The organism is Sphingomonas sp. jy18, from assembly GCF_056931895.1.
The window spans coordinates 562391-620061 of sequence record NZ_JBXPBT010000002.1; the positions used below are offsets into that span (position 1 = coordinate 562391).

At 65.0% G+C, this 57671-nt stretch carries 44 protein-coding genes, 1 tRNA gene and 1 pseudogene (2 of these 46 running past the window's edge); 25 read left to right on the plus strand and 21 right to left on the minus strand.

From position 1 onward, the window contains the following. Window positions 1–1276, plus strand: partial view of a Calx-beta domain-containing protein gene (locus AC0QC4_RS07735; RefSeq protein ID WP_483659178.1) — the 3' end only. It extends 2288 nt beyond the left edge of the window; the window shows 1276 of its 3564 coding nt (coding positions 2289–3564); the start codon falls outside the window, past its left edge; the stop codon is at window positions 1274–1276. Here the strand turns inward: AC0QC4_RS07735 and AC0QC4_RS07740 are convergent. Further along, a complete protein-coding gene (locus tag AC0QC4_RS07740) occupies window positions 1266–1535 on the minus strand; it encodes a hypothetical protein (RefSeq protein ID WP_483659180.1) in 270 nt (89 codons plus the stop codon). The two genes, AC0QC4_RS07735 and AC0QC4_RS07740, sit on opposite strands and share 11 nt — an antisense overlap. Here AC0QC4_RS07740 and AC0QC4_RS07745 point away from each other — a divergent pair. Then, a complete protein-coding gene (locus AC0QC4_RS07745) occupies window positions 1522–1701 on the plus strand; it encodes a hypothetical protein (protein WP_483659182.1) in 180 nt (59 codons plus the stop codon). The two genes, AC0QC4_RS07740 and AC0QC4_RS07745, sit on opposite strands and share 14 nt — an antisense overlap. 28 nt (window positions 1702–1729) lie before the next feature. Here the strand turns inward: AC0QC4_RS07745 and AC0QC4_RS07750 are convergent, their stop codons facing one another. After that, the gene (locus tag AC0QC4_RS07750; protein WP_483659184.1) at window positions 1730–2152 is read right to left on the minus strand and encodes a hypothetical protein; all 423 of its coding nucleotides are present in this window, start codon (window positions 2150–2152) and stop codon (window positions 1730–1732) included. A 279-nt stretch (window positions 2153–2431) separates the two neighbouring features. Here AC0QC4_RS07750 and AC0QC4_RS07755 point away from each other — a divergent pair, with 279 nt between their 5' ends. After that, window positions 2432–4273, plus strand: a complete 1842-nt coding sequence (locus AC0QC4_RS07755) for a hypothetical protein (protein WP_483659186.1) — start codon at window positions 2432–2434, stop codon at window positions 4271–4273. A 41-nt stretch (window positions 4274–4314) separates the two neighbouring features. On the opposite strand, the gene mmsB is transcribed toward AC0QC4_RS07755, so the two are convergent. Next, on the minus strand, window positions 4315–5226 hold the full coding sequence (gene mmsB, locus AC0QC4_RS07760) for a 3-hydroxyisobutyrate dehydrogenase (RefSeq protein WP_483659188.1): 912 nt from the start codon (window positions 5224–5226) through the stop codon (window positions 4315–4317). Between the two features lie 90 nt (window positions 5227–5316). Next, window positions 5317–6810, minus strand: a complete 1494-nt coding sequence (locus AC0QC4_RS07765; RefSeq protein WP_483659190.1) for a CoA-acylating methylmalonate-semialdehyde dehydrogenase — start codon at window positions 6808–6810, stop codon at window positions 5317–5319. Between the two features lie 177 nt (window positions 6811–6987). Here AC0QC4_RS07765 and AC0QC4_RS07770 point away from each other — a divergent pair, with 177 nt between their 5' ends. From AC0QC4_RS07770 to AC0QC4_RS07785, 4 genes are all read left to right on the plus strand, one after another. Next, window positions 6988–7755 carry an ImuA family protein gene (locus AC0QC4_RS07770; protein ID WP_483659191.1) on the plus strand — a complete coding sequence of 256 codons (768 nt, stop codon included), beginning with the start codon at window positions 6988–6990 and terminating at the stop codon, window positions 7753–7755. Continuing rightward, the gene (locus AC0QC4_RS07775; RefSeq protein WP_483659193.1) at window positions 7670–9181 is read left to right on the plus strand and encodes a Y-family DNA polymerase; all 1512 of its coding nucleotides are present in this window, start codon (window positions 7670–7672) and stop codon (window positions 9179–9181) included. Before AC0QC4_RS07770 ends, AC0QC4_RS07775 begins: the two co-directional genes overlap by 86 nt. Next, entirely contained in the window at window positions 9178–12468 is a 3291-nt protein-coding gene (locus AC0QC4_RS07780; protein WP_483659195.1) for an error-prone DNA polymerase, read from the plus strand. Before AC0QC4_RS07775 ends, AC0QC4_RS07780 begins: the two co-directional genes overlap by 4 nt. A gap of 149 nt (window positions 12469–12617) precedes the next feature. Further along, entirely contained in the window at window positions 12618–21758 is a 9141-nt protein-coding gene (locus AC0QC4_RS07785) for a hypothetical protein (protein WP_483659197.1), read from the plus strand. A 74-nt stretch (window positions 21759–21832) separates the two neighbouring features. On the opposite strand, the gene AC0QC4_RS07790 is transcribed toward AC0QC4_RS07785, so the two are convergent. Continuing rightward, a tRNA-Lys gene (locus AC0QC4_RS07790) sits at window positions 21833–21908 on the minus strand. Between the two features lie 25 nt (window positions 21909–21933). Next, window positions 21934–22455, minus strand: a complete 522-nt coding sequence (gene folK / locus AC0QC4_RS07795) for a 2-amino-4-hydroxy-6-hydroxymethyldihydropteridine diphosphokinase (protein ID WP_483659199.1) — start codon at window positions 22453–22455, stop codon at window positions 21934–21936. A 23-nt stretch (window positions 22456–22478) separates the two neighbouring features. Here folK and AC0QC4_RS07800 point away from each other — a divergent pair, with 23 nt between their 5' ends. Further along, window positions 22479–23159 carry a uracil-DNA glycosylase gene (locus AC0QC4_RS07800; protein ID WP_483659201.1) on the plus strand — a complete coding sequence of 227 codons (681 nt, stop codon included), beginning with the start codon at window positions 22479–22481 and terminating at the stop codon, window positions 23157–23159. 316 nt (window positions 23160–23475) lie between these two features. On the opposite strand, the gene AC0QC4_RS07805 is transcribed toward AC0QC4_RS07800, so the two are convergent. From AC0QC4_RS07805 to AC0QC4_RS07815, 3 genes are all read right to left on the minus strand, one after another. Continuing rightward, window positions 23476–24651: an acyl-CoA dehydrogenase family protein gene (locus tag AC0QC4_RS07805; RefSeq protein WP_483659203.1), complete on the minus strand. Its 1176-nt coding sequence runs from the start codon at window positions 24649–24651 to the stop codon at window positions 23476–23478. A 102-nt stretch (window positions 24652–24753) separates the two neighbouring features. Further along, a complete protein-coding gene (locus tag AC0QC4_RS07810; RefSeq protein ID WP_483659205.1) occupies window positions 24754–25257 on the minus strand; it encodes an RNA pyrophosphohydrolase in 504 nt (167 codons plus the stop codon). Next, on the minus strand, window positions 25254–26222 hold the full coding sequence (locus AC0QC4_RS07815) for an alpha/beta hydrolase (protein ID WP_483659207.1): 969 nt from the start codon (window positions 26220–26222) through the stop codon (window positions 25254–25256). The genes AC0QC4_RS07810 and AC0QC4_RS07815 overlap by 4 nt, the downstream gene beginning before the upstream one ends. 158 nt (window positions 26223–26380) lie before the next feature. Here AC0QC4_RS07815 and AC0QC4_RS07820 point away from each other — a divergent pair, with 158 nt between their 5' ends. From AC0QC4_RS07820 to AC0QC4_RS07835, 4 genes are all read left to right on the plus strand, one after another. After that, the gene (locus AC0QC4_RS07820) at window positions 26381–28255 is read left to right on the plus strand and encodes a 2-oxoacid:acceptor oxidoreductase subunit alpha (protein ID WP_483659209.1); all 1875 of its coding nucleotides are present in this window, start codon (window positions 26381–26383) and stop codon (window positions 28253–28255) included. Continuing rightward, complete coding sequence (locus tag AC0QC4_RS07825; protein ID WP_483659211.1) at window positions 28252–29295, plus strand: 2-oxoacid:ferredoxin oxidoreductase subunit beta; 1044 nt, start codon at window positions 28252–28254, stop codon at window positions 29293–29295. The genes AC0QC4_RS07820 and AC0QC4_RS07825 overlap by 4 nt, the downstream gene beginning before the upstream one ends. Window positions 29296–29431: 136 nt before the next feature. Then, a complete protein-coding gene (locus AC0QC4_RS07830; RefSeq protein WP_483659213.1) occupies window positions 29432–30583 on the plus strand; it encodes a cell wall hydrolase in 1152 nt (383 codons plus the stop codon). Window positions 30584–30603: 20 nt separating this feature from the next. Next, window positions 30604–30987: a VOC family protein gene (locus tag AC0QC4_RS07835; RefSeq protein ID WP_483659215.1), complete on the plus strand. Its 384-nt coding sequence runs from the start codon at window positions 30604–30606 to the stop codon at window positions 30985–30987. Between the two features lie 77 nt (window positions 30988–31064). Here AC0QC4_RS07835 and AC0QC4_RS07840 read toward each other — a convergent pair whose 3' ends face one another. From AC0QC4_RS07840 to AC0QC4_RS07855, 4 genes are all read right to left on the minus strand, one after another. Then, window positions 31065–32744, minus strand: a complete 1680-nt coding sequence (locus AC0QC4_RS07840) for an ATP-binding protein (RefSeq protein WP_483659217.1) — start codon at window positions 32742–32744, stop codon at window positions 31065–31067. A gap of 76 nt (window positions 32745–32820) precedes the next feature. Then, entirely contained in the window at window positions 32821–33561 is a 741-nt protein-coding gene (locus AC0QC4_RS07845) for a TIGR02186 family protein (RefSeq protein WP_483659360.1), read from the minus strand. Window positions 33562–33596: 35 nt separating this feature from the next. Further along, on the minus strand, window positions 33597–34511 hold the full coding sequence (locus tag AC0QC4_RS07850) for a sulfite exporter TauE/SafE family protein (RefSeq protein WP_483659219.1): 915 nt from the start codon (window positions 34509–34511) through the stop codon (window positions 33597–33599). A gap of 55 nt (window positions 34512–34566) precedes the next feature. Then, entirely contained in the window at window positions 34567–36369 is a 1803-nt protein-coding gene (locus AC0QC4_RS07855; protein ID WP_483659221.1) for a cation:proton antiporter domain-containing protein, read from the minus strand. Between the two features lie 112 nt (window positions 36370–36481). Between AC0QC4_RS07855 and typA the strand changes: the two genes are divergently transcribed. Both typA and AC0QC4_RS07865 read left to right on the plus strand, forming a co-directional pair. Continuing rightward, window positions 36482–38302 carry a translational GTPase TypA gene (gene typA / locus AC0QC4_RS07860; RefSeq protein ID WP_483659223.1) on the plus strand — a complete coding sequence of 607 codons (1821 nt, stop codon included), beginning with the start codon at window positions 36482–36484 and terminating at the stop codon, window positions 38300–38302. A gap of 70 nt (window positions 38303–38372) precedes the next feature. Beyond that, window positions 38373–38816, plus strand: coding sequence for a DUF805 domain-containing protein (locus AC0QC4_RS07865; RefSeq protein WP_483659225.1), 444 nt, complete (start codon window positions 38373–38375; stop codon window positions 38814–38816). Between the two features lie 35 nt (window positions 38817–38851). Here the strand turns inward: AC0QC4_RS07865 and AC0QC4_RS07870 are convergent, their stop codons facing one another. From AC0QC4_RS07870 to AC0QC4_RS07880, 3 genes are read right to left on the minus strand one after another with little or no spacing between them, the layout of a single operon-like run. Then, window positions 38852–39241: a PaaI family thioesterase gene (locus tag AC0QC4_RS07870; RefSeq protein ID WP_483659227.1), complete on the minus strand. Its 390-nt coding sequence runs from the start codon at window positions 39239–39241 to the stop codon at window positions 38852–38854. Next, complete coding sequence (locus tag AC0QC4_RS07875; RefSeq protein ID WP_483659229.1) at window positions 39231–39845, minus strand: TetR-like C-terminal domain-containing protein; 615 nt, start codon at window positions 39843–39845, stop codon at window positions 39231–39233. Before AC0QC4_RS07875 ends, AC0QC4_RS07870 begins: the two co-directional genes overlap by 11 nt. Further along, window positions 39829–40281 carry a YiiD C-terminal domain-containing protein gene (locus AC0QC4_RS07880; RefSeq protein WP_483659231.1) on the minus strand — a complete coding sequence of 151 codons (453 nt, stop codon included), beginning with the start codon at window positions 40279–40281 and terminating at the stop codon, window positions 39829–39831. Before AC0QC4_RS07880 ends, AC0QC4_RS07875 begins: the two co-directional genes overlap by 17 nt. Window positions 40282–40450: 169 nt before the next feature. Here AC0QC4_RS07880 and AC0QC4_RS07885 point away from each other — a divergent pair, with 169 nt between their 5' ends. Next, a complete protein-coding gene (locus tag AC0QC4_RS07885; RefSeq protein ID WP_483659233.1) occupies window positions 40451–40738 on the plus strand; it encodes a DUF3297 family protein in 288 nt (95 codons plus the stop codon). Window positions 40739–40784: 46 nt separating this feature from the next. Then, the gene (locus AC0QC4_RS07890) at window positions 40785–41513 is read left to right on the plus strand and encodes a ParA family protein (protein WP_483659235.1); all 729 of its coding nucleotides are present in this window, start codon (window positions 40785–40787) and stop codon (window positions 41511–41513) included. A gap of 193 nt (window positions 41514–41706) precedes the next feature. On the opposite strand, the gene AC0QC4_RS07895 is transcribed toward AC0QC4_RS07890, so the two are convergent. From AC0QC4_RS07895 to AC0QC4_RS07905, 3 genes are all read right to left on the minus strand, one after another. Beyond that, window positions 41707–42279 carry a CHAP domain-containing protein gene (locus AC0QC4_RS07895; protein ID WP_483659236.1) on the minus strand — a complete coding sequence of 191 codons (573 nt, stop codon included), beginning with the start codon at window positions 42277–42279 and terminating at the stop codon, window positions 41707–41709. Window positions 42280–42453: 174 nt separating this feature from the next. Next, window positions 42454–44808, minus strand: coding sequence for a putative bifunctional diguanylate cyclase/phosphodiesterase (locus AC0QC4_RS07900; protein WP_483659237.1), 2355 nt, complete (start codon window positions 44806–44808; stop codon window positions 42454–42456). 86 nt (window positions 44809–44894) lie between these two features. Beyond that, window positions 44895–46700 carry a fatty acyl-AMP ligase gene (locus AC0QC4_RS07905; RefSeq protein WP_483659238.1) on the minus strand — a complete coding sequence of 602 codons (1806 nt, stop codon included), beginning with the start codon at window positions 46698–46700 and terminating at the stop codon, window positions 44895–44897. A gap of 143 nt (window positions 46701–46843) precedes the next feature. On the opposite strand from AC0QC4_RS07905, the gene AC0QC4_RS07910 reads away from it, so the two are divergent. The 4 genes and pseudogenes from AC0QC4_RS07910 to AC0QC4_RS07925 all read left to right on the plus strand — a co-directional run. Next, complete coding sequence (locus AC0QC4_RS07910) at window positions 46844–47425, plus strand: regulatory protein RecX (protein ID WP_483659239.1); 582 nt, start codon at window positions 46844–46846, stop codon at window positions 47423–47425. A 105-nt stretch (window positions 47426–47530) separates the two neighbouring features. Further along, a complete protein-coding gene (locus AC0QC4_RS07915; RefSeq protein WP_483659240.1) occupies window positions 47531–48034 on the plus strand; it encodes a DUF192 domain-containing protein in 504 nt (167 codons plus the stop codon). 37 nt (window positions 48035–48071) lie between these two features. Then, window positions 48072–48458, plus strand: a complete 387-nt coding sequence (locus AC0QC4_RS07920) for an NADH:ubiquinone oxidoreductase subunit NDUFA12 (protein ID WP_483659241.1) — start codon at window positions 48072–48074, stop codon at window positions 48456–48458. Between the two features lie 173 nt (window positions 48459–48631). Further along, window positions 48632–48868 (plus strand): annotated as a pseudogene (locus AC0QC4_RS07925) (DUF2155 domain-containing protein); the annotation flags it as partial. A gap of 35 nt (window positions 48869–48903) precedes the next feature. Here AC0QC4_RS07925 and aat read toward each other — a convergent pair. Further along, window positions 48904–49701: a leucyl/phenylalanyl-tRNA--protein transferase gene (gene aat / locus AC0QC4_RS07930; RefSeq protein ID WP_483659242.1), complete on the minus strand. Its 798-nt coding sequence runs from the start codon at window positions 49699–49701 to the stop codon at window positions 48904–48906. Window positions 49702–49783: 82 nt separating this feature from the next. Here aat and AC0QC4_RS07935 point away from each other — a divergent pair, with 82 nt between their 5' ends. Next, the gene (locus tag AC0QC4_RS07935) at window positions 49784–50071 is read left to right on the plus strand and encodes a hypothetical protein (protein WP_483659243.1); all 288 of its coding nucleotides are present in this window, start codon (window positions 49784–49786) and stop codon (window positions 50069–50071) included. 179 nt (window positions 50072–50250) lie between these two features. On the opposite strand, the gene AC0QC4_RS07940 is transcribed toward AC0QC4_RS07935, so the two are convergent. Then, complete coding sequence (locus AC0QC4_RS07940) at window positions 50251–51846, minus strand: isocitrate lyase (RefSeq protein WP_483659244.1); 1596 nt, start codon at window positions 51844–51846, stop codon at window positions 50251–50253. A 121-nt stretch (window positions 51847–51967) separates the two neighbouring features. Here AC0QC4_RS07940 and AC0QC4_RS07945 point away from each other — a divergent pair, with 121 nt between their 5' ends. The 4 genes from AC0QC4_RS07945 to prsR all read left to right on the plus strand — a co-directional run. Then, on the plus strand, window positions 51968–53371 hold the full coding sequence (locus tag AC0QC4_RS07945; RefSeq protein ID WP_483659245.1) for a helix-turn-helix domain-containing protein: 1404 nt from the start codon (window positions 51968–51970) through the stop codon (window positions 53369–53371). Between the two features lie 118 nt (window positions 53372–53489). Continuing rightward, window positions 53490–54878: a TIGR03013 family XrtA/PEP-CTERM system glycosyltransferase gene (locus tag AC0QC4_RS07950; RefSeq protein ID WP_483659246.1), complete on the plus strand. Its 1389-nt coding sequence runs from the start codon at window positions 53490–53492 to the stop codon at window positions 54876–54878. Further along, window positions 54875–56968, plus strand: a complete 2094-nt coding sequence (gene prsK / locus AC0QC4_RS07955) for an XrtA/PEP-CTERM system histidine kinase PrsK (protein ID WP_483659247.1) — start codon at window positions 54875–54877, stop codon at window positions 56966–56968. Before AC0QC4_RS07950 ends, prsK begins: the two co-directional genes overlap by 4 nt. After that, on the plus strand, window positions 56965–57671 hold the 5' portion of the coding sequence (prsR, locus tag AC0QC4_RS07960) for a PEP-CTERM-box response regulator transcription factor (protein ID WP_483659248.1). 670 nt of this gene lie beyond the right edge of the window; only the first 707 of its 1377 coding nucleotides appear in the window; it begins with the start codon at window positions 56965–56967; its stop codon lies off the right edge, out of view. The genes prsK and prsR overlap by 4 nt, the downstream gene beginning before the upstream one ends.

A 57671-nucleotide genomic window follows, 5' to 3' on the forward strand; every position in this document is an offset into this window, starting at 1 on the left:
GTTCGATATCGTTCACCGCAACACGCTGTTCGGGGAAATCAACTCCGACCATGACGCGCTGGTCACCCGTCTGTTCATCCCGCCAGCGCCGATCAACGGCACGGCAGGCGCCGAAACGCTGACTGGCACCGTGGGCAACGACACGATCAACGGTCTCGATGGCAACGACGTGCTGTTCGGCGGCGGCGGAGAAGACCAGTTCAACGGCGGCGCAGGCGATGATGTCATCGTTGTGGACAGCGCCGGCGATGTGGTAACCGAAAATGCCAATGAGGGCACCGACCGCGTCGAAACCGCGCTCGGCGCTTACACGCTGACCGCCAACGTCGAAAATCTCGAATACACCGGTTCGGGAGCCTTCTCCGGCACGGGCAATGGCCGGGACAACGCCATCGTCGGCGGTGGGCAGGGTGACACGCTATCCGGCCTCGACGGTAATGACACGCTCGGTGGCGAAGCAGGCGATGACACGCTCGACGGCGGCAACGGCAACGACCGATTGATCGGCGGCACCGGTGCCGACACGATGAACGGCGGCGACGGAGATGATATCCTCTCCCGCGACAACAGCGGCGATGTCGCCAACGGCGGTGCTGGAAACGACACGGTCGAGCTGTACGGAGGCGGCGACTATACGGCGGCCGGCGATATCGAGATTATCGCGGTGCGCTTTGCCAACCCGCTTACCAGTGCCAACATCGTCGCCAACGGGCTGGACAACCAGATCAGCGGTGGCGCAGCGGCGGATGTGATCCAGGCGCTGGGCGGCAACGATGTCGTCTATGGCCGCGGCGGAGGCGACATGATCATCGGCGGCCTCGGCCTCGACAGATTGTTCGGCGAGGCCGGTGATGACTCTCTGGCAGGGCAGGATGGCAATGATCTGCTCTATGGCGGCGACGGCGCGGATCGGCTGTTTGGCGGGAGCGGTGTCGACACCATGTGGGGCGGCACCGGTGCGGACATCTTCGGCTACGATGCGATCACCGAGACAGGCGCGACCCGCGCCACCGCTGACATCATCGGCGATTTCAGCCGTGCCCAGGGCGATCGCATTGACCTCAGCGTCATCGACGCGATTGCCGGCGGCGACCCGACCGACGCCTTCAGCTTCATCGGCACCGCCGCCTTCGGCAATGTGGCTGGCCAGCTACGCTATGATGTGGTCGGCGGGGCGAGTTTCGTCTCGGGCGACGTCAACGGCGACGGCATTGCCGATTTCGTCATCCGGGTGAACGGGGTCACCAACCTGCAGGCAGGCGATTTCATTCTTTAACCAACTCTCCATCCAGACTGAGGGAAATACCATCATGCCAGGACCAGGCAGCATTGCATTCATCCGTTTCGGCGCAGATACAGCAACCCCCGGCGGCAAGACGCTCAGCTTCGTGCTGCTTGATCCGTCCCTGCGCGGCCAGACCATCACCATCACTGACCGAGGCTTGGACCGCCGCAGGAGCCTTTACCACCACTGAGGGAACAACAAGTGTAGCTATTCCCGCCGACGCGGCGATCGGTACGGTGTTCAGCGTCACTGGCCTGACCGGACAGTTCAACCCATCCGCGACCGGCGATGCATTGCTCGCTTACATCGACGGCACCACGCCGCTGTTCCTCGGCGCAGTGCAGCTTGGCAGCGGCACCGCTGCCTGGCCGGCGATGCAACCAACGCCAACACCAGCGCGGGCCCCACCCGCCTGACCAGCGGCACCATCGCTCCTGCTTTTGCCTAAGACAATGCTGTCCACACAGGTTCGCTCACCGGCCCGCCTGCCGAGATTGCCGCCAACGTTGCACTGTCGAGCAGCGATTTCCTGTTCACGGGGCCATAAGCCTTGGCAGCGGCTTCGAGCCCAATCCCGAAGCCGCGGCTTGTCATGGGCAACGCTGGCTCCGACCGTGCCCGCTCACCCGTGCCGATCGGCATCATCCGGGCAACTGCTAACCATATCGCCGATGTCGGCCACACGCGGGGCACCCGCCAGTATCGTCCCGAGAGGTCGCCATCGTTGGCCGAGCGGACGTCGCCTGCGGCCTGATGGGCATCGATGCCAGCACCGCAGTACCCGAGCGATGGTGCTTTGACGTTGTGGACCGGCATTAACCAAGTCGCGGGCTTCACATACATCTGCCGCTTCTCGGGCGTCATCATCGGCGGAAGGGGCTTAACCAATCTTCGGTGGGACGTCGCCACGCTATGTCATGACCAGTCGAGACGGAACTAGCCAACATCCATTTCGGTTTTTGGCAACGGCTTCAACTGCTTGATGCTCCATTCGACCCGACTGATTTTCCGTGAGATCGGCATAGCTAACAACAGGTTAAGTATCTTGACCGCCAGAGCAGACGGGTTCATTTCAGTGCCGAATTGAGACCCTGAGTCGCACGGGGCGCAATTTTTGTGGCCCTAAGGGGCGTTTGGGGGACTAGCATGCCAGGACCAGGCTCTATCGCAATCGTTTCCTATGGTAGCGATTCAGGCACGAACGGGAAATATTTCAGCTTCGTGCTGCTCGATCCGACTTTGCGCGGACAAACGATCAGCTTTACCGATCAAGGCTGGCTTGCGGCGGGCGGTTTCAGAACTGCGGGTGAGGGCACGACCACCTTTGCGATTCCAGCCAATGCGGCCATCGGCACGGTATACACGGTCGCTTATCCGGGCGGCGGCTCGTTTGATGTTTCCTCGGCTGGCGATTCGATCATCGCTTATATCGGTACCGCTGCGTCGCCTACGCTGCTGTTCGCCGTTCAAGTGGCGGGGTCCACGGCTGCCTGGGCAGCCGATGCGGTCGACAGCAATACGTCGGCCGTGCCAACCGGCCTGACCAACGGCGATACCGCGCTGGCCTTCAATACCGACAATGGCGTTTACAACGGCCCATTGACCGGTTCGGTACAGGAAGTGCTGGCAGCCATTGCCAATGAAGCCAACTGGATCGGTGCCAATAATCAGCCCGACAATTATGTCTGGCCCGCGGCGAACAGCTTCACTGTCGCCAACACCGTTGTTGGCGGCGCGACCCCGGGTGACGATACCCTGTCCGGTACCTTCGCCAACGACACGATCGACGGCCTCGACGGCAATGACGTCCTGAACGGCGGCGATGGCGATGACACCCTGTCTGGAGGCCTTCTCAACGACGTTCTGACCGGTGGCAGCGGGACAAATACCCTTGCTGGTAACAGCGGCAACGACATCTTCGTCATTTCCAGCGCCACCGATACGGTGATCGAACTCGATGGCGAAGGCACCGACCGCGTCGAAACCACTTTGGCCAGCTACACCCTGCCAGCCAATGTCGAAAATCTGGAATATACCGGCGCGGGAGCTTTTGCCGGCACCGGCAACGCTCTCGCTAACATCATCGTCGGCGGCGGATCGGGCGACACACTCAATGGCGGCGATGGGGATGATTCGCTGGGCGGCGAAGCGGGCAACGACACGCTGATCGGCGGTCTCGGCAATGACAGGCTGACTGGCGGCACCGGCGCCGATACCATGAACGGTGGCGACGGGGATGACACGCTGGTTGTCGATAACGCCGCCGATGTCGCCAATGGCGGCACTGGCACTGACACCGTGCAGGTCAGCGCCGCTGGTCTCAGCTACGCGATAGCCGCCGATGTCGAGATTGTTACAAACGCCTCGGGTGGCGATCTGACGGCGACGCTGAACGCCCTCGCCAACACCTATGGCGGCAGTGCAGGGGTCGACACTGTGCTCGCTGGCGACGGCAATGACGCCGTCTATGGCCGGGGCGGTGCCGATAGCCTTGGTGGCGAAGGCGGCAATGACCGGCTGTTCGGCGATGCCGGAAACGACGTGCTGAACGGCGGTGCCGGTCAGGATCTGGTCTATGGCGGCGCGGACAATGACACGCTGAACGGCGGCGATGCCAATGACACGCTCTACGGCGAAGCAGGAAATGACACGCTCACCGGCGGCGCGGGTGTCGACATCCTCAATGGTGGCCTTGGTGCAGACGCCTATGTGTTCAACGTCGGCGACACCGGCGCAACCCTCGCTACGGCCGACCGCATTCAGGGTTTCAGCAACGCACAGGGTGACAAGCTGCATTTGATCGGGCTTGGCCTGAGCAGCTTCATCGGGACCTTTGCCTTTACCAACGTCGCTGGCCAGGTGCGTTATGAGCTGATTGGCGGGAACACCTATATTCAGGGCGACAGCAACGGTGATGGGGTCGCGGATTTCATGATCCGACTCGACGGAAACGTCACCGTCACTCCGGGCGATTTCATCATCGGCTAAGTCTGACGCCGTTTGCGATATGCGATGCAGGGGCGGTCAGTTCACCGCTCCTGCATCGTCTTTATGATGCCCGAGAAATCCTTGCCGCCATTGCCTGCATCGGCAAACGCCGCGTAGAGCGCCGCTGCGCGCTCGCCCATTGGCACCTCCGCGCCGACCGATTGCGCCGCCTCCATTGCCAGCTTGAGGTCCTTCAGCATCAGCGCGGTGGCAAAGCCGCCGTCATAGCCGCGATCCGCAGGCGTCTCCGGCCCGACGCCGGGCACGGGACAATAGCTGGTCATCGACCAGCATTGGCCCGATGCTTGGCTGGAGATGTCGTAAAAGGTCTGCAAATCCAGCCCCAGTTTCTCGGCCATGGCGAACGTCTCGCAGGTGGCGATCATCGACGCGCCGAGCAGCATGTTGTTGCAGATTTTCGCCGCCTGTCCCGCGCCCGACCCGCCCGCATGGATCACCGCTTTGCCCATCGCCGCCAAGATCGGCTCGGCGCGGGCAAATGCTTCGGCGCTGCCGCCGACCATGAAGGTCAGCGTGCCGCCATTGGCCGCTGCAATGCCGCCCGATACCGGCGCGTCTGTGACCGCTAGCCCCTTGGCTGTCGCCGCCTCGGCATTGGCGCGCGCGGTAGCGACGTCGATGGTCGAACAGTCGATCAACAGCGTGCCTGGCGCGGCGTTGGGGAACACATCGCTCTCATAGACCGCCGCGACATGGTGCCCGGCGGGCAGCATGGTGACAACCACTTCGGCACCGCTCACCGCCTCGCCCGCGCTCGGCGCGGCAAGGCACCCCGCCGCCGCTGCCCGTTCCAGTGCCTCGGCGCTGAGATCGAAGGCACGAACATCATGCCCCGCCTTCGCCAGATTGGCCGCCATCCCGCCGCCCATATTGCCAAGCCCGATGAATGCGATGCTGGTCATTTGAAACTCCAATCCAACTTCACCCGTCATTGCGAGCGCAGCGAAGCAATCCAGAGCGGCGTGGCACCACCCTGGATTGCTTCGCTGCGCTCGCAATGACGGTACTTTGATCTCATGGCCTCACCCCATCGTCGGGATGACAAACGCATTTCCCCCATCCGGCGATCCATCCGGCCAGCGGGCAGTGACGGTCTTGACCTTGGTCCAGAACTTCACGCCCTCCATGCCATGCTGGTTGGTGTCGCCGAAGGCCGAGCGCTTCCAGCCGCCGAAGGTGTGATAGGCGACCGGCACCGGGATCGGCACATTGATGCCGACCATGCCGACATTGACGCGCGCCGCAAATTCCCGCGCGGCGTGGCCGTTGCGGGTGAAGATGGCGACGCCATTGCCATATTGATGCTTGCTGGGCAGCGCGAGCGCCTCCTCGAAGCTGGCGGCGCGGACCATCTGCAGCACGGGGCCGAAAATCTCTTCCTTGTAGCTTTCCATGTCGGTGGTGACATGGTCGAACAGCGTCGGGCCGACGAAGAAGCCTTCCTCATGCCCCTGCAGTTTGAACCCGCGTCCGTCGATCACCAGTTCCGCGCCCTCGTCGACGCAGGTCTGGATCCAGCCTTCGACCTTTGCCTTGTGCGCGGCGGTGACTACCGGCCCGTAATGCGCTTGCGGATCGGTCGAGACGCCGACGCGCAGCGCCTCGATCGCCGGGATCAGCTTGGCACGCAGCCGGTCGGCGGTCTCATCGCCCACCGGCACCACCACCGGCAAGGCCATGCAGCGCTCGCCCGCCGAGCCGAAAGCCGCACCCGCCAGATCATTGACCACCTGGTCGAGATCCGCGTCCGGCATGACGATGCCATGGTTCTTGGCCCCACCCATCGCCTGCACCCGCTTGCCGTTGGCGACGCCGCGATTGTAGACATAATGGGCGATGTCGGAGGAGCCGACGAAGCTGACCGCGCCGATGGCCGGGTGGTCGAGGATGGCATCGACCATCGCCTTGTCGCCATGCACCACCTGGCAGATGCCTTCGGGCAGGCCCGCCTCGATCAACAGTTCGGCGAGCCGCACCGGCACGCTCGGGTCACGCTCGCTGGGCTTGATCAGGAAGGCGTTGCCGGTGGCGATGGCGACGCCGGACATCCACAGCGGGATCATCGCCGGGAAGTTGAACGGGGTGATGCCCGCGCCGATGCCGATCGGCTGGCGCATCGAATAGACGTCGATGCCCGGCCCCGCGCCTTGGGTATATTCGCCCTTCAGCACGTGCGGGATGCCGCAGCAGAATTCGATGACCTCCAGCCCGCGCTGGATGTCGCCTTTGGAATCCGCGATCACCTTGCCATGTTCGGAGCTGAGCAGATGCGCCAGCTCGTCCATGTTCGCTTCCACCAGCCGCTTGAATTCGAACATCACCCGCGCGCGCCGCTGCGGGTTGGTGGCTGCCCATGCCGGTTGCGCGGCGAGCGCGGCCTGCACTGCCTGCTCCAGCACGGCGGCATCGCCCAGCGCGACGCGCGCCTGCACCTGGCCGCTGTTGGGATCGAAGATATCGCCCGTGCGGGTGGCTGGTCCGGAGCCGCCGCTGATGAAATGGTCGATCTGGCGCATGCTCTTCTCCTCAAATCCTGTTCTGGCGCCTCGATAGAGGCTCGGCCCGTGCATGGGAACCGCGCATCATGCCGAATGCGATGGGATGTGCGCCGGTTGCTGTCCCGGCGCCTTCGCTGAGGCTGCTTGACGCTCGGCACCGGCTTGGCTCATATAGAACATAATAGGAACAAAAAGATGATTCGTCCCGCCGCCCTCCATCGCCTTGCCTTGCAGCCGCGTCCGCCGGACGGGGAGGCTGAGCGTTGCGGCGATGGCAGGATCGGCCTCGGCGCGGCCGATGTCGATGTCCGGCTGCAGGGGGGACTCGCCCGTGCGGCGCTGCATGAGATTTTCAGTGCGGGAGACAAGGATAGCAGCAGCGCCACGGCCTTCGCCCTGTTGCTGGCGACCCGCGCGCTGGGCAAGGACACGTCGCTGATGTGGGTGCGGGACGATCGTGCATCGCGGACCAATGGCTATCTTCACGCGCCGGGCCTGCTCGATCTCGGCTGCGATCCGGCCAGGCTGGTGATTGTCGTCCCGCCCGATCCCATCGGCGTGCTGCGCGCTGGTCTGGATGGCGTGCGCTGCGGCCAGTTGGGCGGGGTGGTGCTCGAACTGCATGGCGCGGCGCCCCTGCTCGATCTCACCGCTTCGCGCCGTCTGGCAATGGCGGCCGCGCAGTCGGGCGTGTTCACTCTGGTGCTGCGGATCGATGCGGAGCCGGTGCCCAGTGCGGCGCAGACGCGGTGGAGCATCGCCACTGCGCCATCGTCGCCGCTGCCTGCCGATGCGCCGGGGCATCCGGCCTTCGATGTCGCCTTGTTGCGGCATCGTGGCGGGAGCCTTCCCTTTGCAACCCGTCTGGAGTGGAACCGTGACCGTCGCTGTTTCGCGCCGCTATCTGGCGGTGCATCTTCCCTTTCTGCCGTCGGAACGGATCAGGCGCAGCGAGCGGCCTGACGCCCCGTTTGCACTGGTGGCCAAGCACCGCAGCGCGATGCGGCTGATCGCGCTCGACCAGTCGGCATTAGTGCTCGGTCTCGTCGCCGGCATGACGCTGGCCGATGCGCGGGCGCGCGTGCCCGATCTTGCGGCCTTGCCCTATGATGCCGCCGCCGATGCGCGTGCGCTGGCGCGGCTGGCCGATGGCTGCGAGCGCTATACGCCGATGGTCGCCACCGACGGCGACGATGTGCTGCTGCTCGACATCACCGGCTGCGCGCATCTTTTTGCCGGTTATGAAGAGGGGCTTGCGGCCGATCTGGTCCAGCGGCTGAATGCTGCCGGCCTGACCACCCGCCATGCCATAGCCGCCACCGCCGATGCCGCAGCGGCGCTGGCCCGCCATGAGGAAAGCGATGTCGAGGCCTTGCCGGTCGAGGCCTTGCGCGTCGATGGGGAGCGGCACCGGGCGCTGCGCCGCGCCGGCCTGCGCACGCTGGGCGATCTGGCTGCCCGCCCCGCCGCGCCACTGGCTGCGCGCTTTGGCAGCGATCTGGTGGATGGGCTCGAGCGGCTGCTCGAACGGCAGGACGTCCGCATCGTCCCACGCCGCCATCTGCCCGAGATCAGCGTGGAGACCCGCTTTGCCGAGCCGGTGGCGCGCACCGAGGATGTGCTGGCGACGCTGCGCCATCTTGCCGCGCAGGCCGGGGACCGTCTGGCCGAACGCGGCGCGGGCGGGCGGGCCTTTGCCGCCTCCCTGTTCCGCAGCGACGGGCATGTCGCGCGGCTGGAGGTGGAGACCGGCCAGCCGGTCCGCGATTGCGCCATTCTCGACCGCCTGCTGCGTGAGCGCATCGACACCTTGTCCGATCCGCTCGACCCCGGCTTCGGCTACGATCTGATCCGCCTCGACGTGCTGACCAGCGAGGCGATGGCGGCGGAGCAGTTGCGGCTCGATGGCGGCCGGGTGGGCGACGGCGAGATGGCGCTGCTGATCGACCGGCTGGCGGTGCGGCTGGGGCGGGGCAGGGTGCGCCGCTTCGTGCCCGTCGATACGCATATCCCCGAACAGGGGGCGCTGGCCTTGCCGGTTGCCGATGCCCCGCGCGCTGTCGACTGGCCGGCTCCCGCACCGGGCGAGCCGCCGCTGCGGCCCATCCACCTGTTCGATCCGCCCCAGAAGATCGAGGTGCTCGCCGCCGTCCCCGATGGCCCGCCCCGCCGCTTCAAATGGCGCAAGGCGCTGCATGAGGTGGTGCGACAGGAAGGGCCGGAACGGATTGCCTCCGAATGGTGGCGGCGAGAGGATAATGGCGGCCTGACCCGCGACTATTATCGCGTCGAGGATGCGCGCGGTCGCCGCTACTGGCTGTTCCGTCACGGGCTGTTCGGTAGCGAGCAAGCCAATCCCGACTGGTATATCCACGGCCTGTTCGCATGAGCGCCGGTTTCGCCGAACTGGTCGCGGCGAGCAATTTCAGTTTCCTCAGTGGAGCCTCTTCCCCCGCAGACATGGTCTGGCGCGCGCAGGCACTGGGGATGGCGGGGATCGGCATTGCCGATCGCAACACGGTGGCGGGCGTGGTCCGCGCGCACATGGCGTGGCGCGAGATCGGCGGGGCGGCGAGCGGTTTCCGGCTGGTGGTCGGCGCACGGCTGGTGTTCGCGCCTTCCGAGAACGGTGAGGCGACGCCGGACATCGTCGCCTATCCCGCCACCCGCCACGGCTGGGGGCGGCTGACACGGCTGTTGACCATCGGCAACCGCCGCGCGGTCAAGGGCGACTGCGTGCTGCATCTGGAGGATTTGCTCGACCATGCCGACGATCTGCTGCTGATCGCGATGGGCGGCGATGCCGCGCTGCTCCACCGTCTGCGCCTGGCGCGGTCGGGTGCCGTGTGGCGCGGCATTGCCATGCCGCACGGGGCAGGGGACCGGCGACGGCTGATCGCGGCGCAGAAGGAGGCCTTTGCCGCAGGCGTGCCGCTGCTCGCCACCAACGATGCGCTCTACGCCACCGCGCAGCAGCGCCCGCTGCACGACATCGTCACCTGTATCCGCGAAGGCACGTCCATCCATGCCGCCGGTCGGCGGCTGCTCGCCAATGCCGAACGTCATCTCAAATCGCCGGAGGATATGGCGCGGCTGTTCCGCGGCTATCCCGAGGCGCTGGGCGCGGGCGCGGCGCTGATGGCGCGCATCGACTTCACGCTTGATGACCTGCGCTATGAATATCCCAACGAGCCGGTACCCGAAGGCTGGGAATCGCACGACTGGCTGGAACATCTGGCGATGGAGGAGGCGCGCCGTCGCCATCCCGACGGCGTGCCCGAGCCGATGCTGCGCACGCTTGCCGAGGAGTTCCGGCTGATCCGGCTCAAGCGCTATGCCTGCTATTTCCTGACGGTGCATGACATCGTCCGTTACGCGCGCAGCCTCGACCCGCCGATCCTGTGCCAGGGGCGCGGCAGCGCCGCCAACTCGCTGGTCTGCTATCTGCTGGGCATCACCTCGGTCGATCCCATCGCCAACAAGCTGCTGTTCTCCCGCTTCCTCTCGGAAGAGCGCGACGAGCCGCCCGACATCGACGTCGATTTCGAGCATGAGCGGCGCGAGGAGGTGATGCAATATATTTACCGGCGCTATGGCCGCGAGCGCGCGGGGATTGCCGCCACGGTCATCCACTATCGCCCGCGCAGCACGCTGCGTGAGGTCGGCAAGGCGCTGGGGCTGACTGAGGATATCACAGCCCGGTTGAGCAGCACCATCTGGGGCCAGTGGGGCAGCGACGTGCCTGAGGAACGGGTGGAGGAGGCGGGGTTCGATCTTGCCAATCCCGATATCGCCCGGCTGAAATGGCTGGTCGACCAGTTGCTGACCTTTCCCCGCCACCTCTCCCAGCATGTCGGCGGCTTCGTGCTGACCGAAGGCCGCCTCGACGAGCTGGTGCCGATCCACAACGGGGCGATGAAGGACCGCACCTTCATCGAATGGGACAAGGACGATATCGAGGCGCTGGGCTTGATGAAGGTCGATGTGCTGGCGCTCGGCATGCTCACCTGCATCCGCAAGAGCTTCGATCTGCTGCGCCTGCACGGGCTGGGCGATCATGACCTGCAGAACGTCCCGCGCGAAGACCCGCAGACCTATGCGATGCTGCGGCGCGGGGACAGTATCGGCACCTTCCAGGTCGAAAGCCGCGCGCAGATCAACATGCTGCCGCGGATGAAGCCGAAGGAATTGTACGATCTGGTCATCCAGGTTGCCATCGTCCGCCCCGGCCCCATCCAGGGCGGCATGGTCCACCCCTATCTTAGGCGCCGCAATGGCGAGGAAGCGGTCGACTTTCCCTCACCGTCGCCGCCGCATGATCCGGACGAGCTGCGCGACGTGCTGGGGCGAACCCTGGGCGTTCCATTGTTCCAGGAGCAGGCGATGAAACTCGCCATCACCGCCGGCGGCTTCACCCCGGCCCAGGCGGACGGGCTGCGCCGGGCCATGGCGACCTTCCGCAACCATGGGTCGATGCCGCGCTACGAGGCACAGTTGATCGATGGCATGGTCGCGCGCGGCTATGACCGCGATTTCGCCGAGCGCTGTTTCAACCAGATCAAGGGCTTCGGCGAATATGGCTTTCCCGAAAGCCACGCCCAGGCGTTCGGCTATCTCGCCTATGTCTCGTCATGGCTGAAATGCCGCCACCCGGCGGTGTTCACCTGTGCGCTGCTCAATTCCCAGCCGATGGGCTTCTACGCGCCGGCACAGCTCGTGCGCGATGCGCAGGAACATGGCGTCGAGGTGCGCCCCGTCGACGTCAACGCAAGTGGCTGGGACAGCGCGCTGGAGGTGGCGGGGAATGACGCATCGGGTGAACCGGAGGGAATTTCACTCGCCCTGCGCCTTGGCCTGCGCCGTATCGACGGTTTCCGTGAAACCTGGGCCGAGGCCATTACCGCTGCCCGCGCTGTCGCTCCCTTTGCCTCGATCGAGGATCTCGCGCACCGCGCCGCACTGCCGCCGCAGGCCTTGCGCAGGCTCGCCGATGCCGATGCCTTCGGATCGCTGGGCAAGGGGCGGCGCGATGCGGTCTGGGATGTCCGCCGCATGCCGGGCGGGCAACTGCCGTTGTTCGCCTTTGCCGCCGCCGCCGAACTGGGGGAGGAGCCCGACGCGCGGCTCCCGGTGATGCCGCTGACCGAGGAAGTGATCGCCGACTATCAGACGGTGCGCCTGTCGCTGAAGGCGCATCCGATGCAGTTCCTGCGCCCCCGGCTGTCGGGCGAAGGGGTGCTGACCTGTGCCGAGACAAATGGGGCCGCCGATGGCCGCAAGCTGAGGACCGCCGGCGTCGTGCTGATCCGCCAGCGCCCGGGCAAGGGCAATGCGGTGTTCATTACCATCGAGGACGAGACCGGCATCGTCAACGCGCTCCTGTGGGCGCGCGACATGGAGCGGCAGCGGCGGGCCGTGATGTCGGCGCGGCTGATGCTGATCGAAGGCGAAATCCAGCGCAGCAAGGAAGGGGTGGTGCATCTCATGGCCCGGCGCATCGTCGACCGGACGGCGATGCTCGATTCGATTGCCGACAGCGACGGCCTGTCCCCGCCGATGGCCCATGCCGACGAGGTCAATCGCCCGCAACAGGCGCGCGGAAACCGGCCACCGCCGCGCCGTCACGGCCATCCGCGCGATGTCCGGATCATCCCGAAATCGCGGGATTTCCATTGAGGTGAACGCGCTTGCCCCGCTCTGGAACAGTCATGTTTCGGATGTGGGAAATGTCACTAGGAAACAAGCTGCTACAACGCTAACGTCTCCGTAACCATAACAAATGGCCCAGGGTCAGGGCTAAGTCACGCTCGATTAGGAGGAATTCTGTGCCCACACCGCCCCCCACCCCGCCTTATGACACCGACCAGACCGGCACCACCGGACCTGACAGTCGAACCCTCACAACGGGCCGAGACCGCTTTTTCGGACTTGAGGGGGATGATTTTCTGCGTGGTGGTGACGGTAACGATGTGCTCATCGGCGGTGCAGGCAGGGACATACTCTGGGGGCAGAACGGCGACGATTATATCGAAGGAGGCGACGAGGCAGACGATCTGCGCGGCGACGCCGGAGACGACACCATATTGGGCGGCGCGGGAGATGACTTCATCCGCGGCGGTGCCGGCGTCGATGTTATCGACGGTGGAGACGGCAATGACCGAATCAGCTTCTTCGAATTGAACCAGACTCAGGGAGTGGTCGCAGACCTCGCCGCCGGGACAATGTCCAACGACGGCTACGGCAACAGCGAAACCATCACCAGCATCGAAGGGCTGGGCGCCGGCACGCGCTTTGTCGACACCTTCCTTGGCAGCGACGGGGTCAATACCCTGCTCGGCAACAGCGAGGACATCTTCAACGGTCGCGGCGGCGACGATTTTATGCAGATCGGCGCATCGGCCACCGGTGGTGGCACCTTCGACGGCGGTGACGGCATCGACACGCTGAATTTCATCGACGGCTATCTTGCGGACACCAATGGTGACGGTGTCGCAGAACTGATCCCGACAACCGTGGGCGTCACGGTCAACCTCACCGCGCCGACCAACCAGATCCAGAGCGACGGCAATGGCCGGCAGGCGACTATCCTCAACGTCGAAAATCTGGGGGGCACAGCCTTCAATGACCGGCTGATCGGCAATGGCGGCAACAATACGCTGACCGGCAACCTCGGCAACGACGTGCTTGTCGGCCTAGGCGGCAACAACATCCTGCAGGGCGGGCTCGGCTCCGACGTGCTGGTCGATCTGCTCAATGGCACCAACGATATCCTCGACGGCGGTGAAGAGACTGACGCGGCGATCATAGACCTCGACTATGTCAGCTACTTCGATCCGAACCTTGGCAGCACCGGCGTCACAGTTTCCCTGGCGCTGCAGGGCGTCGCGCAGACCACCGGGCGTGGCAACGATACGCTGATCGGTATCGAAGGGCTGGCAGGTACCCGCTTTGCCGACGTTCTGACTGGCGACGACTTCAACAATGCGCTGTTCGGCATGGGCGGCGCGGACACCATCGATGCCGCTGGCGGCGACGACGCGGTCGTCGTGTCCGGCTTCGGCTCGGTGATCGATGGTGGCGCCGGCAACGACGTCATCGCTTTCTGGTCCACCGCTTTCACCGCGATACCCAACGAAATCCCCGGCGGCGTAACCTACGACCTGTCGCTCGGCGGGCCGCAGGCCAGTGCTGGCGGGATGCTGACCATCAGCAATGTCGAGAATATCAGCGGGAGCCGCGCAGACGACGTATTTACCGGAACCGCCGGAGACAATTCGATCGGCGGCAGCTATGGCAGTGACACGCTCAACGGCGGTGACGGCAATGACTCGCTCTATGGCGACGGCACATTTTCTTACAACGCCGCGACCAATGAAGTGTCGTATATCGACGAGGTAATTGCTCCTCCGGGCCAACCGGCCTTCGGCATCGCAGCAGGCAACGACACGCTGAACGGCGGCGCGGGCGACGATGAGCTGTTCGGCGGCGCGGGCGATGACACGCTGTCCGGCGGAGCCGGGTTCGACACCGTGTTCGGTGGCGAAGGCAATGACACATATATCTTCAACATCGCGACCGACGATGTCGATCAGGTCAATCTCGAGGGCGGAAACGACACCGTCCAGATCACCGGCAACGGCAATCAGACGCGCATTACCTTCTCGATCGGCCAGGCTGCCAATGGCAGCCCGGTCGATCCCTTGACCGGCCCCAACTATGATGGAGGACTCGGCCTGCGCGTTCAGGGTGAGGATGCTGCTGGCAATCTGGTGGGCGGCGTCAGCCGGTTCGACGATGAAGGCATGACGCTGGCCACTGCGGACGGCTCAACCAGCTTCGACATCCGCATATTGGAAAGCGGTCAAACTCTCGGCGTGTTCGGCGCCTTGTCGATCGGCACCCTCGGGGACGACACCATCGACCTGTCGCCGTTCTCGGCGGGCGCAGCGATTCTGGGCGGAGCGGGCAATGACCGGCTGACTGGCACCAGCGGCAACGACTATATCCAGGGCGGGGCCGGCGTCGACACGCTGAGCGGCGGCGACGGCAACGACAATCTGGTCGATGGCGGCGGCGGCGGCAAGACCATCCTCGGCGGCGCGGGGCAGGACCGCTTCTTCTTCAACATTCTGGCCAATGGCGCCAATACCATCGATCTTGGCGAGTCGTCGGGCAGCACCGGCATCGACATCGTCAACATTCAGGGGCCGTCCAGCATCCCGCAAATCCGCCTGACGCTGGACGTCGCTGCAGCGGGCAACGGTGTCGGCACGCGCGACGACGGCAGTCTTGCGGTCGAAATCCAGCGGGAGGATGCCAATGGCAACCTGACCGGCGCGATCAGTCGCGGCGATGACGAGCATATTCTCTACAACTCGCCGGTGGGCAGTGTCGGGTTTGACATCCGCGATTCCGTGTCCGGCGAATTCCTCGGTGTTTACAGCTTTGCCTATCTCGGCGGTGCCACCGCCGATATCGACACCGCGCTCAGCCCGACCCGCAGCTATTTCTACAGCCTCGGCGGCGGCGACGATCAGGTGACCGGTGGTCAGCTCAACGACTATATGGACGGCGGCATCGGCAATGATGTGCTCGCCGGCGGCCTGGGCAACGACAAGCTGCTCGGCCGCGATGGCGATGACACGCTGACCGGCGGCGAAGGAAACGACACCATCGACGGCGGCACCGGCGCGGACGTCGCGGTCTTTGCCAAGGCCAGCAGCAGCTATGCGGTGGTATCGGACGGTGCGGGCGGCTTCCTCGTCATCGACCGCGAAACGCTTGAGCAGGATGTCGTCACCAACGTCGAGACGCTGCGCTTCTCGGACGGCGATTTCGCGCCCGCTTCGATTGCGCTCAACCGCATCGTAATCAATCCGGCCGGCAGCCCGAACGCCAATGGCTCGCCCAACGGTGATTACATATTGGGCGATGAGCGCACCAACGTGCTTAATGGTCAGGGTGGCAACGATTTTGTCGATGGTCGCGGCAACCCGTCGCCGGGCCAGCAGCTCATCCGCGGTCAGGCCGGCAATGACACGCTGGTCGGCGGGGAAGGCGACGACCAGTTGCGTGGCGGCAGCGGTGTCGACCGCTTCTTCGGCGGCAACGGCTTCGATCGCATCAGCCTGTTCGAGGTCGATGCCACCCAGGCCGTCTCGGCCAACCTCATCACCCAGACAATCAACAACGACGGCTTCGGCAACGTCGAGCAGATGAGCTCGATCGAGGCGCTCGGTGCAGGCACGCGCTTTGCCGATACCTTCATCGGCAACGACGTGCGCAACCTATTCCTTGGTGACAGCTCCGACACGATCACGGCCAATGGTGGCGATGACGACATCCAGCTCAGCGGCTCGACCGCCGGCGGCGGTGTGATCGATGGCGGCGACGGCGTCGACTTCATCACCTTCTTCACCTCGGACAAGCAGGAAGACACCAACGGGGACGGCATTGCCGACTCGGTCAGCACGACCACCGGCGTCACCATCGATCTGTCGCGCAACCTCATCGTCAACGATGGTTTCGGCAACAGCGCGACCCTGATCAACGTCGAAGGTGTCACTGGCGGTGGCTTGGCGGATACTCTGACCGGCACAGACGGCGACAACCGCTTCGGCATGACGCTCGGTTCCGACGTCATCGACGGTCGGGGCGGCATCGACGTGCTCGACACCAATAATGGCGCGCGGACAAAATATGGCGTGGTGGCAACCGCCACCGGTTTCGATATCACCTTCACCGACACGGTGTTTGTCTTCAACCCGGCCACCGGCACCTCCGATCCCCAGACCGTCACCGCCACCACCTCGGTGGTGAACGTCGAACGGATCCGCTTCGCCGAAGGCGAGTTCAACCTTGCCGATATCGCTGCGCCGTCGACCACCCCGACTGTAGGCAACGATATGATCACCGGCACCACCGGTGCCGACGTCATCAACGCGCTGGCCGGCAACGACGTGATCGACGGGCTGGCGGGTGACGACGTGATCGACGGGGGCGACGGTACCGACGTGGCGGTGTTTGCCAAGGCGAGCACCAGCTATGCCGTGGTTGCGGACGGCGCAGGGTTCCTGGTCATCGATCGCGAGACGCTCGAGCAGGATTTCGTCGTCAATGTCGAAACGCTGCGCTTCAGCAATGGCGATTTCACCCCGGCTTCGGTTGCCCTCAATCGCATCAACCTGCCGGCCGGCACGACCAACGATGGACGCAACGGCACGCCGCTGGGCGATTATATTGTCGGCAACGACGGCTATAACCTGATCAACGGGCAGAATGGTGACGATTTCATTCTGGCCGGAGGCAATGGTGGGGCAGAACCGTCGGTCGATCAGATCCGCGGCAACAATGGCAATGACACGCTGGTCGGCGGCGCAGGGGCGGATCTGTTCCGTGGCGGCGCGGGTGTGGATCGCTTCTTCGGACAGGGCGGCAACGACCGGATCAGCTTCTTCGAGGTGACCGCCACGCAAGGCGTTATTGCCGATCTCGAAACCGGCACCATCTCAAATGACGGTTTCGGCAATGTCGAATATTTCAGCAGCATCGAAGGTCTGGGCGGATCGACCCGTTTCGTCGACGTGTTCCGCGGCGACAGCGGCAACAACCTGTTCCTGGCTGACACGGCCGACACGGTGGAGGGCCGCGGCGGCGATGACCGGTTCCAGCTATCGGGTTCGGTCACCGGCGGCGGCGTCATCGATGGTGGGGACGGCTTCGACGTCCTGTATGCGCTGACCGCCGACCGTCAGGAAGACACCAACGGCGACGGTATTGCGGACAGCGTGGCGGCGACCCAGGGTGTCACCATCGATCTGGCGCTGGGCCGGGTGTTGAATGACGGCTTCGGGAACACCGCAACGCTGATTTCCATCGAAGGCATCGGCGGCGGCGCGCTCAACGACACGCTGCTGGGCAGTGCAGGCAATGACCAGTTCAGCCTGAGCAACGGTAACGACTTTTACGATGGACGCGATGGCACCGACACGCTCAGCGTAGAAGGCGCGGCCAGCACCGACTTCGTGGTGACCCGCATCGGCGTCAACAGCTATCGGATCACCGACACCACCGGCGTCAACGCGGTACTGCAGAACATCGAGTTCGCGCGCTTCTCCAACGGCACGTTCGCGCTTAGCGCGCTCAATGCCGGTCCGGGCGCAGGTGACGATTATGTCGAGGGCACCACGGGCAACGATACGCTCGATGGCCTCGGCGGCAATGACACCATCGAAGGTCTGCAGGGCGACGACACGCTGTCAGGCGGCGATGGCGACGATGTCGTCAACGGCGGTATCGGGCTCGATACCATCGATGGCGGGGCCGGCAGCGATACGTTGAACGGCGGCGATCAGAACGACACCATCACCGCGGGCAATGGCGCGGATACCGTCAACGGTGGCAACGGAAACGATCTGATCATCACCGGCGATGGCGATGGCGCGGCAGACAGCTACAATGGCGGCACAGGGTCCGATACGATCAGCTACCGGACCAACACTGCCGGTGTGACCGTCGATCTGGCGCTGCAGGGTAGCGCGCAGAACACCGGCAGCGAAGGCATGGATACGCTGAACGCCTTCGAGAACCTTGAGGGCGGGTCGGGCAACGACGTGCTGACCGGCAACAACCTGCCGAACCGCATCAACGGTCTCGGTGGCGATGACATTCTGTCGGGCGGCGGCTTCGTCAATCCGACAGGTGGCCTCAGCCCCAATCTGCTCGACGGCGGCGACGGATACGACATCGCCGTGTTCGCCGGGAATCGTGCGGACTATGAATTCCAGTATGTCCCGGCCACCGGACGTCTCAACGTCATTCCGCTGGCGCTGAGTGTTTCCGACGGCCTGCTCAACATCGAGGCTGTCCGTTTCGACGATGGCACCTTCCTCGTCTCCCAGCTCAACGCCATCCCCACCGAAGGCGACGACCTGATCAACGGCACCCGCTTTACCGACACTATCGACGGCTTGGGCGGCAACGACACGATCAACGGACGCGCCGCCCCCGACACGCTGAACGGCGGAGAGGGCAATGACACGCTGAACGGTGGCGACGACAATGACACGCTCGACGGCGGCAACGGCGAGGATACGGTCAACGGCGACGCCGGCAATGATACCGCCACCGGTGGAGCTGGAACCGACACAGTCAATGGCGGTGCCGGGGACGACACGCTCGACGGCGGTGCCGGCAACGACATCGTACGCGGCGGCGATGGCAACGACACCATTGCCGACGGGACCGGTGGCTCCGGCAACCAGCTGTTCGGTGACGCCGGAGACGATGTCATCACCACCACCGGCGGTCTGAACACGATCAATGGCGGCACCGGCAACGATACCGTCAACGGCGGCGGCGGCACCGATGTCATCACCCACGATCTGCTGACCGGCGGGGCCGATCGCTACAACACTGGTGGCGGCTTCGACTTCGTTACGCTGACAATGGCGGCAGGATCGGAGGCGCGGATCACCTTCACGTCCAGCGAAGTCGGCAACGGCAGCGCCACGGACGCGGGTACCCTGGCCAATCAGGACGGCGATCTTGCGGTCCGCATCCAGCTCGAAGGCAATTCGGGCGGATTGATCGGTCCGGTGTCGCGGGGTGATGATGAGGGCGTGTTCTACACGGCCTCGGAAGGATCGACGATCGAAATCCGGGATCTGGTTTCCGGCGTTTCTCGCGGTTCTTTCCGCACGTCATTCCTTGGCACCAGTGGCAATGACACTGTTACCGCGCAGGGGGCCTTCGCCGATCAGAGCTATTACATGAACGGCGGCATGGGCAATGACACGCTCACCGGCTCGACCGTCGCCGACTTCCTGGTCGGTGGTGCGGGAGACGACACGCTGTCAGGCGGATCGGGCAACGACCAATTCCTTGGCGGTGATGGCAACGATACCGTCAACGGCGACGGCGGGGATGACATCATCACCGGCGGCCTTGGTAATGACGTCGTCAACGGCGGGCTCGGTAACGACACGGCGATCTTCAACATCGCCACCGACGGCGCAGACAGCATCGATCTGGGCAGCGGGGCGGACGTGGTCCAGCTCTCCGGGGCAGGACAGATCCGCCTGACCCTGACCACGGGCGAGGTGGGCAACGGATCGGTCAATGACAGCAACAGCCTGGCCAATCAGGATGGCGGCCTTGCCGTGCGCATCCAGGCAGAGGACGGCTCCGATGGCCTGACCGGCGCGGTCAGCCGCTCCGACGATGAAGGTATCACCTTGGTCGCCGCAGCGGGCACGACTTTCGACGTGCGCGATCTTCCGACCGGGGCCACGCGTGGCGATGGCTTCAATGTGGTGATGCTGGGCACGTCGGCTGCGTCCGAGTCCCTGACCGCGTCGAACATCTTGCTGAGCTACTACATCAACGGCGGCAATGGGCGTGATGTCATCACCGGCGGCGCGGTTGCCGACGTTCTGGAGGGCGGCGCCGATATCGATGTGATCGATGGCGGCGAAGGCGACGACGTGGTGCTGGGCGGCAACGGTGTCGATCAGCTGTTCGGCGGGATCGGCAACGACCGGCTCGACGGCGGTGCGGACAACGACTTCCTGACCGGTGGCTTGGGCAACGACACCTATGTCACCGACGGGACCGATGTGATCACCGAGCAGGTCGGAGAGGGCATCGACGAGGTCATTGCCTCGCTGAACTACGCGCTCTCGGCCAACGTCGAGAATCTCACGCTCGTCGGATCCGCCATCAACGGCGACGGCAACGAGCTGGGCAATGTGATCACCGGTAATGCCAACGCCAACCTGCTGCGCGGGCTCGATGGCAACGATCTGCTGATCGGCGGCGATGGGGCCGACAATCTGCAAGGCAACAATGGCAACGACACGCTCAACGGCGGCGAGGGCGACGACGTGCTCGACGGCGGCGCTGCCGGGGACATCATGATCGGCGGCAACGGTAACGACATCTATACCGTCGACGCCGTGTCCGATCAGGTCATCGAAACCGTCGGCGGTGGTACCAACGACCGGGTTATCTCGTCGGTCAGCTACACGCTGGTCGGTGAGATCGAGGTTCTGAACCTCGTCGGGGCGGCCGCGCTAGTCGGCATCGGTTCGGCTACCAACAACACCATCAACGGCAACGAGTTCGCCAACACGCTGTACGGCAATGATGGCAACGACACGCTCGTCGGCAACGCCGGCGACGATACCCTGTTCGGCGGCAACGGCACCGACGTGCTGCGTGGCGGCGAGGGCAATGACGTGCTCGATGGCGGTGTCGGTGCGGACTCGATGAGTGGCGGCAACGGCGACGATCTCTACTACATCGACAGCGTTGCCGATGTGATCGGGGAGAGCGCTGGCGGCGGCACCAACGACCGGGCGCTGGTGTCGGTCAACAATTATGTGCTGGCCCGCGAGGTCGAAACCGCGACGCTGACCGGTACCGACAATTTTGCACTGACCGGCAATGTCTCCGCCAACACCCTCAACGGCAACAGCGGCAACAACCTGATCCGGGGCGGTGACGGCAACGACACCATCCAGGGCAATGACGGCAACGACACGCTGTTCGGCGATGCCGGCGCGGACCTGCTGCGCGGCGGCAATGGCACCGACATCCTCAATGGTGGCCTCGGCGCCGACCAGTTGCAGGGCGGTGCCGGAGCGGACATCTTCCGCTTCACCGACGTCAAGGATCTGGGCCTGACCGGTGCCACCACCGACCGCGTGCTCGATTTCACGGCGGCGCAGGGCGACCGGATCGACCTGTCGGCCATCGATGCCAACGTCAATGTCGCGGGCGACCAGGCCTTCTCGTTCATCGGCAGCGCGGCGTTCAGCGGCACGGCGGGCGAACTCAGGGTGCAGGCCAGCGGAACCAACCAACTTGTCTATGGCGACGTGAATGGAGACGGCATTGCCGACTTCCTGATCGTCGTGACCCCGACCGGCGCCGTGCCGCTCGTCAACGGCGACTTCACGCTCTGAGCGGACAGGCGCAAGCGATCAATGAGAGGGGGAAGCGCGGTTCGCCGCCTTCCCCTTTTTCTTGATTGTGAGGATGGTGAGCCCTGCTGGGTTCGAACCAGCGACCTACTGATTAAAAGTCAGTTGCTCTACCGACTGAGCTAAGGGCCCGCGCGCTCGCGTTGCGGCGCTCCCCCTAGGCGGTGCGGGGGGCAGGGTCAACCGCCCGGGCGTGGCGCAGCCGTCGGGCGATCTGGCGGACGGTCAGGCCGCTGACCGGATCGCGCCAGTCGGCGGCGATACGTGCGAGCGGCTCGGCCACGAAGCAGCGCTCGCGCCAGGCGATGTGGGGCACGGTCAGCCCCTGGCCCGACCAGCGGCCGCCGGTCCACAGGATGATGTCGAGATCGATCACCCGCGCCCCCCAGCGTCGGCCGGGGCGACGGCCGAAGTCGCGTTCGATCCGTTTGAGCAGCGCCAGCAGCTGTTGGGGATCGATATCGGTTTCCACAATCGCTGCAGCATTGGCGTAGCGACGTCGCGACGGGCCCAGTGGCGGCGAAGCGATGATCGGGCTGAGACCAACAACCGACAGGCCCGCATCGCTCAGCGCAGTTGCGGCGGCGCGTAGCACGGATGTCGGGCTGCCGTGCCGGCCATGGCGGCGGTTTGAGCCGAGCGCGAGCGCGTAGCGGTGGGGATTGCTTGCGTCGGCCATGCGCCAGCGCCTATCGCGTTGCGATGTCCGCTGCAAATCCGCACATCCGCAGTCCGCTGCCTGCGCTCGAACCCAGCCATGATTGCCCGCGCTGCCCGCGGCTGGTGGAGTTTCGCGAGGAGGTACGGCGCGAATATCCCGACTGGTGGAATGGCCCGGTGCCTGCCTTCGGTGATCCGGACGCTTGGCTGGGGCTGGTCGGCCTTGCGCCCGGCAAGCACGGCGCGCATCGCACCGGTCGGCCCTTCACTGGCGATTTCGCCGGCGAGCTGCTGTTCCAGACCCTCGCCAAATTCGGGTTGAGCGATGGCACCTATGGCGCAGATCCTGCCGATGGCCTGACGCTAAAGGGCGCGGTCATCCTCAACAGCGTCAAATGCCTGCCGCCGCAGAACAAGCCGCTGCCCGAAGAGGTGCGCAACTGCTCGATCTTCTTCGAGGCGCAGCGGGCGGCGCTGCCGAATTTGCGCGTGCTGATTGCGCTGGGGCAGATCGCGCATCAATCGGCGGTGCGGGCCGTCGGCGGTCGGCAGGCGGATTTCAAGTTCGGGCATCTCGCCGAACATCGCCTGCCTGATGGCATGTTGCTGATCGATAGCTATCACTGCTCGCGCTACAACCAGAATACCGGCCGATTGACCGCGGCCATGTTCGAGGCCGTGTTTGCTCGGGCCGTAGCCATGCGGGACAGCATTGCCGCCTGACCACGTCAGCGTTTGTCTGATCGCACTGCGTTAAAACCGTAGCCCTGAGCCTGTCGAAGGGCGCTTAATGACGAGGCGCGCTTCGACAAGCTCAGCACTGCGGGTCAAAGCGAGCACGGCAGGCTCTAATCGCACGATGACATGGTATCGGACCAAATAGCGTTGTCATTCCCGCGAAAGCGGGAGTGCAGCGGGGGCATCGAGCGGTCCTCGCCGCTCTGGATTCCCGCTTTCGCGGGAATGACAAGTTGGTTCGGTCAAATGGCTTCCCGGGCTCGCAGTGCCAGTCTTGCTGGTTTGCTGAGAAGCTGCCTCTCTATCTCCGCGTCGGCAGCGTGCCCATATATTTGCAGATGATACCCAGCATCACCTCGTCCGCACCGCCGCCGATCGACCCCAACCGTCCGTCGCGATAGCTGCGCGAGATGCGGCTTTCGTCCATGAAGCCCATGCCGCCCCAATATTGCAGGCAGGAATCGGCGACTTCACGTTGCAGCCGACCGCCCTTGAGCTTGGCCATCGAGGCGAGCCGGGTGACGTCCTCCCCCGCGACATGTGCCGCGACGCAATTCCACGTCAGCGCCCGCAGCGCCTCGACCTCGGTGGCAAGCTCGGCGAGGCGGAAGTGGATGACCTGGTTGTCGAGCAGGGATCTGCCGAACACCTTTCGCTGGCGCGTATAATCGATGGTGTCGGCAATCATCCGCTCGCACCCGACCACCGATGAAACGGCTGCATAGATGCGTTCCTCCTGGAACTGCATCATCTGGTAGGTGAAACCCATGCCCTCCTCGCCGATGCGGTTGCGCACCGGCACACGCACCTCGTCGAACCAGATTTCGGCGGTATCGCTCGAATGCATGCCCATTTTCTTGAGCTTGCGGGCGATGGTGACGCCCTTGGCGCGCTTGCCATCCTCTGTGAGCGGCACGCAGATCAATGTCTTGTTCTTGTGCACTCCGTCGGACGGATCGCCGGTGTTGGCGAGCATGCACATCCAGTCGGCTTGGGTGCCGTTGGTGATCCACATCTTGCCGCCGGTGATGACATAATCGTCACCGTCACGCCGGGCCGTGGTCTTGATTGCTGCGACGTCCGATCCGGCATGCGGCTCGGAAACGCCGATGCAGGAGACGACATCGCCGGCGATGGAAGGCGCGAGGAAGTTGCGGCGCACCTCGTCCGATCCGAAGCGGCCGAGGGCAGGGGTGGCCATGTCGGTATGCGCGCCCAATGCCATGCGGACGCCGCCGGCATTGATGCTGCCAGCCGCTTCGTTGAACACCGACTGGTAGCTGTAATCGAGGCCCAGACCGCCGAATTCGGTCGGCTTGCAGATACCGAGCAGGCCCAGATCGCCAAATGCCTTGAACACCTGGTGGGCAGGGAAGATGCCCTCCTCCTCCCACTGGTCGACATAGGGATTGATGTGCTCCGCGACTGCTTTCAGCGTCGTGTCACGCAGCGCTTCATGTTCGGCGGTGAGTTTCATGAATTGTCCTCCGCTGCCACCTCGCCAGTCGATCCTGTGTGCATGGGCTGGCTGTCTGCCAGAGCGCTCAGGCCGGGCCGGTGGGTCGATGTAGCATGGTGGTTAGGCGCCGCCCTGGGCGGAGCCTGCTTTCAACGCATCGAGCCGGGGCGTGAATTCGTCGACGATCGCGGCATACAGCGCTCGTTTGAACGGCACGATCAGATCGACGAGCTCCTCCGGTGCGACCCAGCGCCATTGCTTGAACTCGGGATGCTCGGTGGCGATGTCGACATCTGCATCTTCGCCCAGAAACCGCAGGATGTACCAGTGCTGCCGCTGGCCACGATAGCGGCCCTTCCACACCGTGCCGACCAGTTCGGGCGGCAGGTCATAGTCGTAAGGCGAAGCGCAGCAGGCCACGATCTCGACCAGCGACGGCGGAATGCCGGTTTCCTCTTCCAGCTCCCGCAGCACGGCAACGGCAGGCTCTTCACCCGGATCGACACCGCCTTGCGGCATCTGCCATGCGTCGAGCGACGAATCGATGCGCTGGCCGACAAAGACGTGGCCGTCGCGATTGACCAGCATCGCGCCGACGCCGGGGCGGTAGGGCAGGTCGCTCATGCCCCAGCCGCCGTCACCCGGTCGAGCAAGCGGCGGAACGCGAGCAACAGCCGCTCGACATCGGCATTGGCCGACGGAACGCCTTTGCGCAGGCAGATGAACCCGTGGATCGTACCCTGGAATTCGATGAATTCATGGTCGATGCCGGCATCGGCGAGCGCCTTGGCATAGACCCGGCCCTGATCGCGGATCGGATCGAGGCTGGCGGTTATGACCACAGCCGGCGGCATGTCCCGCTGATCGAACAGTGCAGGGCTGGAATCCGCGTGGCTGACGTCGGCTGCATAATGGGCGTTGAACCATTCCATGCTGTCCCGGGTCAGCAGATGGCCCTCAGCAAATTCGATGTAGCTCGGATATTCGGTGGTCATGTCGGTCGCCGGATAGATTGGCAACTGCGCGATGACAGGCACTGCCGCCGGCGTCTCGCGCAGCCGCATTGCCGTGACGATGGTCAGGTTGCCGCCCGCGCTGTCGCCGCCCAGCGTCAGCGCGGTGACCGCGCGTCCGAGCTCCGCCGGGTTGCCTGCGACCCAGCGGGCGGCGGCCTCGCAATCGTCGGGACTGGCGGGCCAGGGGTTCTCGGGGGCCATCCGATAGTCGACCGAAATTACCGGTATGTCGAGCAGGCGCGCCGCCTCGGTGCAGAAGGGCTCGTGCGTGTCGATATCGCCGATCACCCAGCCGCCGCCATGGTAGAAAACCAGCACCGGTCCCGGATCGCGCGACTCGCGCACGTCATAGAGGCGCAGTTTGATGGCGCCGCGCGGGCCCGGGCAAGTCAAATCCTTGACCACGGCCAGCGGGGTCGGTTCCGCATCGGCAACGACGCGCATTGCCGTCATCATCGCGCGTGCGCTGGCGGGGTCGAGCTGATGCATCTTCGGCCCCTCCTGCGCATTGAGAAAGTCGAGGAAGGCACGCACGTCGGGGCGGACATAGGGTCCGCTGCTGGGCTCGGTCATCATTCTCTCCCGCTGCGGCCGCTTTGTCCCGGCCGCGAATCGCCGTCACCGGCCTGTCATTTTTTGCGTGGCAGAACAAAATCTATTTGGCGGTATGGCGCAAGCGGGCGTAGGGAATCGTCTATCGCAGAAGAAACGGGTCAGGACCCATAACGACCATGGCCACCGCCATCCAAGAACCGACCGCCGCCCACCCCGCCACCACCACGCCATCCGACTCTGTTGTCGTCCGCTTTGCGGGGGACTCGGGCGATGGCATGCAGCTGACCGGCGGGCAGTTCACCCTCTCGACCGCGCTGACCGGTAATGACCTTGCTACCTTCCCGGATTTTCCGGCGGAGATCCGCGCGCCGCAGGGCACGCTGTTTGGCGTCTCGGCTTTCCAGATCAATTTCGGATCGGACCAGATCGACACCGCGGGCGACCAGCCCGATGTGCTGGTAGCGATGAATCCGGCGGCGCTGAAGACCAACGTCAAGGCGCTGAAGCCGGGCGGGCTGATCATCGCCGACAGCGGCGAGTTCAACGAACGCAACCTCGCCAAGGCGAAATATGACAACAATCCGCTGGAGGATGGCACGCTCGCCAAATGGCAGCTGGTGTCGATCAACATCTCCCAGCTGACCCTGGAAGCGGTCAAGCCGTTCGGCCTTGGCAACAAGGAAGCGCTGCGCTGCAAGAATATGTGGACGCTCGGCCTGGCCTTATGGATGTTCGACCGCGACCGGCAACCACTGGTCGACTGGCTGAACAAGAAGTTCGCCAAGAAGCCGGTGCTGGCGGAAGCGAACATCGCCGCGCTGAACGCCGGTCATGCCTATGGCGAGACCGTGGAATTGGGCAATGCCATCACCCAGCGGGCGGTCGCGCCGGCGGCGGTGACCCCGGGATTGTACCGGACGATGACCGGCGCAGAGGCGATTGCGCTGGGTCTGGTCGCGGGCGCGCAGCTCGCCGGGCTGAAGATGTTCTTCGGCGGCTATCCGATCACCCCGGCATCGGCCATCCTCCATTACCTGTCCGGCCTCAAGGAATATGGGATCACCACCTTCCAGGCCGAGGACGAGATCGCGGCCATCGCGTCGGCCATCGGTGCCAGCTATGCGGGGCAGCTCGGCGTCACCTCCTCGTCGGGCCCCGGCATCGCGCTGAAGGGCGAGGCGATGGGCCTTGCCATCATGACCGAGCTGCCGCTGGTCATCGTCAATTCGCAGCGCGGCGGCCCGTCGACGGGCCTTCCCACCAAGACCGAGCAGTCCGACCTCTATCAGGCGGTCTATGGCCGCAACGGCGATGCGCCGATGCCGGTCATCGCGGCGCGCTCGCCTGGCGACTGTTTCGAGGCGGCAATCGAGGCGGTGCGCATCGCCGTCCAGTATATGACGCCGGTGATGCTGCTTACCGACGGTTATATCGCCAATGCGGCCGAGCCGTGGAAGGTGCCCGACCTGTCGAGCTATGCGCCCTTCCCGGTCGAGTTCATGACGCAGGTGCCGGAAGGGACCTTCCTGCCCTATGAGCGCAACGCGCTCGGCTCGCGACCGTGGGTCAAACCGGGGACGCCGGGACTGATGCACCGTATCGGCGGCATCGAAAAGGCGCAGAAGACCGGTCATATCGATTACAGCCCGGCGAACCATGAGCTGATGACCAAACTCAGGCGGATGAAGGTGCTGGGCATAGCCGAGCATCTGCCCGATCAGGATGTCGCGCTCGGCGAGGATCATGGCGCGCTCGCCATCGTCGGCTGGGGCTCGACCTACGGCCCCATCCATCAGGCGGTGCGGCGCCAGCGCGCCAAGGGCCGTGACGTCTCGCAAATCCATCTGCGCCACATCTGGCCGCTGCCCAAGAACCTCGGGGAGCTGCTCAAGCGCTATGACCGGGTGCTGGTACCGGAGATGAACACCGGTCAGCTCAAGACGGTGCTGCGCGACCAGTATCTGGTCGATGCCCGCCCGCTCAACAAGGTTTCGGGTCAGCCCTTCACCATCGCCGAGATCGAAGAGGCCATCGAGGGAGCGTTGTCATGAACGCCATTACGCCTATCGCCAAGTCGACGCCCAAGGACTGGGAAACCGATCAGGAAGTCCGCTGGTGCCCCGGCTGCGGGGACTATGCGATCCTCAAGGCGGTGCAGCGCACCATGCCGGAAATCGGCGCAACGCCGGAAAATACGGTGTTCGTTTCCGGCATCGGCTGCTCCAGCCGCTTCCCTTATTACATGGAAACCTACGGCTTCCACACCATCCACGGCCGCGCGCCGGCGGTGGCGACCGGGGTCAAGCTCGCCAATCCCGAACTCGACGTGTGGATCGTCACCGGCGATGGCGACGCCCTGTCGATCGGCGGCAACCACACCTTCCACCTTTTGCGTCGCAATCTCGATTGCCAGGTGCTGCTGTTCAACAACGAGATCTATGGCCTGACCAAGGGGCAATATTCGCCGACCAGCGCCATCGGCACGCGCTCGCCATCGACGCCCTATGGCTCGGTGGATCGTCCGGCGCAGGCCTGCGCCTTCGCGCTGGGCGCGGGCGCGCGGTTCGTGGCGCGCGCCTACGATGTCTCCAAGGAGCTGCCGACGGTGCTCAAGGCGGCGCATGCCCACAAGGGCGCGGCTTTCGTCGAGATTTTCCAGAACTGCATCGTCTACAACGAGGATGTTTTCGCCGGCTTTACCGACAAGGCCAATGCCCATCACCAGCTGTGGCTGACGCATGGTCAGCCGATGCTGTTCGGCAATGCCAAGGCGGGCATCAACAAGGGCATCGCGCTCGATCGCGACAAGCTCGAGCTCAAGGTCGTCGACGTGATCGATGGCGACTGGCAGGCCGCCGGCGTGCTGGTGCATGACGTCACCAACCGCAGCGTGGCGCACATGCTTGTCGAGATGAAGTTCGGCGAATATCCGATGGCGCTGGGCGTGCTGTACGATGACCCGCGCCCGACCTTCGAAGAAGCCGTAGTCGCCCAGAATGCGGCGGCGAGCGAGGGCAAGAGTGCCGATCTGTCGAAGCTGCTCGCCAAAGGCCAGACTTGGCAAGTGGTCGACGCGCCACACGGGCTGTAGGCTTGAACGGCCTCTGCCCGGCGCGCAGTAGTGCGCGCCAGTTAAGCGGCGTTAACCCGTTCCGCACGATAGTCTGCTAGGACCATCGTCCTGGGCGCGGGTCACCCGCACCATTTGGGCAGCTGAGGGCAGCGACATGGCAACAGCGGCGGTCACGCCACCGGTCATTCCGCTGTCCGGCCCCGGGCAGAATGCGCGCTGGAGCAGGCGGCGATCGTGGCCGTGGCGTTTGCTGCTGGTCATCGCCGCCATCGCCGTCGCGCTGTTGCTGACCCATCAGGTGTTCGGGCGCATCGCGGTGGGCAACCGCTACAGCGTGACCGTACCGGTGGAGCTCAAGCCTTATGACCCGGAGCTATGGTCGCTGGTCAATGCCGAAAGCTTTGAGGCAGCGCAGGCGCTGGACGCCGCATTGCCCGATCCTGCGCTGCTTGCCGAGGCCGCCAATGGGGCACCGCCGCCTGACCAGCGGACGATGCAGCAGGCCGTGCAGGAGGCCTATACCGGCCCGGCGGCACGCCCTTACGCCTTTCGCGGGCGCACGGCGACCGACACCACCCGCGCACATTACTGCCTGACCGCCGCCATCTATTACGAGGCGGCCAGCGAGACCGACGACGGCATGCGCGGGGTCGCGCAGGTGGTTCTCAATCGTACGCGTCACCCGAGCTTTCCGGGCAGCATCTGCGGCGTGGTCTTCCAGGGCTCCAACCGGGCCATCGTCTGCCAGTTCACCTTCGCCTGCGATGGCGCCATGGCCCGCGCGCCCAGCCGCGCCAACTGGGCCCGGGCCAGCCGTATCGCCTCCGAAGCGCTGGGCGGCCGGGTGTTCGCTCCGGTCGGCCTTGCAACCTTCTATCACACGCAAGCGATTTGGCCGTCATGGGGACGCAGCCTTGCCATGACCAATGTGGTCGGCGCGCATATCTTCCATCGTTTCCGTGGCCGCTATGGCACGCCGCCGGCCTTCAGCCGGCCTTACGCCGGGGTCGAGCCGCAACCGGGCCCTTATCTGCCGATCGCGGCCCAGCTTGCCGCGCGGGCAGGGCGGGCAGCTCCGGGCGCGAACGTGCCTAGCACGACGCTTGCCGATCCTGCGCTCGCGACAAGCGGCACGCCGATCGCGCCATTGCCCGCAACGGCAGCCCCCCAGCCGGGCTTCGTATCCAATCCCGTCGCGCCGGCTGCTCCGCCACGGGCGGCGCCGGCCTATGCCGATCCGCGGCTTGCGCAATCGGGCAGCGTCAGGGAAGAATATCGCAACAGCGGGTCGGCCATCGCCCGCTGAGTCGGCGGGGAGGATGTAGCATGGGCGTGACCGGGATCGGTGGGCTGTTCTTCAGGGCGCGTGACCCCGACGCGCTTAATGCCTGGTATCGCGAATGGCTGGGGATCGGCGCAGGCTGCACCAGCGATCCGACCGTGCCCATCGACCAGTGGAGCTGGCACACCACGGCCGGGCCTGTGGTGTTCGCGCCATTCAAGGCGGACACCGACTATTTTCCGGCGGATCGCGCCTACATGCTCAATCTGCGCGTCGACGACCTAGACGGCGTGTTGCGGCCGTTCCGCGCTGCGGGCGTGGAGGTACTGACCGATCCCTCATGGGACGACCCGTCGGTGGGCCGCTTCGCGCGTATTCATGATCCGGAAGGCAACCCCATCGAATTGTGGGAACCGCCGAAGGGCTGAGGCCCGCCCGTGCGAGCAGCTGCGGGCGCCATGCACGGCGCCGTGACGCGCTGGTCACCACAGCCTTGCGGACGCGCCTAGCGGCCCTGCGAGCGCCAGCGACGGACGATGCGGTCGACGATCTCTGTCTCGCCGCCGGTCTGCCGCCACAGGTCGGAGAACAGCGGGTCGGTCGACGCCGGGCGCTTGGACTCCTCGAGCGTGTCGAGCATGACGCGCACCGGAATGGCGACGCCTTCGCCGCAGATCACGCATTCGCGATTGCGCAGCGCGGCGATCGAATCGACGAAGCCGCGCGAGCCTTCCGGCATCGCTGCCTTGACGAAATTCTGGTCGCGCTCGTTGTTGAGGCGCATGGCGATGATCGTGCCGCACTGCGACAGCACGCCTTCGGCAAGGTCGGACGGGCGCTGGGTGATCAGGCCCAGCGAGACGCCGTACTTACGGCCTTCCTTGGCGATGCGGCCCAGGATGCGGCCCACCGACGAACCGTCGGCATTGCGTTCGTTGGGCACATAGCGGTGCGCTTCCTCGCACACGAGGAGGATCGGGCGCTGCGGCTCGTCGCGCGACCAGATCGCATAATCGAACACCATGCGGGACAGCACGGCGACGACCACGCGCACCACATCGGATGGCACGCCCGACACGTCGACGATCGAAATCGGACGCCCGTCGGCCGGCATGCGGAAAATCTTGGCGAGGAAGGTCGCCATGGTGTCGCCGACCAGCATGCCTGAGAACATGAAATTGTACCGCGGGTCCGCCCGCAGTTCCTCGATCTTGGTCTTCAGGCGCATGAACGGCGCCGAGGAGGTCGCCTTGTCGAGCTTGCCCATTTCTGTCTGGACGATGTTGAGTAGGTCGGACAGCAGATAGGGCACCGGCGAATCGATGGTCAGCTTCGACACACCCTCGGCCGCCTTGTTCTTGGCGCGCGCTTGCAGCAGGCAGCGTGACAGAATGTCGCAGTCCATCTGCCGGTCGGCGCCCTGGGAGGTCACGAACACCTCGCAATGCTCTTCGAAATTGAGCAGCCAATAGGGCATGGCGAGATTGTCGACGTCGAAGATCGCGCCCTGTCCGCGGAACGCCGCGCTATACTCGCCATGCGGATCGATCATCACGATATGGCCTTCCGGCGCCATTTCGACGATGCGATGCAGGATAAGCGCGGCGCTGGTCGATTTGCCGGTACCCGTCGATCCCAGCAACGCGAAATGCTTGCCGAGCAGCGGGTCGATGTAGAGCGCGGCACGGGTATCGGTGGTCGGATAGACGGTGCCGATTTCGACATGCGGGCGGTTGTCGGTGGCATAGATCTGGCGCAGGTCGTTGCCGGTGGCGGCATAGACCGGGCTGCCCGGGATCGGATAGCGGGTAACACCGCGGCGGAAATTGCAGATCTTGCCCGTCAGCATTTCCTCGTCGCCTTCGCCGAGGAAGTCGACCGTGGCGACGATCAGCCCCGGATCGCGCGGATGCAGCTTCTGGTTGCGGATGCCCGCGACCAGCCAGACATTACCGACACGGATCTTGATCTGGCTGCCGACCTGACCGGCCATTGCGACCGTGGCGTCGCTGCTGTCGGCGAGGAACTTCAGCGCATCCGCCGAGAGGATGATCTGCGAATGAGATCCGGCGATGTCCATCACTTCGCCGACCAGCAACCGTTCGAGGCTTGCGGTGCGCGCTTCGACTGCGCTGATCAATGTCGGCTCATCGTTGCCCTGCGGCTTTCCCGATTGGAAATCCATCGTATGTCGCCAATCCTTGTGCGGTCAGATGGTCTGACTGCTAAGGCAAGGATGTTAAAAAAACGGGAGCGAGCGGTTAACGTCTGGCAAACACAAGGCCGGCGAGCCAGCCAAGACCGACTGAAATCATCACCGCGACGAGCCCGTAGATCAGCCCGTAATCCTCCGCCGCCAGCGCGACGAAGCGGTCGAAACCGGTTTTCTGGATGTCGATGTCTCGCGAAGCCACGGCAAGCACCTGGCCCCGGCTGATGAGATAAGTTTCCGCCATGTAGCGCCCCACCGGCACCTGCGCGGGCAGGGCGAGCCTGGCGCGATAGAGCACGCCTTCGCGGATCTCCACCGCATCGCTCTGCTCGACAAACAGCCGCTGACGCTGCTTGAGGTCGATCAGCCCGGCCTCGAAGCGCCGCAATTGTTCCTCGCCCGCAAAGCTGGAGGGTGACAATGAGAGATTCTCGAGGCCGATTTCGTATATCGCCGCGGTGCGCTCATCGACTATGTCCGCAATCGGTTTCGATGAGGCGACCGCGTAAAAGCCCGGTGCAGAGGCAAAGCGGACACTTTCGGCATTGACCCATATGCCCGCGACGCGGCGTTTTTCGCGCAGGCGGATTGGCTGCGTCGGCCCCTTGATGACCACCACGATGTCGGCGCGGCTGTCCGGCGCGCGCCCGTCAGGATAGACGATCGCTCCGAACAACAGCAGGTCTTCGCCGGTAAAGCTGTATTTGATCTCGACCGAACGGTTGGACACATCGGGCACCAATACCGGATCGCGCGCGCTCTCAGCCGGTCCGGTCAATCCGACCAGCATCAGCGTTGCCGCAACCAGGCAGGCCAGCCGGCGGGTCACAGCAGCTGGATCGTGTAGATTTCGTCGGGACGCCAGACGAGGCCGAGCCCGACCCGCAGCGCCACCAGCAGGACGATGACCGCGAGGCCCAGCCGCAACTTGGCCGGGTCGACCTTCATCGCGAAGCGCGCGCCGAACTGTGCGCCGACAACGCCGCCGAGCAGGAGCAGCAGTGCGAGCACGATATCCACAGCACGCGTGGTGACGCTGTGGATCATCGTCGTCGCGATGGTGGTGAACAGGATCTGGAACAGCGATGTTCCCACCACCACCTGGGCGCCCATGCCGAGGATGTAGAGCATCGCGGGTACCATGATGAACCCGCCGCCGACGCCGAGCAGCATCGTCAGGATACCGGTCGCCATACCGAGCAGCAACGGCGCCAGCGGCGACATGTAGAGACCCGAGCGATAGAAGCGCCAGCGCATCGGCAACATCACGACGATGGGGTGGTGGCGGCGCTTGCGCGCGGGCAGGGGTATGCCGCTGCGCTGGGCGCGCACCGTCATCAGCGATTCACGCAGCATCATGCTGCCGATGCCGCCGAGCAGGAACAGGTAGAGCACCGAAATCACGACATCGATCTGCCCCTTGGCGGTCAGCCATTCGAACAGCCAGGCGCCGATGCCCGATCCCAGCACCCCGCCGGCCACCAGCACGCTGCCCAGCCGCATGTCGACCGCGTCGCGCCGCAAGTGCGCGAGCATGCCCGACACGCTGGCTCCGGTGACCTGGGTTGCCGCGGACGCTGCCGCCACGGTGGGCGGGATGCCGTAGAAGATCAGCAGCGGCGTGGTCAGGAAGCCGCCTCCCACCCCGAACATTCCCGACAAGATGCCGACCAGCCCACCCAGCGTCACGATCACCAGGATGTTCACCGACATGTTTGCGACGGGAAGGTAGAGGTCCATGGCCGGTTGATAGTCCCCCTTGGTCAGGCAAGTCGAGTGGCGAGCGCCGCGCGCGTCACCCCTCGGCGCCCATGCTGCCGTCGCTGCTGGTGGCCGCCCGCTTGCTGCCGCCCAGTCGCGCGCGCGGTTCGGTGGCGAGCTCGCCACGCTCGACAATGGCGCGGCGCACTTCGGCGCGATGCTCGTGGATCGACGCGATCACCGGGCCGACTGCAACGCCGATGTCGACCAGTAGCGCTTCGGCCATCTGCAGCGACCCTTCGAGCGCTTCCGGTACCGAATCATTGGCCCCGGCACGATAGAGGGCGGCGGCATCGTTGGCGTCGCGCGCGCGGGTGACGATCGGCAGGTCGTCGAACCGATCGCGCAGCAGCCGGGTCAGTTGCAACTGCTGGACGGGGTCATCCATGGTCAGGACGATGGCCGAGAGGGTGAGGTGATCGAACCGGTCCATGAAACGCGGGCGCGCGGCATCGCCGAAGCGGACATTGTAGCCATTCGCGCGGGCACGGGCGACCGCATCGATGTCCGCCTCGATCGCGACATAGGCGCGGTCGTGGCGGTCGAGCATATCCGCGATCACTTGCCCGACCCGGCCGAAACCGACGATGAGCACCAGCGGCCGGCTGTCATCGATGGCCAGCTCGTCGGTCGAGGCCATGTCAATGCGCCGCGCGATGCCATGGCCGATCTTGGCGAGCAGCGGGGTGATAGTGAGGCCGATGGCGGTGATGATCTGCCAGAAGGCGGCGTCTTCGGCACTGACCACGCCTGCCGTCACCGCCGCGCCGAGCACGATCAGCGTCGTCTCGGACGGGCTAGCCATCAGGATCGCCACCTCGGCGGCGGTGCCCTTGCGCACCCGGCCTGCGCGCAGCAGCAGAAAGGTGACGACCACCTTGATCCCCAATATCCCCGCCACCGCCGCAAGGATGGTCGGCCATTCGCGGATGATCTGTGACAGGTCGACACCCATGCCGACGGTGATCAGGAAGACGCCCAGAGCAAGGCCCTTGAACGGGTTGATGATCGCTTCGACCTCATTGTGGTATTCGGTCTCCGCAATCATCAGCCCAGCCAGCAGCGCACCGACGATCGGCGACAGGCCGACGCTGGCGGTGGCCAGACTGGCGAGGATGACGACGAGCAGGCTCGCCGCCAGGAACAGCTCCGGATTCTTGGCCCGCGCGGCCTGCGCAAACAGTTGGGGCAGGGCGAACCAGCCGATCAGCGCCAGCGCGGCGATCATGGCGACGCTCTGGACGATCAGCGTGACCAGATCGGCGAAAGGGTCTGCCGCCATCATCCCGGGCGCCATTGCGCCGAGGATGAAGATGATGGGAACGATCGCCAGATCCTCGAACAGCAGCATCGAGAAGGCATTCTGCCCCACTCGTCCGGTGGTGCCCGAGATCGGCAGCACCAGCGCGGTCGAAGACAAGGTGAGCGCGAAACCGAGGCCGAGCGCGGACAGCCAGCCTTCGCCGAACAGCATCAGCGCCGCGGCAATGGCGAGGCCGCCGAAGATCAGTTCTCCGGCGCCGATCCCGAATACCTTGGCCCGCAGCGCCCACAATCGCCGGAACGAAAGTTCCAGGCCGATGCTGAACAACAGCAGGATGATGCCAAACTCGGCATAGGGGGCAATCGCCGCCTCGTCGGTAATGGTGACGTAGAACAGCCAGGGATAATCATCGACCAGCGTGCCGAGGCCGTGGGGACCTACGGCGATGCCGACCAGAATGAAACCGATCACCGGGCTGACACGCAGCCGCGCGAACGCGGGGATGACGATGCCCGCCGCACCGAGGATGACCAAGGCATCCGACAGTGCGTTGAGAGTCAAACCGTTGTGCATGCGAATTGCTTAGCCGCAAGCGAGGGCCAAAGTCACCCCGCCCTTGCCGCATTGCAACAAAATCGCTAGGGGCGCGCCAACTCTCCCGCATAATCGAAAAGACACGCCCCCCATGGCCCTGCGCAATATCGCCATCATCGCCCACGTCGATCATGGCAAGACCACCCTCGTCGACCAGCTGTTCCGCCAGTCAGGCACCTTTCGCGACAACCAGCGCGTCGAGGAACGGGCGATGGATTCGAACGATCTTGAAAAGGAACGCGGCATCACGATTCTGGCGAAGTGCACCAGCGTCGAATGGCAGGGCACGCGCATCAACATCGTCGACACGCCGGGCCACGCCGACTTCGGCGGCGAGGTCGAACGCATCCTCTCGATGGTCGACGGGGTCATTCTGCTGGTCGATGCGGCCGAGGGGCCGATGCCGCAAACCAAGTTCGTCACCGGCAAGGCGCTGGCGCTGGGCCTGCGCCCGATCGTCGTCGTCAACAAGATCGACCGAAGCGATGCGCGCGCCGCCGAAGTCCTCGACGAATGTTTCGAATTGTTCCTCAATCTCGGTGCAAACGACGAGCAGCTCGACTTCCCGATCCTCTACGCGTCCGGCCGCAATGGCTATGCTAGCGAGGATATCGAAGCGCGCGAAGGCGATCTGACGCCGCTGTTCCAGACGATCGTCGATCATGTCCCGGCGCCGAAGGTGGAGGCCGACGCCCCCTTCTCGATGCTGGTGACGCTGCTGGACCGTGACAATTTCCTCGGTCGCATCCTCACCGGCCGCGTTGCCACCGGCACCGTCAAGGTCAACCAGCCGATCCACGCGCTCGACGCATCGGGTAAGGTGATAGAGGCCGGGCGCGCGTCCAAGCTCTTCTCGTTCCAGGGGCTGGAGCGGGTGCCGGTGGAAGAAGCCAAGGCGGGCGACATCATCAGCCTGGCCGGCCTCGCCGTGGCGACTGTTGCCAACACCATCGCCGAAACCAGCGTGACCACCCCGATTGCCGCGCAGCCGATCGACCCGCCGACGCTGTCGATGCGCTTTGCGGTGAATGATTCCCCGTTTGCCGGTCGTGAAGGCGACAAGGTGACCAGTCGCATGATCCGCGACCGCCTGTTCCGCGAAGCGGAATCGAACGTCGCCATCCGCGTCACCGAAAGCGCCGACAAGGACAGTTTCGAAGTCGCCGGCCGCGGCGAGCTGCAGCTTGGCGTGCTCATCGAGACGATGCGCCGCGAAGGCTTCGAGCTCGGCATCAGCCGCCCGCGCGTGCTGTTCCAGACCGATGAAGCCGGCGGTCGCACCGAGCCGTACGAAACGGTAGTCATCGACGTCGATGACGAACATTCGGGCACGGTCATCGAGAAGATGAACATCAGGAAGGCCGAGCTGACCGACATGCGCCCCTCGGGCGGCGGCAAGACCCGCATCACCTTCTCTGCGCCGTCGCGTGGCCTGATCGGCTATCATGGCGAATTCCTGTCGGACACGCGCGGGACCGGCATCATGAACCGGTTGTTCGAAAAATATGGTCCCTACAAGGGCCAGATCGAGGGCCGCGCCAATGGCGTGCTGATCTCGATGGGCACCGGCGAGGCCGTCGCCTACGCGCTCAACGCACTCGAGGATCGCGGCGTGCTGTTCGTCCAGCCGGGCGAGCCGCTGTACGAGGGCATGATCATCGGCGAGAATGCCAAGCCTGACGATCTTGAGGTCAATCCGCTCAAGTCAAAGCAGCTCACCAACTTCCGCGCCAGCGGCAAGGACGACGCCATTCGCCTGACCCCGCCGCGTCGTGCGACGCTGGAACAGGCCATCGCCTATATCGACGATGACGAAATGGTCGAAGTGACGCCCAAGAGCATCCGGATCCGCAAGATCCATCTCGATCCGCATGAGCGCAAGAAGCACAAGCGCAAGCTCGAGGCGGCGTAAGCACGGCCATCCTTGCGACGCTACTGGCGCCGGCTAGACCGATCGCTGGACCGTGAAAGGGGATCGCACGATGGAATGGATGATCTTGCCGCTGAAGCGGTATGCCGAATTTTCGGGTCGGTCTCGCCGCCGCGAATATTGGATGTTCGTGCTGTTCCAGCTGCTGATCTACACAGCGCTGACCGTCGCCGCCATCACCGTATCTGCTGCAATGGGCGATTATGCCGACAGCGCGGATTCCCAGAACGGCGGGAGGGTCGTCGTGCTGGTGTTTCTCGCCTTGGGCGTGATCACCTGGCTAGGCCTGCTCGTCCCCAATCTGGCCGTGATTGCCCGGCGGATGCAGGACCAGAACATCCCTGGCGCAGTGGGGATCATCCTCTATCTGTTCGGCCTTCTGATCGGCTTTACCGGGCTGATCTTGCTGATCCTGTCCCTGATACCCGGCACCAGGGGCCCCAACCGGTTTGGTGAAGACCCCAAAAGCTGGTCACCGGGCGACATCTTCGCCTGAACCATTCTGTAGCTGTGGCTGACGGCGCCTGAGCCCTACAGCACCAGCTGCGTCTGCGTCACCAGCGCCACGTCACGGCCATCGGCGCGGCGGATGCGGGTCTGCCAGATTGACAGGGTCTTGCCGATCTTGACCGGTGTGGTTTCACCTTCGACGATTTCGCCCTCGGGTCCGGCCCCGAGGAAATTGGTCTTGCTCTCGATGGTGGTGGTGCCCTGGGCACCCGCAGGCAGATTCAACACCGCACCGATGGCACCGAGCGCATCGGCAAAGGCCATGATTGCACCGCCGTGCATGATGTGGCCGGCGGTGCACAGCTCGGGGCGGACCAGCAGGCGGCCGATAACCCGGTTCGGTTGCGCGTCCACTACCTCGACCCCCATAAGCTTGGAAAAGGGCATGCTGTCGGCAAGGTTAGCGCTCATTGGTGTGGCCTTTCTGTTCGTGCCATAAGGGTTGTGCCAGCGCTGCAGGCCGCGTGTCCGATGCAGCGATGGCGAGCAATTCTTCGATGAAGGCGGCATCGTCACGCGCGTGCAGAATGCCGGAGCGATGGAGGGTCACCCCGCCATGCAGCAGCATCCAGAAGCGCATCACTTGCCGTCGCGCGGCGGTGGGATTGTCCGCGGTCGGCGCTAGCGTTGCGATCGAGCGGGCGATCAGGCGGTCGGCGCTGGTCCGCAGGTCCGGGTGCCGGTCGAACGCGCCATAATCCTGGCGCATCATCAGTGCGTAGAGTGCGGGGTTGGCGAGGGCGAAGCCGGCGAAAATTCTCAGGAAACCCGCCGTATCCCCGGCGTCGGTCAAGAGGTTGCTCAACCGCTCATAGCCGACGGCTGCAACTGCGGCCTCCAGCCCTGCCCGATCCACGAACTGCGCGGCGATGGCCCGGTGGGCGACGCCGCAAGCATCCGCCACCCCGCGCATGGTGAAGCTGGCGTCAGGCGCGCTTGCCAGCAACGACAGCGCTGCGGCTATCGCATCGGCGCGCAAATTGCCGTGATGATAATTGTCACGCTGCTCGGCCATTGGAGCGGACATGCCATTGTATCTCGACCGTTGCCACCGCAACATCGCTGGCGTCATGGATAGTGACGGCAACGCCGAACTCGGTCTTGCCGATCGTCGCGAGCTCGGCAAGCAGCTCCTCGGCCGGTCGGCTTGCCACCGCCCGCGCGACCAGATTGCCCTTGGCCGGCTTCAGATAGGCTATGGTGCCTTTCGACGCGACAGGGCGCACCTGCATCAGCACCGGTGCTAGCGCACCAGCCATCGCCGCGCCGGATGCCGCTTCTGCGAGTGTGAACAGCGCGCCAGCATGCATGGTGGCGATGTGGTTGGTGAGCTCCGCACGCTCGTCGAGCGCAGCTTCTGCCTGGCCGCTTTCGACCGAGGTGATGCGTACGCCGACATAGGCCGCAAAGGGAACGGAGGTCTGCAGGTGGGTCTTGATCATTTCGAGCATAGGTGCGACTCCATTTATCCATTGGATAAACATTGCCTGTGGCGTCGTCAATTGTCGTGCGAAGATCAAGCGAGCGAACCGACAGGGGCGATGATCCCTTCGTCGAACCTACTCATGACTTGCAATCTCGCGCCGTCGCGGCAAGGGGCTTCAGCCAAAGGAGTTTCCCATGTCTGACACCCCGCCCGACCGTCTTTCGGTCAATCCGCGCAGCCCGCATTTTGGCGGGGAGTTGCTCAATCGCGGCATCGGCATCCGCTTCAAGGGCAAGCGGCGGCACGATGTCGAGGAGTATTCGATCTCGGAGGGCTGGATCCGCGTGCAGATGGGGCGTTCGCGCGACCGGTTGGGCCAACCGATGACCATCAAGCTGTCCGGCGATGTCGTCGCATGGTTCGAGGATGGGGAAGAGCCTGCTGCCGATGCCGCACCGGCGGCCGGAGACGAACAGGGTTGATCGCCCGCCGCCGATAGCCGACATTGCCGCCAAAGGGAGCAGGTACATGGCGACGGTGGCGGTCTACAACATCAAGGGCGGCGTGGGTAAGACCAGCATTGCCGTCAACCTGGCGTGGAGTGCGTCGCAACGCTCCGCCCGCCGCGTGCTGTTGTGGGATCTCGATGCACAGGGGGCGTCGACCTTCCTGCTCGGCCATGATCCCGGGGTCGGCACCGCGGATCGCGCTGCCGACCTGTTCACCGGTGATGCCAAGCCGCGAACACTGGTGCGCGAGACCGCTTTTGCGCGACTGGACCTGCTGCCGGCTGACCCATCTCTGGCGACGCTCGACCGGGTGCTGCACGAACTGGGCAAGAAGAAGCGGCTCGCCAAGCTGGTCGAGGAACTGGGCAAGGATTACGACCTGATCCTGCTCGATTGCCCTCCGGGCCTCGGCGATCTTGCCGAGCAACTGGCGCGTGCCGCCGATCTGGTGCTGGTGCCGGTGGTGCCGAGCGAGCTTTCCCGCCGCACGCTTACCGCGGTCGAGGACTTCGTCAACGCCAAGCAGGCGCGGTCGGTGCCGTTGATGCCGGTGCATTCGATGGTCGACCGGCGCCGACGGCTGCATCGCGAAGCCGTGGCGGCGGGCGATTGGCCGGGCGTGCCGATGGCGAGCGCGGTGGAACAGATGGCCGAGCGACGCGCGCCTATCGGGGCTTTTGCAGCACGCAGCGCCGCGGGCGGTGCCTATGACGCGTTGTGGCAGCGGGTCGCATCAGCATTGGCTTAGCGCCTTTTCCGGAGCTGCTGTAAGGATATCCTCGCCCGAACAGTAGCCCTGAGCCTGTCGAAGGGCATCGATCGACCAGGCGTTCTTGGGCACGCCCAGCGCCGCAGTTCGAAGAGGCGCGCTGCGACGCGCCCGGTAATTCAACAAAAATCCTAAGGGGCAGAGCCGCTCGTCGCAGCTATTGCCAGCCTGCTCAGCGGCCGACGCGCTCGACGATGGCGGCCAGCTCTCCGCTGGCGTCCGGGGTGAGGGCGGCGAGTTGGACATCGCCGCCGCGAGCGCGGGCAGCATAGCGGGGGGCGAGCTGCTGCGGATAGATGAAGCCCGAAACCGGATTGGGGCGCAGGCCCAAGTCGTTGATGCGGCCGTACCAGACGCGGGCCATCGACCAGTCATTGTTGGGCGAGACGTCAACGACGCGGACGTCGCGCTCGATCTGGCCGCGCCACGACCAGTTGGCGTGGTCGATCAGGATTTCGCGCGAGTTGATGATGCGGCTGACCACGGCGACATGGCCGATCGGCATGGCGCGGGTGCCCGGGAAATGCATCACTGCGCCGACACGCGGCTCGCGGCCACGCTCGTAGCGGCCTTCAGCCTGCGCCCACCAGGTGTTGGCATTGCCGAAGATTTCGACGCCCGAGGCTTCGCGGGCATAAGGAACACATTGCAGGATGGAGGAGGCGAGGGCCGGTACCGCGGTCATGCTGCCTGCGGTCAACAGAGCGGCGGCAATGGCCGTTCGTGCGATACTTTTGAGCTTCATGCGATCCCCGCCTTGCGCTGTTGCGCTTGCTTGCTGGAGATCGCTTGGCCGGGGGCGAGTGGAGGCGCAACCCGTCCATGGCTTGCTCTACGATGAATGGAGCGCGAGTCACGATGGGTTGACTGTGACCAATGTCACAGGTGCCGATCGGTTCCGCGATAATGCCGAATTATATCAGGCGACCGCGCCGCGCCGCGAATCGAGGTAGCGCGAGAAGATGGCGCGGGCATCGCTCGCGCTCATCGGGCGGCCGAAGTGGTAGCCCTGCAGCTTCTTGCAGCCCAGTGCGACGATGGCGTCGGCCTCATCCTGTGTTTCCACGCCTTCCGCGGTCGTCGACATGTCGAGGCTGTCGGCCAGCGCGACCACGGCGCGGATGATGGCGATCGATTCGCGCGCGCCGGTCAGCGCGCCTTTGACGAAGCTGCGGTCGACCTTGATCGTCGAGAACTGGCCCATGCGCAGATAACCGAGCGAGGAATAGCCCGTGCCGAAATCGTCGAGCACCAGCTTGACGCCGAGCCCGCGCACCTGGTCGAGCGTTGCCATCGCACCCGATACCTCGCGCAGGAACACGCTTTCCGTCACTTCGAGCTCGAGCCGCTTGGGCGAGATGCCGCTGTGCGAGAGCGCCTTGACCACGCTGCTGACGAAACCGGGGGCGGAGAGCTGCTCGGCCGAGACGTTGACCGCGACCTTGGTGCTGTCCGGCCAGTTGACCGCTTCGCGGCAGGCGGTTTGGAGCACCCACTCGCCGATCGGGCCGATCAGCCGCGTATCCTCGGCGACCGGGATGAACTTGACCGGGGAAACCGGGCCCAGCTTCTTGCTGTTCCAGCGCAGCAGCGCTTCGAACCCGTCGATGCTGCCATCGGCGCGCACCACCGGCTGGTAATTCACCGTCAACTCGTCGCGCGCCAAGGCGGAACGCAGTTCGATCTCGATCTCGCGCCGCTCACGGGCCTGATCGTGCAGGGTCGGCTCATAGCTGTTGACGCAGCCGCCGCCCTTGTCCTTCGACCGGTAGAGCGCGAGGTCGGCGTTGCGGGTCAGCGCTTCCACCGTCGCGCCGTCACGCGGGCCGATGGCGTAGCCCAGGCTCGCCCCGACATAGAGCGTGTGCTGGTCGATCTCATAAGGCCGGGAGACGATGTCGATGATGCGGTTGCCGAGCCGTTCGACGGTCTCGATGCTGTCGATCTCCCGCATCACCACGCCGAATTCGTCGCCGCCCAGTCGGCCAGCGATCACCTGATCGGTGCACAATTGCTTGAGGCGCGCCGCGACTTGCGCAAGCAGCCGGTCGCCAATCGGATGGCCGAGCGTATCGTTGACCGCCTTGAACCGGTCGAGGTCGATCATCAGGAAGGCGCAACGGCGGCGCCAGGCGCTCGCCTGTTCGAGCGCGCCTGCCAGCGTCTCGTTGAGATAGAGGCGGTTGGGCAGGCCGGTCAGCGCGTCGAAACGGGCGAGGTGCGCAATGCGATCAGCCGAGGCGCGCTGCTCGGTAACATCCGAGCCGACGCCACGGAAGCCGATGAAGCTGTCGTTGGGCCCGATGCTGGGCGAAGCGGAGAGTTCCCACCAGCGGTCGCGACCGTCGATCTTGACCGGCACCAGCAGATTGGCAAAGCTTTCCTTGCGGCTCAGCCGGCTGGCCAGTTCATGCAGCGCGGGCGGAAAATCGCCGGTGTCCCAGGATTCGCCGGCAAGCAGCTGCAGAAAGCCGATGCCCTCCAGCTCCTGCGGATCGCGGCCGGTGGCATGGGCGAAGCGGGGCGAGGGGTGGGTGATGCGGCGCTGGGCGTCGATCTGCCACAGCCAGTCGGCTCCGGCATCCTCGAACTCGCGCAGCAGCAGGCTGACGGTTTCCTTGCGTTCCGCAGCCTTGCGGTTGACCAGCTCGAAGCCCAGCATGTTGCGGGCCTGCGCGGTGATGCCGATGGCGGAAACCAGCGACATCGCAATCGCCGACGCGGCACCGAGCGGATTGCCGGTCCATGCCAGCGTGATGGTGGCAATCACACCGACAGCCGGCATGAACGAGCAGAACATCAACGGCACCGGCATGGTGACAAAGCCATAGACAGCCATCATCCCGGCAAGAATGATCCACCCCTGCAACACCAGGGCATATTGGCCGATGGCCGCGAAAAATATGAGCGGTGCCGCAACGGTAATGGCGGACACGACGCCGAGGCCGATTTCCATGACGACGAAATCGCGATTGCCGGCGCGCCAACCCTCGCTGCGCCGCTCGGCCAGCATCACGCGCGCGCCAACCACCAGGGTGACGAGCGCCAGATAAGGCGCCAGTAGCCAGATGCTGGCCACCGATAGCGCGCTGATGGCAATGCCCAGCGCGGCAATCAACACCGAACTGATCTGCATCAGCCGAAAGCGGGCGACCGCCTCCAACTGCGATATGCGGATTTCGCTGAGATCGACACCGTCCAGATTGCCGCCGAACAGTGCCGCCTTCAGCGGTATATCGATGTGGTCCGAAAGGTCGGCAGTGTGGCGCGTCATGCGCTCCGGCTTACCGCCGCACGGTTAGCGATTGGTTAGCCGCAGCCATTATTTTCGGTATCGCAACGAGAATTTCCGCTGAATTTTCAGGCGGCCAGATCGTAAGTGGCGATCTGACCGGTGAGATACAGATTGCGCGCCTTGGAGCGGCTGAGCTTGCCCGAGCTGGTCTTGGGCAGGGTGCGCGGCGGCACCAGCTCGACGATGCACTGCATGCCGGTGATCGAGCGTACGCGATCGCGGATTTCATCGTGCAGCCGCTGGCGCTCGCCCGGATCGCTGAACCGGCATTGCACCAGTACCGCCGGCGTTTCCTCACCACCCGGCGCGGTGATGGCGAAGGCGGCGATGTCGCCGGCCTTGAAACCCGGCAGTTGCTCGACCGCCCATTCGATATCCTGCGGCCAGTGGTTCTTGCCGTTGATGATGATCATGTCCTTGGCGCGACCGACGATGTAAACATAGCCGTCGGACAGATAGCCCATGTCGCCGGTATCCAACCACATTGTGCCATTGGCGTCACTGACCATGCATGCAGCGGTCGAGTCCTCGTCGCGATAATAGCCGACCATCAGCGACGAGCCGCTGCACCACACCTTGCCGATCTGGCGGTCTGGCAGGATGGCGCCATCGTCATCCCGGATCTCGATCGCCATGTCGCGCGCGGGCTTGCCGCAATTGACAACGGCGCGATAGCGCTGCGGCCGGTCGCTGCGTGTCTCTCCGCCCGAAAGCTGCGTTTCTTCGACCAGTTCCACGACGATGCCTTCTCCCGGCGGCATCAGCGACACGGCGAGCGTCGCCTCGGCGAGGCCATAGCTGGGCAGGAAGGCCGATGCCTTGAACCCGCTCTGCGCAAAGGTATCGACGAAGCGCTGCATCACGTCGGGCCGGATCATGTCTGCACCGTTGCCGGCCACCCGCCAGCGCGACAGATCGAACCGGTCGGCGGCATGTGTCTGGGTCGAGACCCGGCGCGAGCAGATTTCGTAGCCGAAGGTCGGCGAATAGGACAAAGTATTGTCCTTGTTGCGCGTGATCATGTCGAGCCAGGCGAGCGGACGGCGCGCGAAATCCTCGGTCTTCAGGAAATCCACCGACATCTGGTTGGCGACCGGTGACAGCAGACAGCCGACCAGGCCCATGTCATGATACCAAGGCAGCCAGGAAATGCCCCGGTCGCCTTCGCCCATGTGCATGCCATGTGCATGGGCGGCCAGATTGCTCAGCAGAGCGCGGTGGGTGACGGCAACACCGTGCGGGAAGCGGGTGGAACCGCTGCTGTACTGCAGATAAGCAATGGCATCGCCGTCCGCGGGCGGCAGCGGCGCATCCGACTGCGCGGCCTCGGCAAAACCATCCCAATCGATGCCTTCGACGGATTGGGCGGCTGCTGCAGCATGCGCCATCTGGGCAATTTCCGGCGGATAGAACAGGACCGATGGGTGGCAGCTCTGGAGCTGCACCGCGAGCTGCTCGATATAGGCGTCCCGCCCGCCGAACGACGTCGGCAGCGGCAGCGGCACCGGCCAGGCACCGGCGTAGACCGCGCCAAAGAACAGCGCGGCAAACTGCGGGCTGGTTTCGGCGACCAGCGCGACCCGGTCGCCTGCCTTGATGCCGTGCGCGACGAGCCGGCGGGCGGCAGCAATCGCATCCTCGCGCAGTTCGCGGAACGTATAGGGGCGGGTCAGCCGCCCGCGCGCGTCATGGAAGTTGAGCCCGCACGCCCCCTGGGCCGCATAATCCAGCGCCTCGCCCAGCGTCACGAAATCGGCATATCGCCGTGCTATGCCGCCATAGGTCGGCGTCGGGGCGATGCTGCTCTCCGGCGCACCGGTGGTGACGCTGTCGGTCGTTTGGTTCACCCGCTGGGCTCCCTTGTCATTCATTGTGCCGGCCTGGCCGCCAGCGTGGGTTCCGGATGCTGCTCGGGCGCTGACAAGCGCGGCGCAAGCTGCAAGCCTAGCCGACACTTTCCTTTGCCGCCATAGGCGTTCAAATTCAGTCGCGACTGTGGCGAAAGGTGGGCGCGTTGAGCGACGACGGCAAACAGGCGGAATCGACGCAGCGCGGCCGCGGAAACGCGCGGCGTTCGCCGAAGCGCCCTCGTCCGCTGACGGCAGAGGCGCTGTCCGAACTGGCACTGGCCTATGTCGGTCGCTTCGCCACGACCCGGGCAAAGCTGGCGCGCTACTTGGAGCGCAAGCTGCGCGAGCGGGGCTGGGAAAGCGACGCGCCCGCCGACGTCGACGCGCTGGTCGATCGCATCGCGGGCTATGGCTATGTCGATGACGCGGCCTATGCCGAGGCGACGGCACGCCGCCTGACCCGACGTGGCTTCGGCAGCCGGCGGATTGGTGCAGCGCTGCATGCCGCCGGGGTGGCGGATGATGACAGCGTCGCCGCTCGTCAGATCGGTGCCGATCAACGGCTGCAAGCCGCCTTGCGGCTCGCAGAGCGTCGGCGCTGGGGTCCCTATGCCAGCGAGGTGACCACCGACCCCATGCTTCTGCAGAAGCGGCTCGCCACCTTCCTGCGCGCCGGCCATGACGCGGCGCTGGCACGTGCCATTCTGGCGCTGCGCCCGGGAGAAGATTGCGAGCAGCTTGGTTGAGCCAACCGCCGCTTGCGCCGGTGCAGGGCATCGGGCAGGACCATGAGCCGCAGCAGCGGCTGCGGGCACCTTGCCCCGCAAGCCCAAGCCATCGAGGGAGGCCCCATGTCGATAGTGCAACGTCTGACCAGCGGCATGTTCGTCGCGATTGCGGCCTCTGCGCTTGCGCTTGGAGGCTGCTCTGGCAGTGGCGCTGCGGGCAAGGGAGACGGGCCAGTGGCCGCATCGGGCCTGCAGACCGTGCCGCTGACCATTACCGCGGGCGACCGCATCCATCGCTTCACCGTCGAGGTCGCGGCCAGCGAGGCGGAGCAAGCGCGCGGCCTGATGGGGCGCACCGAGCTTGGCCCGAACGAAGGCATGATCTTCCCCTTCCGCCAGCCCAAAATCGCGTCTTTCTGGATGCGCAACACGCTGATCCCGCTCGACATGTTCTTCATCCGGTCTGACGGCAGCATCGACCGCATCGCCGAGAACACTATCCCCAACGACGAGACGCCGATCGCCAGTGGCGGCGAGGTGGCAGCGGTCCTCGAACTCGCCGGTGGCAGCGCGGCGCGGCTGGGCATCGATGAAAGCGCGATTATCCGGTGGGGCGAGGGGCAATAGTATTGCCCGACGGTCGTGCGGAAGCTAAGCGCGGCACATGGGACTCTTCGGCAAGATCATGACATCGTCCGACGGCGCGACGCTGACCACGCTGTTCAGCAGCCGCTTCGGCGCGCAGCAGGTCGGCGCGGATGCCGCAGGCAACCGCTATTACCAGAGCCGCAACGGCAAGCGCCGCTGGGTGCTCTATGCCGACAGCACCGACAGCAGCGTGGTTCCGCCCGAATGGCATGGCTGGCTGCACGGAACGCATGATGCGTTGCCGGAGGAGAGCCTGCCGGCGCCACGGCCGTGGCAGGCGGAAGCCGAGCCCAATCTTACCGGAACCAGCGCAGCCTATCGTCCGGCTGGATCGCTGGAACGCGGCGGCCGCAGGCAGGGCGCAGCCGGCGATTACCAGCCATGGACCCCCGACGCGGCGTGAGCAGTGCAGCCTCCCGCTGGCTGACAGCGTTGACGCTGGCTGGGACCGCGCTGGCGCTGGCCGGATGCGACCGTCGCAACGATGAGGCGCCGCCTCCGCCCGCCGACGCGCGCCCGCTGCCCAAGGCGCGACCCGCCGCAGGTGCCGAGGATCCATATGCCGGCGTCACCACGATGGAAGAGCGCGAGGCGGTGCTCGGCCTGCTCAACAAGCGCAACGGCCTCGTCAGGGATATCACGCTGAAGCCGGGGCAGAGCGTGCGGATCGGCCGTGCGGTGGTGCGTCTGCGCGCGTGCGAGCGCACGGCGCAGTGGGAGTATCCGCAGGAAACCGGCGCCTTCGTGCAGCTCGTGGTGCTTGATCACGGCAGCGAGGACTGGCGGCGGGTGTTTTCCGGCTGGCTATTCAAGGAACGGCCCGACCGCAACGTCGTCCAGCACCCCATCTATGACGTGTTCGTCAAGAGCTGCACGATGCGCTGGCCGGGTGAAATCGAGCTGCGCGAGACCTCGGGCGACTCGTCGAGCAACCGGTCGAGCGCGCCCCAGTCTCCGTCGGCAGCCGCACCCGCGGACGGTGCTGATGCTGCACCGGCAGACCAGGGCCCCGCCGCGCCTCCTGCCGCCGCGCCGACGCCTTCGCCCACCGCTGCCCCCGCTACCGAAGGGTAAAGCAGCTCCAGATAGCGCTGCTGCGATATCTCCACGGCGCCCAGGCTGGCCAGGTGCGGGGTCATGAACTGGCAATCGAGCAGGCTGAAGCCGCCGACCCGCAGCCGTGCAATCAGCGCCGCCATCGCCACCTTCGACGCGTCGGTCTTTCGCGAGAACATCGATTCGCCGAAGAATGCCCGGCCCAGGCTGACGCCGTATAGTCCGCCGACCAGTTCGCCCGCGTGGCGACATTCGACGGAATGGGCGTGGCCGGCGGCGTGGAGCGCGGCGTAGCTCGCCTCGATGGTCGGGTTGATCCAGCTATCCTCGCGCCCTTCCGCGGGCGCGGCGCAGGCGCGCACCACGCCGGCAAAATCGGTGTCGACCGTGATCGTGAACCGGTCCGAGCGGAGGGTTTTGGCCAGCGAGCGTGACAGGTGGAAGCCGTCGAGCGGCAGGATCGCCCGCCATTTCGGCTCGACCCAATAGACTTCGATATCCTCGCGGCTGTCCGCCATCGGGAAAATGCCCGACGCATAGGCGGCCAGCAGCATCGGCACCGGGATCGCCGCTGTCATGGGATGGGACATGCCGCTGCCCGTCTCTGCGCCCGTGGAACCACGCTGCCCCTGTCCGCTTTGTGCCTCCATTGCGATATCGAAGGAGGCGATAATGGTCGAGGAACGGGTAACGGTGCGTGACGACGGTGTCACGCGTGAGGAAGTAACGGAACGCGGCGCGCCGCAGACCGTGATCGTCGAAAAGCGCGGAGGTGGGATAGGATGGGCAGTGCTGATGCTGCTGATCGTCGCTGCGGCGATCGGCTTTTATTTCGTCAGCCAGGCCAACCAGCGTGGTGCCGCTGAAACCGAAGCCGTGACCCAGGCGGCGCAGGATGTCGGCAGGGCCGCCGGCGATGTCGCCGACTCGGTCGGTGAGGCGCTGGACGGCGACAAGTAACCGCACCGACACCCCGCGAAGATTTGCCCGCCGCAGCGCCAGTGGAACGCTGCGGCGGGCAGACTTTCCTCCCCAGGAAAGTTCGTGTGGCACTCTCTCCCAGTGCCGGCCGCGTTGTTACGCAGCGATGTGGGCCTCGATCGGCTGATCAGGCTGCAAACTGGTTCCCACGCAGCCGATCAGGCTGCAAACTGGTTCATTGTGTTGTGGACGCCTCCAGCCTTGAGCGCGGCTTCACCGGCGAAATATTCCTTGTGATCGTCGCCGATATCGCTGCCGCTCATGTTCTGGTGCTTGACGCAGGCGATACCCTCGCGGATTTCCTTGCGCTGCACGCCCTTGACGTAGCCCAGCATGCCGGCCTCGCCGAAATATTCCTTGGCCAGATTGTCGGTGCTGAGCGCCGCCGTGTGATAGGTCGGCAGGGTGATGAGGTGGTGGAAGATGCCGGCGCGTGCTGCCGCATCGCGCTGGAAGGTGCGGATCTTCTCATCGGCTTCGATGGCGAGTTCGGTCCCGTCATAGTCGACGCTCATCAGGCGGGTGCGGTCATAATCGCCGACATCGCGGCCCGCTTCCTTCCAGGCATCGAACACCTGCTGGCGGAAATTGAGCGTCCAGTTGAAGCTCGGCGAATTATTGTAGACCAGCTTGGCGTTGGGCACGACCTCACGGATGCGGTCGACCATCGACGCGATCTGCTCGATGTGCGGCTTTTCGGTCTCGATCCACAGCAGGTCAGCGCCATTTTGCAGGCTGGTGATGCAGTCGAGCACGCAGCGGTCCGCCCCGGTGCCTTCGCGGAACTGGAACAGGTTGCTCGGCAGGCGCTTGGGGCGCAGCAGCTTGCCGTTGCGGTTGAGAATGACATCGCCGTTCCGCGCGGTGGCAGGGTCGATCTCCTCGCAATCGAGGAAGCTGTTATACTGGTCGCCGATATCGCCCGGCTCCTTGGAGACGGCGATCTGCTTGGTGAGGCCAGCGCCCAATGAGTCGGTGCGCGTGACGATGATGCCGTCCTCGACCCCAAGTTCGAGGAAGGCGTAGCGGCATGCACGCACCTTGGCGAGGAAGTCCTCGTGCGGCACGGTGACCTTGCCGTCCTGATGGCCGCACTGCTTTTCGTCGGACACCTGGTTTTCGATCTGCAGCGCGCAGGCGCCCGCCTCGATCATCTTCTTGGCGAGCAGATAGGTCGCCTCGGCGTTGCCGAAACCGGCGTCGATGTCGGCGATGATCGGCACGACATGGGTTTCATAATTGTCGATCGCCGTCTGGATGGCCTTGGCCCGCACCTCGTCACCGGCATCGCGCGCGGCATCGAGATCGCGGAACATCATGCCGAGTTCGCGGGCGTCTGCCTGCTTGAGGAAGGTGTAGAGCTCCTCGATCAGCGCCGGAACGCTGGTCTTCTCGTGCATCGACTGATCAGGCAGGGGGCCGAATTCGCTGCGCAGCGCGGCAACCATCCAGCCCGAAAGATAGAGGTAGCGGCGCTTGGTCGAGCCGAAATGCTTCTTGATGCTGATCATCTTCTGCTGGGCGATGAATCCGTGCCAGCAGCCGAGCGACTGGGTGTAGTTGGCCGGATCGGCGTCATAGGCAGCCATGTCGGCGCGCATGATCTTCGCGGTATAGCGGGCGATGTCGAGACCGGTCTTGAAGCGGTTCTGCGCGCGCATGCGGGCAACGGCTTCGGCGTCGATGCCATCCCACGTGCCCTTGTAGCTCTGGATCAGCGCGCCCGTTTCGGCGATGTCGGTGGAATAGCTCATGTCGGTCTCTCCGTGAGGGAATGGCGGCGGCCTACGCCTGACCTCTGCGACTGGCGAGACGGTTTGCGGTTGACTTGTCACACTTTACAGGATTTCAATGTAAAGTTGTAAGGATCGCACAATGGCTAGCGAACGATCGATCTATCTGGGCCCGCGCTTGAAGCGGCTGCGCCGCGAACTGGGCCTGACGCAGGCGCAAGTCGCTGGCGATCTCGACATTTCCGCTTCCTATGTCGCGCTGCTCGAACGCAACCAGCGCCCGCTCACCGCTGATTTGCTGCTGCGCCTGGCGCGCACCTATCGCCTTGATCTCAGCGACCTCACCGGCGACGGCGGGTCCGATTTCAGCGCCCGGCTGGCCGGCGCGCTCAAGGACCCGATGTTTGCGGACATCGACCTGCCATCGCTGGAGGTAAGCGATGCCGCGAGCAACTTCCCCGGCATCAGCGAGGCCTTCCTGCGGCTTCACACCGCCTGGGCCGAGCGCCAGCTCGAGCTTGCCGATCGCAGTATCGACGAGGGCAGGGCGTTCGAGGGCGGCGACCCGGTTGCCGAAACCGAGCGGTTTCTGGGCGCGCGCAACAATTGCTTCCCCGCGCTCGACGAAGCCGCCGAGGCGATTTCGCTCAAGGCGGCCGAAGCCGGCGGCCTTGCAGCCTATCTCAGGGCGGCACGCGGGCTGCGCGTGCGGCGCGTGCCGTCGGCAGTGCTCGAAGGATCGCAGCGGCGCTTCGATCGCCACCGCGAACAGATCTTGCTCGACGATGCACTCGATACCGCCAGCCAGAACTTCCAGCTCGCCGTGCAAATCGCCTATATCGAGCTGCGCCGGGTGCTCGAAGCCCCGCTCGTCGACGGGCATTTTTCCGGCCCCGCCGGTCGCCAGCTCACCCGCCGCGCGCTTGCCAACTATGCGGCCGCGGCGATCATCATGCCTTACGAGGCGTTCGCCAAGGCTGCCGAGGCGCGGGGATACGACATCGAAGCACTCGCCCGCCAGTTTGGCGCGAGCTTCGAGCAGGTGGCACACCGGCTCACCACCTTGCGCAAGCCGGGCAGGGAGGCTGTGCCCTTCTTCCTCGTCCGGCTCGACCGGGCCGGCAACATTTCCAAGCGCCTCGATGGCGCGGGCTTCCATTTTTCCCGGCAGGGCGGCGGCTGCCCGCTGTGGTCGGTGCATCATGTATTCTCCACACCGCGACAGATCGTCACCCAGTGGATCGAGCTGCCCGACGGCCGCCGTTTCTTCTCAATCGCCCGCACCGTGACCGCTGGTGGCGGTGGGTTCGGGACGATGCGCATCGAGCGCGCGGTGGCGCTGGGCTGCGGCGAAGCGCATGCCGACCGTCTGATCTATACCCGCGTGCAGCCGCAGCTCTCGCCCAAGGATGCGACCCCCATAGGCGTCACCTGCCGGCTGTGCCAGCGGACCGGCTGCGCTGCCCGCGCCGCACCGCCGCTCGGCCGCCAGCTCCTCGCGGACGATTATCATCGCGGATCGACTCCCTTTGCCTTCGACGGATGAAGCTGCTGGGATTATCGACTGGGGGGTGTAAAATTAACCGACAGTCAACCTCGCCCGACTAGGGCGAGGATCGCGGGGCGCTGGTGCCGCCGCGTCGGAGGGGCTGGCAGGATCGACGATGTTCCGCCTGTTCAAACATTACATCCCTCATGCGGTCGCGCTGCTCGGCTTGCTCGATGCAATCATGCTGCTGGTCGCGGCCGAACTGGCCTGGGTCATCCGCGCCAGCCAGATCGGAATGACGGTGGCCCCGCTCGCCGAGCGCTGGGCGCCGGCCGTCAGCTTTGCCATCATCGTCCAGCTCGGCATGGTCGCGGTCGGCGTCTACAGCCCGGAAGCGCTGCAATCCCGGCGTTTCGCGCTGCTGCGTCTGCTCGCCGCCGTGTCGCTTGCCATCATCCTGCTGGCCACGCTTTACTTTCTGTTTCCGACCATCGCGCTTTGGCGCTCCAATCTCGCCTATGCCATGCCGCTGGCGATCCTGTTGCCGATGCTGGTCCGGCTGCTGCTGTCTTCGCTGCTCGGCAGCGAGGCTTTCCGCAGGCGGATATTGGTGCTGGGATCGGGTGAGCGCGCCGCGCGCCTCGCCGAACTGGCGCAGCGCAACGGATCCGGCTTCACCATCGTCGGCTTCGTGACGATGACCGACAAGCCACCGGTCATCCCCGACGCGGTGCACCGCAGCAGCATCGACAGTCTCGCCGACCATGTCGTCGCGCTCAATGCGGGCGAAGTGGTGCTGGCCATCGAGGAACGACGCAACGCGCTGCCTCTCGCCGACCTGCTCAGGGTCAAGACTACCGGCGTGCACGTCAACGATTTCTCCAGCTTCCTCGAGCGGGAAACGGGCCGGGTCGACCTCGCCACCGTCAATCCCAGCTGGTTCATCTTCTCCGACGGCTTCACCGCGGGACAGCGGCTGACCAAGGTGGCCAAGCGCATCTTCGACATCGCCGCCAGCCTGATCGTGCTGACCTTGATGGCACCCGTGTTGCTGCTAGCCGCCATTGCCATAAAGCTGGAGAGCAAGGGGCCTGCGCTGTATCGGCAATCGCGAGTTGGGCGGTATGGCATGCCCTACACCATCACCAAATTGCGTTCGATGCGTCAGGATGCTGAGGTCGCCGGGCAGGCGGTGTGGGCCGCGGAGGACGATCCGCGCATCACCCGGGTCGGCAAGTTTATTCGCATGACCCGCATCGACGAGGTGCCCCAGGCCTGGAACGTGCTGATGGGCCAGATGAGCTTCGTCGGCCCGCGCCCCGAACGGCCGCAATTCGTCGCCGATCTGGAAGCGGAAATACCCTATTATGCCGAACGGCACATGGTGAAGCCTGGGCTGACCGGCTGGGCGCAGATCAACTATCCCTATGGTGCCTCGGTCGACGATGCGCGCGCCAAGCTTGAGTATGATCTCTATTATGCCAAGAATTATACGCCCTTCCTCGATCTGCTGATCCTCCTGCAGACGCTGCGTGTGGTACTGTGGCCGGAGGGCGCACGATGAGCGAGCTCAGCCGCTTCGATCCCTTCGGCATGGAAACGCTGTTCGCGCTGATCGCAGCGCTCTCCTTCACCGCACTGGCGCTGGCCAGCGTGGTGCGGCGGTCGATGTTCGGCCAGCGGGCCTATGTCGTGGCCCTTGCAGCGACGGCGATCTGGCTGTTCGTGCTGGCCATTGCCGGCTCCGCCCACGTCGCATCTGTGCTGTCCGAGGCAGCGCGCAATCTTGCCTGGCTGTGGTTCATGGCCGCGGTCGCGGGAGAGCGCGAAGCGCCGGGACGGATCGGGCCCGTCGGCTGGATTTACATCGGCCTGTGCGCGCTGGAAGCGGCCCTGGGGCTGCTTGTCGCCATGACCAGCACTAAGGTGCTGGCCCCGTCCGTGGCGCATATGCTGCACATCCTGCAGATGCTGTTCGCTGCGGGCGCGCTCGTGCTGGTGCATAATCTGGTCGAGAGCGGGCGTCCCGAGGAGCGGCGCGGGCTGGCCTTGCCGCTCGGCGCGCTGACCGGGCTGTGGGCCTATGATCTCAACCTTTACGCCATCGCCTATCTGAGCGGCCAGCCTGCCGAACTGCTGGAAACACTGCGCCCGCTCGCCGCGCTGATCATCGCTACCGCTCTCGCCATCGCTGTTTTGCGCCCGGTCAACCAATCGATCCGCCTGTCCCGCCCGGTGGCGCTGCGCAGCCTCGGGCTGGCGGCGATCTGCGGCTGGCTGGCCCTGCTCGCGCTGTTCGCTGCCATCGTCGACAGCGCCGGCGGCGATTTCTCGAGCCGGGCGCAGGTCGGCGTGCTCGCCGCCGCGATCACCGCGATGGCGCTGCTGTTCCTTTCGCCCCGCTTGCGCGCGCTGGTGCGTGTGTGGACGGTCAAGCATTTCTTCGAGCACCGCTACGATTATCGCGCTGAGTGGCTTCGTTTCACCGCGACGCTGCACCGACCCGAAGACGGGCGGCTGTCGCTGCCGGCGAGGGTCATCAAATCGATCGTCGACATGGTGGAAGCGCATGGCGGCCTGCTGATCGGCCGCGATCCCGGCGGCCACTTCGTGCTCGCCGCCGAGTGGCCGAGCGGCACCATGAGCTGGCGCGCCGACGCGCAGTGGGACAGGTTCGCCGCCTGGCTCGCGGCCAGCGGCCGCATCGTCCAGTTCGACGAGGTGCGTGCAAGCAAGGCCCCCGAGGAGGAAGTGGCGAGAACCCCCGATTGGGTGATTGCCGATCGTGACCACTGGATCGCCGTCCCGCTCGACAATCAGGGCGAGCTCGAAGGGTTCCTGCTGCTCTCGCGCCCGCTGATCGACCGCGCGCTCGACTGGGAGGATTTCGACCTGCTCAAGGTTGCCGGGCGGCAGGCAGCAAGTCACCTCGCCGAGGCGAGGCGCTCAGAGGCGCTGGCCGAAAGCGGGCGGTTCGAGGAATTCCACCGGCGCTTCGCCTTCATGATGCATGACGTCAAGAATCTGGCGAGCCAGATGGGCGTGCTGGCGCGCAATGCCGAGCGGCACGGTGACAATCCCGAATTCCGCGTCGACATGATCGAGACGCTCAAGCTATCAGCCGAGCGGCTTTCCCAATTGATGCAGCGGTTGTCGCAGCAGGATCAGGTGCGCGTCAGCAGGCTGGAGCCAGTCGACGTTGCTGCGGTTGCGCGGCGCGTGGCGCACGTCAAGAACGCGCTGCACCCGGTCGAGGTGCTGGTCGACGGCGAAGGTCGCGCCGAGGGCGAGAGCGAAACCGTCGAGCAGCTGCTCGTCCATCTGGTGCAGAACGCCATCGACGCCAGCGCTCCGCAACATCCGGTGCGCCTGCGCGTGGTTGCCCGGGCCGATGCCGTCACTGTCGACGTCGAGGACCGCGGCGTCGGCATGAGCCCGGAATTCGTCCGCAATCATCTGTTCCGCCCGTTCTCGTCGACCAAGGCCGGCGGCTTCGGCATCGGCGCCTATCAGGCGCGCCGCTTGGCCGAAGCGATGGGCGGCAGCCTGACCGTCGAAAGCCGCGAGGGCCAAGGCACCCGTTTCACCCTGACACTGCGTCCGGCCGACCGGGCGGCGCGGATTTCCCCCTCAATCTCCAGCGAGGCAGCATGAGCCGGATGGACAGCATCACCAAACCCAAGTTGCTGGTGGTCGAAGATGACCCCGGGCTGCAGCGACAGCTGAAATGGGCCTATGAAGACTATGAGGTGCTCGTTGCGGGCTCTCGCGAGGAAGCGCTGACCCTGTTGCGCGCGGAAGAGCCGCAGGTGGTCACCCTCGATCTCGGCCTGCCGCCCGATCCCGATGGGGTCAGCGAGGGCTTCCGTACGCTCGGCGAGATTTTGCGGCTTGCCCCCGAGACCAAGGTCGTGATTGCGTCGGGCCACAATGCCCATGAAAGCGCGCTGACCGGCATTGCCGCGGGTGCGTGGGATTTCTATCGCAAGCCGGTCGACATCGACGAGCTTGGCGCCATCGTCCGTCGCGCCTTCCACGTCCGTGCGCTGGAGGTAGAGAACCGGCGGCTGATGGGGGCGATTCCGGGTGAGCTGACCATGCTTGGCGGCCTGATCACCGCCGCGCCGGAAATGGCGAAGGTCACGCGCACCATCGAGAAGGTCGCCGCGGCGAATGTATCGGTGATGCTGCTTGGCGCCAGCGGCACCGGCAAGGAATTGCTGGCGCGCGGGCTGCACGACTGCTCGCCGCGCCGCGACAAGGCGTTCATCGCCATCAACTGCGCGGCGATCCCTGATACGCTTCTCGAAAGCGAGCTGTTTGGGCACGAAAAGGGGGCCTTTACCGGCGCGGTAAA

What these genes read in the sequence shown, in the direction of transcription:
- AC0QC4_RS07750 (WP_483659184.1), bottom strand. Translation starts at nt 2,152, where the DNA reads ATGATGACGCCCGAGAAGCGGCAGATGTATGTGAAGCCCGCGACTTGG.
- AC0QC4_RS07755 (WP_483659186.1), top strand. Translation starts at nt 2,432, where the DNA reads ATGCCAGGACCAGGCTCTATCGCAATCGTTTCCTATGGTAGCGATTCA.
- mmsB (WP_483659188.1), bottom strand. Translation starts at nt 5,226, where the DNA reads ATGACGGGTGAAGTTGGATTGGAGTTTCAAATGACCAGCATCGCATTC.
- AC0QC4_RS07765 (WP_483659190.1), bottom strand. Translation starts at nt 6,810, where the DNA reads ATGCGCCAGATCGACCATTTCATCAGCGGCGGCTCCGGACCAGCCACC.
- AC0QC4_RS07770 (WP_483659191.1), top strand. Translation starts at nt 6,988, where the DNA reads ATGATTCGTCCCGCCGCCCTCCATCGCCTTGCCTTGCAGCCGCGTCCG.
- AC0QC4_RS07780 (WP_483659195.1), top strand. Translation starts at nt 9,178, where the DNA reads ATGAGCGCCGGTTTCGCCGAACTGGTCGCGGCGAGCAATTTCAGTTTC.
- folK (WP_483659199.1), bottom strand. Translation starts at nt 22,455, where the DNA reads ATGGCCGACGCAAGCAATCCCCACCGCTACGCGCTCGCGCTCGGCTCA.
- AC0QC4_RS07800 (WP_483659201.1), top strand. Translation starts at nt 22,479, where the DNA reads ATGTCCGCTGCAAATCCGCACATCCGCAGTCCGCTGCCTGCGCTCGAA.
- AC0QC4_RS07805 (WP_483659203.1), bottom strand. Translation starts at nt 24,651, where the DNA reads ATGAAACTCACCGCCGAACATGAAGCGCTGCGTGACACGACGCTGAAA.
- AC0QC4_RS07810 (WP_483659205.1), bottom strand. Translation starts at nt 25,257, where the DNA reads ATGAGCGACCTGCCCTACCGCCCCGGCGTCGGCGCGATGCTGGTCAAT.
- AC0QC4_RS07815 (WP_483659207.1), bottom strand. Translation starts at nt 26,222, where the DNA reads ATGACCGAGCCCAGCAGCGGACCCTATGTCCGCCCCGACGTGCGTGCC.
- AC0QC4_RS07820 (WP_483659209.1), top strand. Translation starts at nt 26,381, where the DNA reads ATGGCCACCGCCATCCAAGAACCGACCGCCGCCCACCCCGCCACCACC.
- AC0QC4_RS07825 (WP_483659211.1), top strand. Translation starts at nt 28,252, where the DNA reads ATGAACGCCATTACGCCTATCGCCAAGTCGACGCCCAAGGACTGGGAA.
- AC0QC4_RS07830 (WP_483659213.1), top strand. Translation starts at nt 29,432, where the DNA reads ATGGCAACAGCGGCGGTCACGCCACCGGTCATTCCGCTGTCCGGCCCC.
- AC0QC4_RS07835 (WP_483659215.1), top strand. Translation starts at nt 30,604, where the DNA reads ATGGGCGTGACCGGGATCGGTGGGCTGTTCTTCAGGGCGCGTGACCCC.
- AC0QC4_RS07840 (WP_483659217.1), bottom strand. Translation starts at nt 32,744, where the DNA reads ATGGATTTCCAATCGGGAAAGCCGCAGGGCAACGATGAGCCGACATTG.
- AC0QC4_RS07845 (WP_483659360.1), bottom strand. Translation starts at nt 33,561, where the DNA reads ATGCTGGTCGGATTGACCGGACCGGCTGAGAGCGCGCGCGATCCGGTA.
- AC0QC4_RS07850 (WP_483659219.1), bottom strand. Translation starts at nt 34,511, where the DNA reads ATGGACCTCTACCTTCCCGTCGCAAACATGTCGGTGAACATCCTGGTG.
- AC0QC4_RS07855 (WP_483659221.1), bottom strand. Translation starts at nt 36,369, where the DNA reads ATGCACAACGGTTTGACTCTCAACGCACTGTCGGATGCCTTGGTCATC.
- typA (WP_483659223.1), top strand. Translation starts at nt 36,482, where the DNA reads ATGGCCCTGCGCAATATCGCCATCATCGCCCACGTCGATCATGGCAAG.
- AC0QC4_RS07865 (WP_483659225.1), top strand. Translation starts at nt 38,373, where the DNA reads ATGGAATGGATGATCTTGCCGCTGAAGCGGTATGCCGAATTTTCGGGT.
- AC0QC4_RS07870 (WP_483659227.1), bottom strand. Translation starts at nt 39,241, where the DNA reads ATGAGCGCTAACCTTGCCGACAGCATGCCCTTTTCCAAGCTTATGGGG.
- AC0QC4_RS07875 (WP_483659229.1), bottom strand. Translation starts at nt 39,845, where the DNA reads ATGGCCGAGCAGCGTGACAATTATCATCACGGCAATTTGCGCGCCGAT.
- AC0QC4_RS07880 (WP_483659231.1), bottom strand. Translation starts at nt 40,281, where the DNA reads ATGCTCGAAATGATCAAGACCCACCTGCAGACCTCCGTTCCCTTTGCG.
- AC0QC4_RS07885 (WP_483659233.1), top strand. Translation starts at nt 40,451, where the DNA reads ATGTCTGACACCCCGCCCGACCGTCTTTCGGTCAATCCGCGCAGCCCG.
- AC0QC4_RS07890 (WP_483659235.1), top strand. Translation starts at nt 40,785, where the DNA reads ATGGCGACGGTGGCGGTCTACAACATCAAGGGCGGCGTGGGTAAGACC.
- AC0QC4_RS07895 (WP_483659236.1), bottom strand. Translation starts at nt 42,279, where the DNA reads ATGAAGCTCAAAAGTATCGCACGAACGGCCATTGCCGCCGCTCTGTTG.
- AC0QC4_RS07900 (WP_483659237.1), bottom strand. Translation starts at nt 44,808, where the DNA reads ATGACGCGCCACACTGCCGACCTTTCGGACCACATCGATATACCGCTG.
- AC0QC4_RS07905 (WP_483659238.1), bottom strand. Translation starts at nt 46,700, where the DNA reads ATGAATGACAAGGGAGCCCAGCGGGTGAACCAAACGACCGACAGCGTC.
- AC0QC4_RS07915 (WP_483659240.1), top strand. Translation starts at nt 47,531, where the DNA reads ATGTCGATAGTGCAACGTCTGACCAGCGGCATGTTCGTCGCGATTGCG.
- AC0QC4_RS07920 (WP_483659241.1), top strand. Translation starts at nt 48,072, where the DNA reads ATGGGACTCTTCGGCAAGATCATGACATCGTCCGACGGCGCGACGCTG.
- aat (WP_483659242.1), bottom strand. Translation starts at nt 49,701, where the DNA reads ATGTCCCATCCCATGACAGCGGCGATCCCGGTGCCGATGCTGCTGGCC.
- AC0QC4_RS07935 (WP_483659243.1), top strand. Translation starts at nt 49,784, where the DNA reads ATGGTCGAGGAACGGGTAACGGTGCGTGACGACGGTGTCACGCGTGAG.
- AC0QC4_RS07940 (WP_483659244.1), bottom strand. Translation starts at nt 51,846, where the DNA reads ATGAGCTATTCCACCGACATCGCCGAAACGGGCGCGCTGATCCAGAGC.
- AC0QC4_RS07945 (WP_483659245.1), top strand. Translation starts at nt 51,968, where the DNA reads ATGGCTAGCGAACGATCGATCTATCTGGGCCCGCGCTTGAAGCGGCTG.
- AC0QC4_RS07950 (WP_483659246.1), top strand. Translation starts at nt 53,490, where the DNA reads ATGTTCCGCCTGTTCAAACATTACATCCCTCATGCGGTCGCGCTGCTC.
- prsK (WP_483659247.1), top strand. Translation starts at nt 54,875, where the DNA reads ATGAGCGAGCTCAGCCGCTTCGATCCCTTCGGCATGGAAACGCTGTTC.